General features: G+C 33.8%; 49 protein-coding genes, 1 pseudogene and 2 riboswitches. Of the genes and pseudogenes, 34 read left to right on the top strand and 16 right to left on the bottom strand.

Annotated features, from left to right (window positions below; all coding sequences use genetic code 11):
- The coding region (locus tag BCI01S_RS04310; RefSeq protein WP_061796849.1) for an SH3 domain-containing protein at positions 1 to 1,356 on the top strand (1,356 nt) is incomplete at its 5' end.
- Between the two features lie 931 nt (positions 1,357 to 2,287).
- On the opposite strand, the gene BCI01S_RS04305 is transcribed toward BCI01S_RS04310, so the two are convergent.
- Positions 2,288 to 3,412, bottom strand: coding sequence for an NAD(P)/FAD-dependent oxidoreductase (locus BCI01S_RS04305; protein ID WP_061796847.1), 1,125 nt, complete (start codon positions 3,410 to 3,412; stop codon positions 2,288 to 2,290).
- A 763-nt stretch (positions 3,413 to 4,175) separates the two neighbouring features.
- Between BCI01S_RS04305 and BCI01S_RS04300 the strand changes: the two genes are divergently transcribed.
- The 3 genes from BCI01S_RS04300 (at position 4,176) to BCI01S_RS04290 (ending at position 7,621) form a co-directional block, all read left to right on the top strand.
- Positions 4,176 to 5,462 carry a C40 family peptidase gene (locus BCI01S_RS04300; RefSeq protein ID WP_061796845.1) on the top strand — a complete coding sequence of 429 codons (1,287 nt, stop codon included), beginning with the start codon at positions 4,176 to 4,178 and terminating at the stop codon, positions 5,460 to 5,462.
- A 657-nt stretch (positions 5,463 to 6,119) separates the two neighbouring features.
- Positions 6,120 to 6,836, top strand: a complete 717-nt coding sequence (locus tag BCI01S_RS04295) for a metal ABC transporter ATP-binding protein (protein ID WP_047942923.1) — start codon at positions 6,120 to 6,122, stop codon at positions 6,834 to 6,836.
- Positions 6,773 to 7,621, top strand: a complete 849-nt coding sequence (locus tag BCI01S_RS04290; protein ID WP_047942924.1) for an iron chelate uptake ABC transporter family permease subunit — start codon at positions 6,773 to 6,775, stop codon at positions 7,619 to 7,621. The genes BCI01S_RS04295 and BCI01S_RS04290 overlap by 64 nt, the downstream gene beginning before the upstream one ends.
- A gap of 47 nt (positions 7,622 to 7,668) precedes the next feature.
- Here BCI01S_RS04290 and BCI01S_RS04285 read toward each other — a convergent pair whose 3' ends face one another.
- Together BCI01S_RS04285 and BCI01S_RS25875 are read right to left on the bottom strand one after the other, a co-directional pair.
- The gene (locus BCI01S_RS04285; RefSeq protein ID WP_061796843.1) at positions 7,669 to 8,631 is read right to left on the bottom strand and encodes a D-2-hydroxyacid dehydrogenase; all 963 of its coding nucleotides are present in this window, start codon (positions 8,629 to 8,631) and stop codon (positions 7,669 to 7,671) included.
- A 141-nt stretch (positions 8,632 to 8,772) separates the two neighbouring features.
- Positions 8,773 to 9,353 (bottom strand): annotated as a pseudogene (locus BCI01S_RS25875) (PhnE/PtxC family ABC transporter permease); the annotation flags it as partial.
- 190 nt (positions 9,354 to 9,543) lie between these two features.
- Here BCI01S_RS25875 and BCI01S_RS04275 point away from each other — a divergent pair.
- The 5 genes from BCI01S_RS04275 to BCI01S_RS04255 all read left to right on the top strand — a co-directional run bounded on the left by BCI01S_RS04275 (position 9,544) and on the right by BCI01S_RS04255 (position 14,334).
- On the top strand, positions 9,544 to 11,100 hold the full coding sequence (locus BCI01S_RS04275; RefSeq protein WP_061796839.1) for a bifunctional metallophosphatase/5'-nucleotidase: 1,557 nt from the start codon (positions 9,544 to 9,546) through the stop codon (positions 11,098 to 11,100).
- Positions 11,101 to 11,289: 189 nt separating this feature from the next.
- Complete coding sequence (locus BCI01S_RS04270) at positions 11,290 to 12,015, top strand: gamma-glutamyl-gamma-aminobutyrate hydrolase family protein (RefSeq protein ID WP_061796838.1); 726 nt, start codon at positions 11,290 to 11,292, stop codon at positions 12,013 to 12,015.
- A 153-nt stretch (positions 12,016 to 12,168) separates the two neighbouring features.
- Positions 12,169 to 12,435 (top strand): phosphocarrier protein HPr, encoded by a 267-nt coding sequence (locus BCI01S_RS04265; RefSeq protein WP_016200885.1) that lies wholly within the window; start codon positions 12,169 to 12,171, stop codon positions 12,433 to 12,435.
- 320 nt (positions 12,436 to 12,755) lie between these two features.
- Positions 12,756 to 13,544 (top strand): ABC transporter ATP-binding protein, encoded by a 789-nt coding sequence (locus BCI01S_RS04260; RefSeq protein ID WP_061796836.1) that lies wholly within the window; start codon positions 12,756 to 12,758, stop codon positions 13,542 to 13,544.
- Positions 13,545 to 13,560: 16 nt separating this feature from the next.
- Positions 13,561 to 14,334, top strand: a complete 774-nt coding sequence (locus BCI01S_RS04255; RefSeq protein WP_061796831.1) for a Cof-type HAD-IIB family hydrolase — start codon at positions 13,561 to 13,563, stop codon at positions 14,332 to 14,334.
- Between the two features lie 273 nt (positions 14,335 to 14,607).
- On the opposite strand, the gene BCI01S_RS04250 is transcribed toward BCI01S_RS04255, so the two are convergent.
- A complete protein-coding gene (locus BCI01S_RS04250) occupies positions 14,608 to 14,928 on the bottom strand; it encodes a hypothetical protein (RefSeq protein WP_082809996.1) in 321 nt (106 codons plus the stop codon).
- A 372-nt stretch (positions 14,929 to 15,300) separates the two neighbouring features.
- Here BCI01S_RS04250 and BCI01S_RS04245 point away from each other — a divergent pair, with 372 nt between their 5' ends.
- Together BCI01S_RS04245 and floT are read left to right on the top strand one after the other, a co-directional pair.
- Positions 15,301 to 15,816: an NfeD family membrane protein gene (locus BCI01S_RS04245; protein WP_053215714.1), complete on the top strand. Its 516-nt coding sequence runs from the start codon at positions 15,301 to 15,303 to the stop codon at positions 15,814 to 15,816.
- 27 nt (positions 15,817 to 15,843) lie between these two features.
- Positions 15,844 to 17,358, top strand: coding sequence for a flotillin lipid rafts scaffold protein FloT (gene floT / locus BCI01S_RS04240; RefSeq protein ID WP_061796826.1), 1,515 nt, complete (start codon positions 15,844 to 15,846; stop codon positions 17,356 to 17,358).
- A 46-nt stretch (positions 17,359 to 17,404) separates the two neighbouring features.
- Here the strand turns inward: floT and BCI01S_RS04235 are convergent, their stop codons facing one another.
- The 3 genes from BCI01S_RS04235 to proV are packed head-to-tail and all read right to left on the bottom strand — an operon-like array spanning position 17,405 to position 20,380.
- The gene (locus BCI01S_RS04235) at positions 17,405 to 18,295 is read right to left on the bottom strand and encodes a glycine betaine ABC transporter substrate-binding protein (RefSeq protein ID WP_047942933.1); all 891 of its coding nucleotides are present in this window, start codon (positions 18,293 to 18,295) and stop codon (positions 17,405 to 17,407) included.
- Position 18,296: 1 nt separating this feature from the next.
- Entirely contained in the window at positions 18,297 to 19,142 is an 846-nt protein-coding gene (locus tag BCI01S_RS04230) for an ABC transporter permease (RefSeq protein ID WP_047942934.1), read from the bottom strand.
- Positions 19,142 to 20,380, bottom strand: coding sequence for a glycine betaine/L-proline ABC transporter ATP-binding protein ProV (gene proV, locus BCI01S_RS04225; RefSeq protein WP_047942935.1), 1,239 nt, complete (start codon positions 20,378 to 20,380; stop codon positions 19,142 to 19,144). The genes BCI01S_RS04230 and proV overlap by 1 nt, the downstream gene beginning before the upstream one ends.
- Positions 20,381 to 20,710: 330 nt before the next feature.
- On the opposite strand from proV, the gene BCI01S_RS04220 reads away from it, so the two are divergent.
- From BCI01S_RS04220 to BCI01S_RS04180, 11 genes are all read left to right on the top strand, one after another.
- Positions 20,711 to 21,247: a GbsR/MarR family transcriptional regulator gene (locus tag BCI01S_RS04220; RefSeq protein WP_047942936.1), complete on the top strand. Its 537-nt coding sequence runs from the start codon at positions 20,711 to 20,713 to the stop codon at positions 21,245 to 21,247.
- A gap of 229 nt (positions 21,248 to 21,476) precedes the next feature.
- Positions 21,477 to 21,584 carry a YjcZ family sporulation protein gene (locus BCI01S_RS24605; protein WP_082138357.1) on the top strand — a complete coding sequence of 36 codons (108 nt, stop codon included), beginning with the start codon at positions 21,477 to 21,479 and terminating at the stop codon, positions 21,582 to 21,584.
- 36 nt (positions 21,585 to 21,620) lie between these two features.
- Positions 21,621 to 21,755: a YjcZ family sporulation protein gene (locus BCI01S_RS24600; protein ID WP_082809995.1), complete on the top strand. Its 135-nt coding sequence runs from the start codon at positions 21,621 to 21,623 to the stop codon at positions 21,753 to 21,755.
- Between the two features lie 229 nt (positions 21,756 to 21,984).
- Positions 21,985 to 22,698 (top strand): NAD-dependent deacylase, encoded by a 714-nt coding sequence (locus BCI01S_RS04215; RefSeq protein WP_061796824.1) that lies wholly within the window; start codon positions 21,985 to 21,987, stop codon positions 22,696 to 22,698.
- A gap of 169 nt (positions 22,699 to 22,867) precedes the next feature.
- The gene (locus BCI01S_RS04210; protein ID WP_047942940.1) at positions 22,868 to 24,448 is read left to right on the top strand and encodes a peptide chain release factor 3; all 1,581 of its coding nucleotides are present in this window, start codon (positions 22,868 to 22,870) and stop codon (positions 24,446 to 24,448) included.
- Between the two features lie 599 nt (positions 24,449 to 25,047).
- Positions 25,048 to 26,121, top strand: coding sequence for an amino acid ABC transporter substrate-binding protein (locus BCI01S_RS04205; protein WP_047942941.1), 1,074 nt, complete (start codon positions 25,048 to 25,050; stop codon positions 26,119 to 26,121).
- A gap of 145 nt (positions 26,122 to 26,266) precedes the next feature.
- Entirely contained in the window at positions 26,267 to 27,391 is a 1,125-nt protein-coding gene (locus BCI01S_RS04200; protein ID WP_309325270.1) for an amino acid ABC transporter permease, read from the top strand.
- 8 nt (positions 27,392 to 27,399) lie between these two features.
- On the top strand, positions 27,400 to 28,596 hold the full coding sequence (locus BCI01S_RS04195) for an amino acid ABC transporter permease (RefSeq protein WP_061796822.1): 1,197 nt from the start codon (positions 27,400 to 27,402) through the stop codon (positions 28,594 to 28,596).
- Positions 28,597 to 28,612: 16 nt separating this feature from the next.
- Positions 28,613 to 29,392 (top strand): amino acid ABC transporter ATP-binding protein, encoded by a 780-nt coding sequence (locus tag BCI01S_RS04190; RefSeq protein WP_047942944.1) that lies wholly within the window; start codon positions 28,613 to 28,615, stop codon positions 29,390 to 29,392.
- Between the two features lie 169 nt (positions 29,393 to 29,561).
- Entirely contained in the window at positions 29,562 to 30,035 is a 474-nt protein-coding gene (locus tag BCI01S_RS04185; protein ID WP_047942945.1) for a hypothetical protein, read from the top strand.
- Positions 30,036 to 30,175: 140 nt separating this feature from the next.
- A riboswitch (yybP-ykoY riboswitch) is annotated at positions 30,176 to 30,272 on the top strand.
- A 122-nt stretch (positions 30,273 to 30,394) separates the two neighbouring features.
- A complete protein-coding gene (locus BCI01S_RS04180; protein WP_047942946.1) occupies positions 30,395 to 31,168 on the top strand; it encodes a TerC family protein in 774 nt (257 codons plus the stop codon).
- Between the two features lie 72 nt (positions 31,169 to 31,240).
- Here BCI01S_RS04180 and BCI01S_RS04175 read toward each other — a convergent pair whose 3' ends face one another.
- Positions 31,241 to 31,435, bottom strand: coding sequence for an alpha/beta-type small acid-soluble spore protein (locus tag BCI01S_RS04175; protein ID WP_047942948.1), 195 nt, complete (start codon positions 31,433 to 31,435; stop codon positions 31,241 to 31,243).
- 374 nt (positions 31,436 to 31,809) lie between these two features.
- On the opposite strand from BCI01S_RS04175, the gene BCI01S_RS04170 reads away from it, so the two are divergent.
- The 3 genes from BCI01S_RS04170 to ykzE all read left to right on the top strand — a co-directional run bounded on the left by BCI01S_RS04170 (position 31,810) and on the right by ykzE (position 33,605).
- Positions 31,810 to 33,165, top strand: a complete 1,356-nt coding sequence (locus BCI01S_RS04170; protein WP_047942949.1) for a TrkH family potassium uptake protein — start codon at positions 31,810 to 31,812, stop codon at positions 33,163 to 33,165.
- A 134-nt stretch (positions 33,166 to 33,299) separates the two neighbouring features.
- Positions 33,300 to 33,458, top strand: a complete 159-nt coding sequence (gene ykzP, locus BCI01S_RS25600) for a protein YkzP (RefSeq protein WP_164463606.1) — start codon at positions 33,300 to 33,302, stop codon at positions 33,456 to 33,458.
- A complete protein-coding gene (ykzE, locus tag BCI01S_RS25595) occupies positions 33,459 to 33,605 on the top strand; it encodes a protein YkzE (protein ID WP_162837585.1) in 147 nt (48 codons plus the stop codon).
- A 44-nt stretch (positions 33,606 to 33,649) separates the two neighbouring features.
- Here the strand turns inward: ykzE and BCI01S_RS04165 are convergent, their stop codons facing one another.
- Entirely contained in the window at positions 33,650 to 34,675 is a 1,026-nt protein-coding gene (locus BCI01S_RS04165) for an acyltransferase family protein (protein ID WP_061796820.1), read from the bottom strand.
- Positions 34,676 to 35,049: 374 nt separating this feature from the next.
- Between BCI01S_RS04165 and BCI01S_RS04160 the strand changes: the two genes are divergently transcribed.
- Positions 35,050 to 36,927, top strand: coding sequence for a PAS domain-containing sensor histidine kinase (locus BCI01S_RS04160; RefSeq protein ID WP_061796818.1), 1,878 nt, complete (start codon positions 35,050 to 35,052; stop codon positions 36,925 to 36,927).
- Between the two features lie 226 nt (positions 36,928 to 37,153).
- On the top strand, positions 37,154 to 37,726 hold the full coding sequence (locus BCI01S_RS04155; RefSeq protein WP_061796816.1) for a DUF2087 domain-containing protein: 573 nt from the start codon (positions 37,154 to 37,156) through the stop codon (positions 37,724 to 37,726).
- A gap of 60 nt (positions 37,727 to 37,786) precedes the next feature.
- Here BCI01S_RS04155 and BCI01S_RS04150 read toward each other — a convergent pair whose 3' ends face one another.
- On the bottom strand, positions 37,787 to 38,569 hold the full coding sequence (locus BCI01S_RS04150) for a carbon-nitrogen family hydrolase (RefSeq protein WP_061796813.1): 783 nt from the start codon (positions 38,567 to 38,569) through the stop codon (positions 37,787 to 37,789).
- Between the two features lie 218 nt (positions 38,570 to 38,787).
- On the opposite strand from BCI01S_RS04150, the gene BCI01S_RS04145 reads away from it, so the two are divergent.
- On the top strand, positions 38,788 to 39,963 hold the full coding sequence (locus BCI01S_RS04145; protein WP_061796811.1) for a pyridoxal phosphate-dependent aminotransferase: 1,176 nt from the start codon (positions 38,788 to 38,790) through the stop codon (positions 39,961 to 39,963).
- A gap of 390 nt (positions 39,964 to 40,353) precedes the next feature.
- The gene (locus BCI01S_RS04140) at positions 40,354 to 40,623 is read left to right on the top strand and encodes an aspartyl-phosphate phosphatase Spo0E family protein (RefSeq protein WP_053215712.1); all 270 of its coding nucleotides are present in this window, start codon (positions 40,354 to 40,356) and stop codon (positions 40,621 to 40,623) included.
- Positions 40,624 to 40,851: 228 nt separating this feature from the next.
- Here BCI01S_RS04140 and BCI01S_RS04135 read toward each other — a convergent pair whose 3' ends face one another.
- Complete coding sequence (locus BCI01S_RS04135; protein WP_047942956.1) at positions 40,852 to 42,342, bottom strand: ATP-binding protein; 1,491 nt, start codon at positions 42,340 to 42,342, stop codon at positions 40,852 to 40,854.
- A gap of 173 nt (positions 42,343 to 42,515) precedes the next feature.
- Between BCI01S_RS04135 and BCI01S_RS04130 the strand changes: the two genes are divergently transcribed.
- Positions 42,516 to 42,956: a MarR family winged helix-turn-helix transcriptional regulator gene (locus BCI01S_RS04130; RefSeq protein WP_047942957.1), complete on the top strand. Its 441-nt coding sequence runs from the start codon at positions 42,516 to 42,518 to the stop codon at positions 42,954 to 42,956.
- A gap of 155 nt (positions 42,957 to 43,111) precedes the next feature.
- A complete protein-coding gene (locus tag BCI01S_RS04125; protein WP_061796808.1) occupies positions 43,112 to 44,806 on the top strand; it encodes a M3 family oligoendopeptidase in 1,695 nt (564 codons plus the stop codon).
- Positions 44,807 to 44,854: 48 nt separating this feature from the next.
- Here the strand turns inward: BCI01S_RS04125 and BCI01S_RS04120 are convergent, their stop codons facing one another.
- Positions 44,855 to 47,011, bottom strand: a complete 2,157-nt coding sequence (locus BCI01S_RS04120) for an ATP-dependent Clp protease ATP-binding subunit (protein WP_047942959.1) — start codon at positions 47,009 to 47,011, stop codon at positions 44,855 to 44,857.
- Between the two features lie 260 nt (positions 47,012 to 47,271).
- On the opposite strand from BCI01S_RS04120, the gene BCI01S_RS04115 reads away from it, so the two are divergent.
- A complete protein-coding gene (locus tag BCI01S_RS04115; RefSeq protein WP_047942960.1) occupies positions 47,272 to 48,303 on the top strand; it encodes a YkvI family membrane protein in 1,032 nt (343 codons plus the stop codon).
- Between the two features lie 70 nt (positions 48,304 to 48,373).
- Here BCI01S_RS04115 and BCI01S_RS04110 read toward each other — a convergent pair whose 3' ends face one another.
- Positions 48,374 to 49,735 carry a PFL family protein gene (locus tag BCI01S_RS04110; RefSeq protein ID WP_047942961.1) on the bottom strand — a complete coding sequence of 454 codons (1,362 nt, stop codon included), beginning with the start codon at positions 49,733 to 49,735 and terminating at the stop codon, positions 48,374 to 48,376.
- A 17-nt stretch (positions 49,736 to 49,752) separates the two neighbouring features.
- Entirely contained in the window at positions 49,753 to 50,031 is a 279-nt protein-coding gene (locus tag BCI01S_RS04105) for an ACT domain-containing protein (RefSeq protein ID WP_047942962.1), read from the bottom strand.
- 139 nt (positions 50,032 to 50,170) lie between these two features.
- A riboswitch (glycine riboswitch) is annotated at positions 50,171 to 50,252 on the bottom strand.
- A 209-nt stretch (positions 50,253 to 50,461) separates the two neighbouring features.
- Here BCI01S_RS04105 and BCI01S_RS25870 point away from each other — a divergent pair.
- Positions 50,462 to 50,566, top strand: coding sequence for a DUF6254 family protein (locus tag BCI01S_RS25870; RefSeq protein WP_220040981.1), 105 nt, complete (start codon positions 50,462 to 50,464; stop codon positions 50,564 to 50,566).
- Between the two features lie 97 nt (positions 50,567 to 50,663).
- On the opposite strand, the gene BCI01S_RS24595 is transcribed toward BCI01S_RS25870, so the two are convergent.
- The gene (locus tag BCI01S_RS24595) at positions 50,664 to 50,837 is read right to left on the bottom strand and encodes a YkvS family protein (RefSeq protein WP_082138361.1); all 174 of its coding nucleotides are present in this window, start codon (positions 50,835 to 50,837) and stop codon (positions 50,664 to 50,666) included.
- Between the two features lie 475 nt (positions 50,838 to 51,312).
- Here BCI01S_RS24595 and ykzS point away from each other — a divergent pair, with 475 nt between their 5' ends.
- Entirely contained in the window at positions 51,313 to 51,507 is a 195-nt protein-coding gene (gene ykzS, locus BCI01S_RS04100; protein ID WP_047942963.1) for a protein YkzS, read from the top strand.
- A gap of 98 nt (positions 51,508 to 51,605) precedes the next feature.
- On the opposite strand, the gene BCI01S_RS04095 is transcribed toward ykzS, so the two are convergent.
- Positions 51,606 to 51,974, bottom strand: a complete 369-nt coding sequence (locus tag BCI01S_RS04095) for a PilZ domain-containing protein (protein ID WP_061796806.1) — start codon at positions 51,972 to 51,974, stop codon at positions 51,606 to 51,608.
- Positions 51,975 to 52,529: the final 555 nt, after the last annotated feature.

Raw genomic sequence — 52,529 nt, 5'->3', positions numbered from 1 at the left:
TCCACGGCATCAACAAGCGGATCGATTAAAGGGAAGCTTTCAGCAGGCACAGTAGTAACGGTATTATCAGAGAAAAACGGCTGGTCTCAAATCAAGACAAGTAAAGTAGCAGGCTATGTAAGCAGCGAATACTTAACAAGTATATCTACTCCCGATAAAGAAACAGATAAGAACGAAGCGAAACAGCCGGAAGAAACGCCAACTGTAACCGAAAAAATCGTAAATGTTCAAGCAGGTTCTAGTTTGAATTTGCGATCAACACCATCAACAAGTGGCAAGATTCTCAGTAAGCTTCAAGCAGGTACTGTAGTAATCGTACAAGCAGAAGGAAATGGTTGGTCTAAAGTAAAAGTCAATAATCTAGAAGGCTATGTAAGTTCAGAGTATCTATCTAGCAAAGGCAATGGCTCAGCTAATGCAACGATTAATAAAAGTTATGTGAATTATAATCTCACACTAGAAGAAATGACAAATATTCAATTAAGTGTGAATCCACAAACAGATAAAAAATATGACACATATATTAGAGAAGATGCGATTGCTTTTAAAACAGCAGATTCAACAAAGGGTACTGTAATCGGAAATGGCTGGAGATTACGCGGAGGTGCTGGAACCGATTATTCTGTTGTCAGTACCTTGACTAGTGGCCAAGTATTAACGGTTACTTCTAAAATCAAAGGAACAGATGGTTATTACTGGTATAAAGTAAATTATTCACAATCATGGGTTACTGCTAGTAAGGAAGACACTGCTTACTATCTTAACCCAAACAATTTTATTAATAGTGATACACAATCACTGCAATTTCTAAAATTATCTGCAAAAGCAAATGTAGATGATAAAGAAGTAGATAGTAAGATTTTAGCTGGAAAAGGAATCTTAGCAGGAAAAGCTTCTTCTTTTGTAACTGCTGCTAATGCATATGGAATTAATGAGATTTATTTGATATCACATGCACTTTTAGAGACTGGAAATGGAACATCCACTTTAGCGAATGGTGTTCAGGTTAATGGTAAAACTGTGTATAACATGTATGGTATTGGTGCCTATGATGGATCAGCCGTTTCAAGCGGTGCACAATATGCTTATAATGCAGGATGGTTTACGCCAGAGGCAGCCATTATAGGTGGAGCTAAATTTATTGCCCAAGGTTATGTTAATGCAGGACAAGATACTTTATATAAAATGAGATGGAATCCTGATGCAGCTGAGAAAACTGGAAATGCAACGCATCAATATGCTTCCGATATAGGCTGGGCTACTAAACAAGTGGGCCAAATTTATAACTTATATAGTCTGTTAAGTTCCTATACTTTAAACTATGAGATTCCAATATATAAAGTAAATGCAAAATAAAACTGAACGATTTCAGTTAAAAACGGAAATAGATAGCGTGAATTTTCCATTTATATCAATTAGCAGGTAAATCATTGGTCTGGTAATAATAGTGTTTGGAAAGATTGTTTGCAATCTTTCTAAACATTATCCAGATGTTAATATACCCCAATTCAAACTTAATTACTTTCAGAGATTAAAAGAAAGATTCTCATTGTATGGTACCTAACCAGGATTTGATTATAAGAACTGTCTTTTGCAAAAAAATCTGAGATATCTAAAATAATTTGATTTGAAAAACTTTAGGTTTCGCAAATCGAATCTGTATCCAGTAACATACTTTATTGCCTCTTTCTTATTGCAAGAGAAATACTAACATTTGCATCAATTGTTACTTTCACAACTCCTCCATTCCCCTAAGTAATCGTAATAATTCATTCCATTTAAAAAATAACTGTAACAAGAAGTATATTAAACAACAGCTAATTCGGAAAAATATTTATTTGTTCTTCTAACAAATAATAGGAAAACACAAACTCCTTTTTTCCTTCTGCAATCTATCATTTTTTCTCGATAATAGACGGGAATGAACGTTACATAGAATGAAAGTGAACGTAATACAGAACAATTTTAATACGAATATGATTGAAGAACCATATGTAGAAACTACTATCTATTCTCATGAGTTTCCAATATGAAGGTGTGTTTTACTCTTGTTCATGAATAATTTGGGATTCGAAATGAGGAAATAGATGGATCAGAAGTATTTAATAAGCAGTGTGTGGAAGCAAGTTAGGGAATTTATGATTAGTAAGGTAAATAAAAAATGAGAGAATATACCTAATGAAAGAAACACTTAACGTTAAACAGATAGAAAAACGTTAAGTGTTTTCATGGTTAAGGATTTGACAATAAAATCAATAAATAGAAGCTGCTTTAAGCGTTTCTGAATCTATCGCTCTTGAATAGAACTATCGATAGAATAGGGAGAGAAGTCGATATCTGATTTAGAATGAAGAAGAAATTTTGCCAGCTGCTGCCCAATAAATGGTCCCATTGTTAGGCCAGATGCCCCTAAACCATTAGCGAGCGTTATTCCTTCATAATGCTTTACTCTTCCGAATACTGGAAGAAAATCGTTTGTGAATGGGCGGAAACCTACTTTTACTTCACGCCATATCCCTTCTAACAAGCCTGGTGCAAATAGGAGAGCCTTATCAATTATTTCTTTTATTCCTTCAATTGTAACATGGGGAGATAATTCTGTTGTATTTTCGTGTGTTGCCCCAATTACAATCGTATTATCTTCTAAAGTTAATAAGTACTGATCATGCGGGGGCATTACTACAGGCCAGTTGGAAGATTGAATGTCTTTTAATTGGATATGAAGTATTTGCCCTTTTTGTGCTTTTACATCAAAAGCTAAGTGGAGTGGCTCAAGTAATTCATTTGCCCAAACTCCAGCTGCGATAACCACTTCATCTGCATAAATAGATGTATTGTCACTAAGTTTAACCCCTTTAATTGTATTTCCCTCTCTTAACAGGGTACAAGATGAATGGATAAAGCTTGCCCCTAATTGTTTGCTTGCCTCCATGAGGGCATTTCTTAAAGCCCATCCATTTACTCTTGCAGCACCGCTTATATGTAATGCCATATATCCAGGAGCTAATAAGGGGAATAGAGACTGTGCTTCTGAAGATGAAAGAATGTCAATATCCCCAATTTCTGGTGCATCTATTTTTCGTTTTAACGTTCTTTCCTTCATGGCTTCCAATTTAGCTATGTCTGAATGAAGGCTGAGCGCACCAACTTTTTTATAGCCTGTATTTAATGAATGATAGTTATGTAAATCATTAACAAGAGAAGGATAATATTTTGCTCCTTCCCTAGCTAATAGATACCATTTTTTATTTCTACGTTGGGAATTCCATGGGCAAATGATTCCGGCAGCTGCTTTTGTTGCTTGTCCGCGATCTTCCCTATCGATAACAATAACTTCAGCCCCGCGCTTTGCTAATTCAAACGTAGTAGCAGCGCCAAGTATTCCGCCGCCTACGACCACTATTCTTTTCATATAATAATCAATTCCTTTTTAGTTAGTTTCAAGCTGGTTTCAAATGATTTTCTATTTAAGCACAAATTGGAGCAGATAGAAACTTTTTCTATCTACTATTTCATCAAAAGTTAAATTGGATAGATTAATTCCTGATTTAAGACAAAATAATGTCCGTTTAAAAAGCGCAATAATTTTGAAGAAACGCAGCTAAAATAAACAGTTATTACTAATATAACATAGTGCATATATAGATTGAATTCACCATTTTGAAGGCGTTTATCCCATATTGTTAGAATTTTATTTAAATAAAAAAGATAATTAGTCTGTAGTCGCTAATGTGGTGCTTATTGTTTGGAAACGGAGAGAAGAGCGAGAAATGTTAGAAAATGTCGATATAATGTGATGAAATACTACTATTAAGAACGACTTAGTTACAGTATGTTAATTATTAAATCTGCATTTTGATAGGCATTTAATGGAAGAGAATAGGAAATAAGTTTGGAAAAAATGTGAACAAAGGCAGAAAAAAAGGCATTTGAAACACAATTGTAATATTCCTATTACTTAAATGACAAATTATGATGTTATACTTCTATTTGTGGCGAAAGATGTTTTATATAAAGAACTTTCGTCGAAAGCAGGATTATCGTTTGATTTATAGAAGAGAGAATACTATATTAAAAGAGTCTCTCTACCAATTACAACCATAAACATATAGACAATACATAGACAATTAGATTATAAGAATTCTACATTAGATAAGTGCAGGGGGAAAATGGAAATGTTAAAAAAGAAACTAGTGGTACTAAATACAACGATATTACTTGGATTAGGGACTAGCTTAGCCGTACCAGGAATAAATGCTCATGCGAATCAATCACCTAGCATTGTTCAACAAAAGGAATCTTTACAAGGCCAAATTTCAGACGCCCAAATTAAGATCGTAGAAGCACAAGAAGAATTAAAGAAATTAGAAGCACAAATTAAAAGAGTAGATAAGGCAATTGAGGAAAATAAAGCACTTATTGAAGAAACAAAGACAAAGATGGAAACAACAGAAAAAGAAATTGCCTCCCTTGAGAAAAAGATAAAAGAATTAGAAGATAGAATTGAAAAAAGAAATGATGTATTAAAAGAAAGAGCACGTACCTTCCAAGAAAATGGAGGAAGCGTTGATTATATTGAAGTTTTATTCGGTGCTGCTAGCTTTAAGGAGTTTGTTGACCGTGTAGGTGCTGTAGCTACAATCATGGAAGCAGATCAAGATTTAATTGCAAGCAATGAAGCGGATAAAAAAGATTTAGAAACGAAGCAAAACGAAGTAAAAGAAAAGTATGATGAACTGAAAAATACAAAATTAGATCTTGAAGAAATGCAAAAGCAAAATCAAGATAAACAGAAGAAAAATGAGCAAGCAAAAAAAGATTTGAAAGCAAAAGAAGCAGACAATAAAGAACGTAAAGCTGAATTGGAAGAAAAGTATGGCTCATTACAATCTGTAGAACCACAAATTAAAAAGATGATTCAACAAAAAGAACAAGATAACTTAAATCAATTAGTTGCTACAACAGTTGGAACTAGTGATAATGGAAGTTCTAATAATTCTTCTTCCGCAAGTTCTGATAAATCTACATCAGGTTCTAACAAATCAACAAATGGTCCAAAGAAAACGGTAAAAGCTAGTGGAAGTAAATCAAAAGCTATTACAGCAGGATATAAATATATTGGTAATTCTACTTATAAATTTGGTGGAGGAAGAACAGCATCAGATGTAGCAAATGGATTATTTGATTGCTCTGGTTTTGTTAGCTGGGCTTATTCACAGGCTGGATACAGTATTCCTGCAAGCACAGATGCTTTGAAAAACGCTGGGACTCGCGTATCTACAAGTGATATGCAGCCAGGAGATCTAGTATTCTTTAACACATATAAAACGGATGGTCATGTCGGAATTTACATTGGTGGAGGCAAGTTCATCGGTTCTCAAAGCTCTACTGGTGTTGCAATTGCATCTATGGACAGTGGATATTGGAAATCTGTATTTAATGGTAGAGTTGTTCGATTCTAATAGATTGATTTTTTATAAAGCATTACTTGATGAAATTTCATCAAGTAATGCTTTTTATTCTGATTTATTTATATTTAATATATACCCCAGTATTTAAAAGTTATGCATCATTTCCTATTTTTATTACAATATCAGTACGATAATCATAATAAGTTGACCACTATTGGCATCGCTATATTAATGGAGAAGCAGGTATATAAGAAGTAATTCTTGACCAATACAAAATTTTATTATAAAATTTTTAATCGGAATCGTTTTGATTTATGTTGACACTTAACAAGGAAAAGTCTATTATTAAGTGTCATGTATTATAGAAGGAAAGAAATGATAAATATTTATCTGGTGATTAAGTCATAACTTTATATTCGAACAAATAATGTTAATTTTTAAATCGTAATGAGTACGAAATTGACTACTTTTGTACGTACCCATTTCGAGAATGAAATAAATGAAGAATAGATTGCCGCAAATCGTAAAAATTATTAAAGTTAGATAAATGAAGCAATAACAAACAAAGACTTCGATAAAAAGTCGTTTCCTTATTTTTATTCAATACAAAGCACTAACATAACTTACTTATAACACAGTTTAAAGAGGAGCGGTTATAGAGGCGTTAGGGATAAGGAAGATAAATAAATGGAGAGGAGTAATTACTATATGAAACTAGCGACAGTATCAAAAATTACATTTGGATATGAACATGTTCCTGCACTTGAAGATGTATCATTTGAATTAGAATATGGAGAGTTTGTTGGGATTACAGGTCCTAATGGCGCAAGTAAATCTACCTTATTAAAGTTATTATTGGGGCTACTTAAGCCATGGTCAGGGGAAGTGAATATAAGTAAGTTAAATGCGAGTGGAAAAAAATTAACTGTAGGTTACGTTCCCCAACAAATTTCTTCTTTTAACGTTGGCTTCCCAAGCACCGTCATAGAACTTGTTCGATCAGGCAGATATCAACGTAAAAAATGGTATGAAAGATTAAAGGAAGTAGATCATGAAGCAGTGAAGAAATCATTAGAAATGGTTGGAATGTGGGATTACCGTAATAAGAAAATCGGTGAGTTATCTGGAGGGCAAAAGCAAAAGATTGTAATTGCACGTATTCTAGCATCTGAACCTGACTTGCTAGTTTTAGATGAACCGACCACAGGAATGGATGCAGATAGCAGGAAAGGCTTTTATGAATTTATGAAGCATCAAGTAAATGAACATAATAGAACAGTTGTCATGGTAACACATGATCAAGATGAGGTAGAGGATTATTTAGATAAAATTATTCATATTGAGAAAGGAGAAAAAGGCGGATGGAGATGTTTGAGCTTGAATTCATGCAAAGAGCATTTTGGGCAGGTGGGCTCATTGCAATAATTGCACCAATCATTGGAATTTATTTAGTCCTGCGAAGACAAGCATTGATGGCAGATACATTGTCACATATATCATTAGCGGGAGTGGCAATTGGTTTTTTCTTTCAAACGAATGTAACAATTTCTAGTCTTCTCGTTGTAATTGCTGGAGCAATTGGAATTGAATATATGCGACGAGCATACCATACTTATTCAGAAGTATCGATTGCTATTCTTATGGCTGCTGGATTATCGTTCGCTTTATTTCTCATGAGTTTATCTAGTGGCGGAATGACGACAAGCATGGATCAGTATTTATTCGGAAGTATTATTACGATTAGTAAACAACAAGTGATTGTATTAGCAATTGTGACTGGAATTATTCTTCTATTTTTTGTTTTCTTTACGAGAAAGATGTATATTATGACTTTTGATCAAGATACGGCAACAACTAGCGGTATTAATACCAATATGTTATCCATCGCATTTAGTATTTTAACTGGTATTGCTATTTCAGTAATTATCCCAACAATTGGAGTGCTATTGGTTTCTGCCTTGTTAGTATTGCCATCTGCCTTTTCCATCAAATTAGTAAAAGGTTTTAAATGGGTATTTATCGTGGCTATTTTAGTAGCGGCTGTTAGTATCTTTACTGGATTGTTTTCATCTTATCATTTAGGAACGCCTCCTGGTGCAACCATTACTCTATTATTAGTAGTTATTTTACTAGTAGGGTTTTTAAGCCAAAGGATTTATATGATGGTTCGCCGTGCGTCAAGTCAGAAGAATTATAAAAAAGTAGGATGATAAAAAGAGGAGTGCTTTTTAAGTATACTCCTCTTTTTATCTATCCATTAATAACCTTTTTGGTAATCCACTACATTAATTGCTAAACCTTCTTCTTTTAAATAATGATTTGCATTAAAGAGGAAAATGTCTTCTATTACTCTGCTGTTGTAATGTTCTGTAGAGCCCGAAGTATGGGGAGTTATAATAACATTTTCCAAATCCCATAATGGACTTGTCTGCTGCAATGGTTCATTTTCAAAAACATCTAAGCCTGCACCCAAAATTTCTCCGTTTTTTAAAGCAGTGACCAAATCATCCTTTTTGACTATTTCTCCACGTCCAATGTTGATAAAAAAGGCAGAGTTTTTCATGTGTTGAAATTGCTCTTTTTGGAATAGTTGGTATGTATCGTCTGTTAACGGCAGTGTGACTACTACATAATCACAGAGAGGAAGGATTTCGTTTAGCTCTTCAGAAGTATATAACTCATCTACATAATCGGTTCGCTTACGTGAATTTCTTACTCCAATAACATGCATATCAAATGCCTTGGCAATTTTAGCTGTTTCTAGCCCAATTGCTCCTAAACCGATAATACCGATCGTTTTTTTGTGTGCTTCCAATTTAATGTCAGTTCCATCCCATTTTCTTTTAAGCTGATTTCGTACATATGTATGAATATTCCTTGTTAGACCAAGTAAGAGCGCAAAAATTGTTTCTGAAATAGGGTAGCCATGTACGCCATTTGCACTTGTAATGACGATATTCTTTTTTCTTAACTGTTCTAAAGGAAGGGAATTTACTCCTGCACTCCAAGTCTGAATCCATTTGAGCTGGTCGTTTTCCATAATAGTTTTTAAATCAAAACTACTTCTCCAGCCAAGAATGATTTCAGAATCAATCAAATGCTCTTGCCAATCATCTTGCTTTAATGCATGGATGATTTCCCATTCAGAAAATGTGGACCGTATCTTTTTCAAAAGGGAGGAATGGAGAGGGTGGGTAAGTAATAATTTTCTTTTTTTCATTTTGGGAACACTCCTTTGTTTTTGAAATTTATTATTCTATTGTAACAAATAAATTGATAATTGGTACTATTTTGTTATTTGCACAATAAACACACATCAAGGAAAGATGATGGGTGTTTATTTGAAATTCACTTTATATTTTTATGTAATTCTTCTTCTTAGAAATCCACTTATTATATCAATTATCGTTACCCTTACAATAATCCCTCACAGGATGATTCCAACTCGATCCAAATCTCATGTACTGATTGCAAAAATAAGTGGGGTTCCAATTCTTCCTGCACCGATGACACCTAAAATGGCAGCAGAACGAATGTTTATCTTGAACTTCCGGCTGCTAGCAGGCCTTCTGTTGGCCTCCTATCTAGAATTTCCTCTAAATATAATTTTCCTAACATCTCTATGGATTGTGGATCTAATACTAGTATTCCAGCAAATGATCCAGAACCAACTGCTATAATAAATAAAATAGCTATGATAACTTCAGGAAATGTCCGTACGAAGCTTAATGCAAATTTCCCAGTACTTGCGATTGTTTTTCCTTTGCTCCTATTGTTAGCAGTCTAGAAGGCAAAGGGAAATACAAGGAAGTGCTGATATTAAGGTACCTATTATGGCAATCGCTAATGTATCAAGCAGACACGTAAAAAATCCTCGCCATCTGGCAAATATACATATTCCCAATCTGGATAGAAAATGCCTGTGAAGATGGCAATAGAGATTAATGTAAATAATAAACAGCTTTTATCAGGTTTAAGAAAAAGAGGGTTAGAGGAGAAAGAAAAGAAATTATAGGTAGTTAAGGAAGAATGAACTTGTTATAATGAACTTGCTTAATAGAGGAATAAAAAGAAGCTTGATTATACTACTTTATTCAGAGGAATTGGAAATTTAGATACTGGAGATGAAATCTTGAATACAGAAGTAACTATATTATTAACAAGTGATATACATGGAAATGTTTTTCCATTGAATTATGGAAATAATACCCCGGCAGATGTTGGTCTTGGTAAAATTGCTTCTATAATTAGAAATGAAAGAACCAAGAACGAGCATACCATTGTTATTGACAATGGTGATTTAATACAGGGCACACCGTTAACCTATCATTATGTGAATTTTTTAGCAGATAAAAAAAATCCAATGATAACGATATTAAATGAATTAAAGTATGATGCGGCTGTAATTGGCAATCATGAATTTAATTATGGGTTAGATATTTTAAAATCGGCAGTGAAGGAATCGAGATTCCCTTGGCTATGTGCAAATATTGTCGATGTAAAAACAAAAACTCCATTTTTAGGTAGTCCTTATGTAATTAAAAAAATAAATGGTTTTAAAATTGCTATTCTAGGGATAACAACCGATTACATTCCCAATTGGGAAAATCCTCAGAATATTGAAGGACTGCAATTTAATGATGCATTTGACAGTGCAAAAGAATGGGTAGAGCTGATTAAGAAGGAAGAGCAGCCGGATGTTCTTGTTATCTCTTATCATGGAGGATTTGAAAGAGATCCTGAGACTGGTGAACCATCAGAAGTATTGACTAGAGAGAATCAAGGATATACCATTTGTAAACAGATTGACGGGGTAGATGTACTTTTAACAGGTCATCAACATAGAGAATTAACCGGTAATATCAATGGAACAGAAATTATTCAACCAAGCAATAATGGAAAGTATGTAGGAAAAATAACATTAATACTAGATGATAAAGGCGAAGTAATCGAGAAAAGTTCTGAACTATTATCTGTTGCTGAAGTGGAAGCTGAGGAGGATATTCTATTATTACTAAAGGAATATGAAGAGAGGACACAAGAATGGTTAGATACACCTATTGGCCGTATCGATGGGGAAATGTTAGTAAAAGATCCGATGCAAATCCGCTTAAAGGACAACCCGCTTATCGAATTTATTAATAAAGTGCAAATGGATGCAGCGCAAGTGAAAATCAGTAATACTGCACTTTTTAATAACGAATCACCGGGATTTAAGCCAAATGTAACAATGAGAGATATTGTATCCAATTATATTTATCCTAATACATTTAAAGTACTTTTGCTATCTGGAAAGGATATTCGTCACGCGCTCGAACATAGTGCAAAATACTTTGCTTTAAATGACGAAGGAGAGCCGATTGTCAACCCTTCGTTTGTTTACCCTAAGCCCCAGCATTACAACTACGATATGTGGGAAGGAATTGAATACACACTCAATCTAACTAAGCCAATTGGACAGAGAGTTGTTCAGTTAGATTTTGAGGGGGCGCCAATAGACGAGGAAGCTTTATATGAAGTAGTGATGAATAATTATCGAGCAGGAGGCGGCGGGGATTTCTTTATGTTCAAAAATAAGCCTGTTATCCGTGAAATTCAACTTGACGCTTCTGAATTAATAGCTAATTATATTATGGAGAGAAAGATCGTACCTGCGACTTGTAATCATAATTGGAAAGTCATTTGGTAAGAGGAAGATAGTATTTACACTTATAACAATAGCATAAAAGATAAAAACAGCTAAAACGGTAGATAGATGATGGTTATTTAGCTGTTTTTTCTGCTTCTATTTATAGAAAGTTTATTGACAAGCTCTTTTATTTCCTTTTTAATATTGTTAATATTGAAAAAACTAAATAGTGTCAGGGGATGGAGAGCGTTGAGTAAACCGGTAATAGGGATAACAGGTGCATACGTATTTAAAAATAAATTTATGGAAGGCACATATGTGCATCATGATTATCAAAAATCCGTTGCAGCCAATGGAGGATTGCCAGTTATCTTGCCGTTTGTAGAGGAGGACCTGGCAAGAGAAATGGTGGATCTTTGTGATGCTGTGATTTTGAGTGGGGGAGAAGATGTAGATCCGAGTTTATTTGGAGAAGATCCACATCAAAATATTGGAGACACCATTCTTTTGCGTGATAAAGTGGAAATACAAATAATTAAAAGAGCGATGGAAACGAATAAACCAATACTTGCGATTTGTAGAGGCATTCAAATTTTAAATGTTGCGTTAGGAGGAACATTAATACAAGATATTTCTTCGCAAATGAAAGATAGTATTAAACACACTCAATCTGTGAGCCGAAGTTTAGACACCCATTTTGTTTCTATTAAAGAAAAAAGTAAGTTAGCCAATATAATTGGAGAAACAAGAACTAGAGTAAATAGTCTTCATCATCAAGCTATTGATTGCTTAGCAGCCGGCTTAGAAATAGTTGCCACTAGTAGTGATGGAGTTATAGAAGCTGTTGAGCATAAGAGTTATCCTAACTTTTTACTAGGGATTCAATGGCATCCAGAATCAATGGCGTCAACTAATGATAAAATGAATCAGATTTTTATAGAATTCATAAAAAGTGTAAAAAAAAGCAGAGGCTAATACGGTAGAAAAGTTTGTCTAATAAATGTAAAATATTGAGAGATACACAACTAGAAAGCTCAAAACAGAAAAAGATGAAAAAAAAGTTAGTATTAAGTCCTAAAATCAGCTAAAATAGTAGGGTAAGACAATTTTTTCTTTGGAGGTATAACAATGAGCGAAAAAACATTTACAGTAATTGATGAAACTGGTATTCATGCAAGACCAGCAACATTATTAGTTAGCACTGCTAGCAAGTTCAAATCAGATATGCAAATCTCTTTCAAAGGGAAATCTGTGAACTTAAAGTCTATCATGGGCGTAATGTCATTAGGTGTACCTAAAGGTGGAGAAATTACTATTTCTGCAACTGGTGAAGATGAAGTAGAAGCAGTTGATGGTGTAGAAGCTGTCCTTAAAAAAGAAGGATTAGTTGGTTAATTTTTTACCCATGACCCTCTTTTATGAGGGTCTCTCTCCATTTATTTTTTATTATTAAATTAAAGCGGTTACATATTCAGCAGTGAATGGATATGAGATCATTAATTTTATGAACGTAAACATAAAGATTTGACCCTTAATCATAATGGAATCATACATCAAGGTATTTTGAATGATTCCATGAAAGAAAGGTCAAGTCTTTTTATTATTTGGACTTGTTTGCTAAAATGAGCAATGATAAATACGAATGTTCTTGGTTCCTCATTCTGTACAAATTATATGAATTTTTAGTAAAATGTAGAGAAGATAGGGGGATTGGCATGATTGTTAAATTAGAAGAGGTTGGCTTAAAAAGAAATGGTCAGTGGATTTTGAAAAATATTAATTGGGAGATTGAAAAAGGAGAAAATTGGATTCTGTATGGTCTAAATGGGGCCGGAAAGACAGCTTTGTTAAATATGATTTGTGCGTATTATCATCCGACTGTTGGAAAGATGGAAGTATTAGGGAAAGTATTTGGGAAGTCAGAGTTAGGAGGAGCGCTAAGGCGGAATATTGGACTAGTATCCAACCGGCTACAACAAAATTTATATGCATCAGATAGCGCATTTGAAATTGTACTTAGCGGCGCATATGCTTCGATTGGATTATATGAGTCACCAACAGCGGAAATTAGAAACAAGGCAATTGAAATAATGGAGAAGCTAGGCTGCTTGGATTATGCAGATAGACCATATAGTAGTTTATCACAAGGAGAGAGACAAAGAGTACTAATTGGAAGAGCGTTAATGGTAAATCCTGAACTAATTATTTTAGATGAACCAGCTACCGGCTTAGATTTTTTAGCAAGAGAACAATTATTAGATACCATTACTAGTTTGGTATCTGAAAATAGCAGCATCATTTACGTTACGCATCATGTGGAGGAAATATTACCAGTGTTTTCCCATACTTTTCTGTTGAAAAAGGGAGAGGAATTTATCTCAGGATATACAAAGGAAGTATTAACCAGCAAGAATATGAGCAGCTTTTTTTCGTTACCGGTAGAAGTCATTTGGAATAATCAAAGACCACTATTGGCTAGAAGCAGCTCATTAATAAAGAAATAATAAAGGAGAAAGAATTTTGACATATAAAATTGTATTTATTGATATTGATGGTACATTAGTAAATGAAGAGAAACAAATTCCTAATGACGCGAAAGCAGCGATTAAGGAATTAAAGAAGCGGAATATCCCAATTGTTTTAGCAACTGGAAGAGCACCTTATTTCTTTTCCCATATTTTAGATGAGCTTGGTTTATCGTCATATATTTCTTTTAATGGGTCATATGTTGTCCATGGCAAAAAGGAAGTATATAAAAAACCAATCCCGATGAATACCCTAGAATTGCTAGAAAATACTGCCTTAAAAAATAATCATCCTATCGTTTTTCAAGGGAGTAAGGAAGGTTGTGCTAATCATAAAGAGCATGCACATATTATTGAATCCTTCCAATCATTAAAATTAAAGGTACCTTCTTATCGACAAGATTTTTGGAAGGAAGCCGATATTTATCAATGCTTACTTTTTTGTGAGGAAAGCGAAGAAAAGGTATATGAAGAAGCGTTTTCTAATATACATTTTGTTCGTTGGCATCCTTTATCCATGGATGTTATTCCAACAGGTGGATCTAAAGCAGCTGGGATTGCACAAATTTTAAACATTTTAAATATCGATCCAAAGGAAGCAGTAGCATTTGGAGATGGATTAAACGACAAAGAAATGCTTTCGTATGTAGGAATGGGAATAGCTATGGGGAATGCTCATGAAGATATTAAGCCATATGCAAAATTTATTACAAAGCATGTAGATGATGGAGGACTAGCTTACGGATTACAAAAAATAAGCCTCCTTTAACCTATAATTCGTAAGAAGAGGTTTGGAGACAAAAAGATATTGGAGAAGTAGAATTGCATTTTCATGTGTTGCTTAGCACAGAGCACCACCTTGATTCAAAAAGTTTAAATAAATATCCTTTACTCAACTTCAGTTTCCAATATACAGCAATTTTCCTACAGTCTGGATACATATATAAAGAAGCTGCCAAAATATTTATCAGTTTTTTGGCAGCTTTTTAGTACTATCTGCAATAAGGCAGCAATTGCTGACTTTATATCAAAATAAGTTTGATTAGTCCTCCCAATTTTCATAGACAACCACTCCTCCTGATAAATCGATTGTATTACGTTCTCCTTTATACAGAAGTTTGCCATCTTCTTCTACAATTAAATTTTCATAAGTAAACACTTTTTTCCCGTTTGGCAAGGTAATGACTACTTTGTCCCCATATTCTTCTGTTCCTGTTTTCGGCTCACTAGCAAAATATCTATCTGAAAATATATAGCCTCCAAAAATTGTGGTAAGCAGTAAGATAGAGCCTAAAAAATACATCACTTTTTTACCAATATTATTTTTTTTTCCATTTTCCTCATGTTTATCTGTACGTTTCATATGCTTCTCCACAATATCACCTTTTCATTAAGTTTTATTGCTCAAATGGTAACAATGGTATATAGAAAATATTTAGTAGGTATAGATAAAATTCCCCTTAAATTAACATATGAAACAAATTCTTAAAGATGACGAAATATTAATGGAAGATTGATATTTTGGCATATTTATTAAGCTGGAGCTAAATAGGGGTATTAGGTATTTATTTCTGTATGTCAGTTCATACAATATAAGGATAAATTAGATGTTTTTCTAAAAATTCCTGAAACCTTTCTTCGTTTAAGTCGTAAGTATGGTAAGTACTAAAATGAAGGGGGTCTGATTTTAGTGAATACATAGCAAAATTAAATTTTTAGAAAGTGAATGATGTATATGGAATTATTCGGCTTTGATCTTCCGTCCATTTATTTAACTGTTTTAATTGGTTCGGGAATATGTGTCATATTAACCTTATTACTTTCAGACTTATTTGGTGGAGATGTTGGTATATTTAATCCTACTTTAATCCTTGCTTTTTTTACGATATTATCAGCAAGTGGTTATCTTATGGAGAAGTATTCTACTATCAATAGCATCATTATTCTTTCCATTTCAGCAATAATCGCACTTATTATTTCCAGCTGTTTACACCTTTTTGTTTTTATTCCTCTTGCCAATGCAGAAGAATCATTAGTTTATAGCGATGAATCACTTAAGGGAAGAATTGGTAAAGTTATTACAACAATTCCGAAGGACGGTTATGGAGAAATATTGATCGAAAGCATCAGTGGAAATATCTCAAAAACGGCAGCTAGCTTTTATAATGAAGAAATTGGCTTTGGTGAAGAAACGGTTGTAGTAGAGATTAAAGAAAATGTTGCTTATGTTGTTCGCAAGGATGGCATATAGAAAAGCAAACAAAAGGAGGAAAAATAAATGGCCATTGAGATTTATATTGTAATAGGAATTGTAGCATTTTTATTAATCGCACTTATTAGTATTTTTATGGCGAAATATAAAACTGCAGGACCGGATGAAGCATTAATTGTAACAGGTAGTTATTTAGGTTCTAAAAATGTTCATGTTGATGAATCAGGAAATAAAATTAAAATTATTAGAGGGGGAGGGGCATTTATTCTCCCAGTTTTCCAGCAATCCGAACCTCTGAGTTTATTATCTAGTAAATTAGATGTTTCTACACCGGAAGTATATACAGAACAAGGCGTTCCAGTTATGGCAGATGGCACAGCTATTATTAAAATTGGTGGTTCTATTGGTGAAATTGCCACTGCAGCTGAACAGTTTCTAGGAAAATCAAAACAAGATCGTGAAAACGAAGCAAGAGAAGTATTAGAAGGACATTTACGTTCAATTCTAGGTAGTATGACAGTCGAAGAAATTTATAAAAATCGGGATAAATTTTCGCAAGAAGTACAAAGGGTTGCTTCGCATGACTTAGCAAAAATGGGTCTAGTCATTGTATCCTTTACAATTAAAGATGTCAGAGATAAAAACGGATACTTAGAATCGCTTGGTAAACCAAGAATTGCTCAAGTAAAACGAGATGCAGATATTGCAACAGCTGAGGCAGATAAAGAAACAAGAATCAAAAAAGCCGAAGCAGATAAAGATGCTAAAAAGGCAGAGTTAGAAAGAGCAACAGAGATTGCCGAAGCAGAAAAAGAAAACCAAATGAAGATTGCTGATTATAGAAGAGAGCAAGATGTTGCGAAAGCACGTGCTGACCAAGCGTATGATTTAGAAAGTGCTCGATCTAAGCAAGAAGTTACCGAACAAGAAATGCAAATTAAGATCATTGAAAGACAGAAACAAATTGAGTTGGAAGAAAAAGAGATCTTAAGAAGAGAAAAGCAGTATGATTCAGAGGTTAAAAAGAAAGCCGATGCCGATCGTTACGCAATGGAACAGGCTGCTGAAGCGAATAAACGCCGAGAAATTGCCGAAGCAGATGCAAGCCAATATCGTATTGAATCACAAGCAAAAGCGGAAGCAGAAAAAGTGCGGGTAGATGGTTTAGCAAAAGCGGAAGCAGAAAAAGCAAAAGGGGAAACAGAAGCAGAAATTATCCGCTTAAAAGGTTTGGCCGAAGCAGAAGCAAAACGCAAAATTGCTGAAGCATATGCACAATATGGTCAAGCGGCAATCTTGGATATGGTACTTGGTATGTTACCTGAATACGCAAAACAAGTGGCCAGCCCATTAGCTAATATCGATAAGATTACGGTTGTAGATACTGGAAGTGATAGCAGTAACGGTGGCGCAAATAAAGTCACAGGCTATGCAACAAACTTAATGTCAACAATGCAAGAATCACTAAAGGCATCTGCTGGAATCGATGTAAAAGAGTTACTTGAAAATTTATCAGGCAAAGGAAATATTCGTCAGAGTATTAATGAGTTAAACGATAATTTAAGTAATAAATCAGAATAAAGAAAAAGAGACTCATCTGAAATTATTTCAGATGAGTCTTTTGGTTTTATTTTTTTTCTTTTAAATCTTCAATTGAATTAATATCTTTCATATAGCTAGGTACAACAAGACCTAGTTTTGTTCCTTCTAAGTTAGGTCCTAGATCTTCGAATTGACCTTTGTATTTGTTCGCATAGTCTTCATGCGTAATTGGTAACCAACCTGCAATATGTGCATCTAGGCTGCCATCTGCTACACCAGTCCACATCGGACCTGCTTCGACTTGACTTAACGTTACATTATAACCTAAATCTGTTAAAACCTTGCCGATAACATTGGTACTTGCAATTTCACTATCCCATGCTACATATCCAATTTTAATTTTGTCTCCGTCTACCTTGCTCACGCCTTTTGTCCATTCACTAACTTTATCAGCATTATCTTTTATCCATTTTTCAGCTGCTTTTGCTGGATCTTCACCTTCATAAATATCCATCATAACAACACCCATATCATCTGTTGTCCAATGGAAATTATCCAGAACTTGATATGCTTCAGGCATATCTTCTTTTAATCCATTACGTGCAATGGAGTGAATGTTTTCATCTGCACCAAAAGAGCCTTTTGGATCTTCTAAGTATTTTAAATCATATGCAGTGAACATCCAATGTGGAGTCCAGCCAGTTATGATAATTGGTTCTTTTTTATCATACGCTTTTTTTAGCGTAGCAGTCATTGCTGCGCTTGAGCCTTCTACTAATTTCCAATCTTTTAAGTCATAGTCGCTAATCGCCTTACTAGCTGCTTTCATGATACCTGCACCAGGATCGATGCCGATAATTTCATAATCAACTTTTTCACCAATTGTTGCATTCGGATCGTCTGCACTGTTAGAACCACAGGCAGCTAACCCTAAAGTAAGAGTGATTGCTCCTAATAAACTAGTCATTTTTTTCATATTATTTTGCCCCCTTTTTCTTTGTACCCACATTTTGGGTAATTCTATCTAAAATGATCGCAAGTACTACAATAGATATACCAGCTTCAAATCCACGCCCAATTTGAATTTGAGTTACAGCACGATATACATCAGCACCAAGTCCTGGTGCACCAACCATTGCAGCAATAACTACCATTGATAGTGCAAGCATAATACTTTGGTTAATCCCAGCTAGTATTGTTGGCATAGCAAGTGGTAATTCAACCTTTAATAATTTTTGGCTAGTTGTGCTACCGAAGCTTTCTGTCGCTTCTCTAATATCACTAGGAACCTGTTGGATTCCAAGAATAGTCAAACGAATAGTAGGTGGCATAGCAAAAATTACCGATGCTACCACTCCAGGTACGACCCCGATACTAAAGAAGAAGATAGCAGGAATAAGATAAACAAAGGCTGGCATTGTTTGCATAAAGTCTAATATTGGGATAACAATATTGCGGACAGTGTTATTTTGTGAAGCCCATATTCCTAGTGGAACACCAATTATAATGGAGATAAATACAGCAGAGAGAACAAGAGCCAGTGTATCAATCATGGGTTCCCAATAGCCTAAATTATCTACTAGTAGTAATCCGATAAGAGTGAAGATTGCAATCTTCTTATTCGCTAATTTCCATGCGAGTAATGTAAGTAAAATGATTAATAAAATAGGAGGAATAAATCCAAAGAAGCCTACTAAAATATTTACTACAAATTCTAATACTGCAGTGATGCCATCAAATAATACTTCAAAAGTAGTTGTCAGCCAAGCAACAAAGGAATCAATCCAATCTGCAACTGGTAATTTAGGAATTAGATTATTCATTATTCATTCCCCCCAACTAATACTGATTCTTCGGTTGGCGGAGTATTAATAAGTTCGTTGTTACCAGCAAGGGCTCCAATAACTGCACCTCTAACCAGAATCCCTTTTAATCTATTCTGTTCATCTATTACGGCAACTGGAATGATTGCAGTTGATACTTTATCAAAGAGATCAGCTAATAATGTGTCACCTGTAACGGTAATTACATCTTTTTGTAAAATGTTTTCGATGCCTTCATTTTTTTCGGCAGCTGCACGTGCATCATCTGCTGTGATTGCTCCGAGTAATTCTCTTTTCTTATTAACGACATAGATGCTTGAAATTCCTAGTTTCTTCATCATTTGTAATGCGACACGAGGTCCCTTTTCAATCGTTACTGCTTCTGCGCGTTTCATTATATGATTGGCAGTCAATACTTTCGATAAATCTACATCTTCGACAAATCGTTCTACATAATCATTGGATGGATTCATTAATATTTCTTCAGGTGTTCCAACTTGAACAATGGATCCATCTTTCATTAGTGCTATACGATCGCCAATACGAAGTGCTTCATCTAAGTCATGTGTAATAAAGATAATTGTTTTTTCCATATTTGATTGCAAGTCTAATAATTCGTCCTGCATATCTTTTCGAATAAGAGGATCAAGGGCACTAAATGCTTCATCCATTAGAAGAATATCTGGGTCATTTGCTAAAGCGCGAGCAAGACCGACCCTTTGCTGCATTCCACCACTTAATTGGTCTGGATATTGGGATTCATAACCTGATAATCCAACTAATTTAAGTGATTCAAGTGCACGTTCTTTTCTTGTTGCTTTATCAATCCCTTGAATTTCTAATCCATATTCCGCATTTTCCAATATTGTTCGATGAGGGAGTAGAGCGAATTTTTGGAAGACCATACTTATTTTTTCTCTGCGAACTTTACGTAAGTCTTCTTTTGACATTTTTACGATATCTTTGCCATCAATATAAATGTTCCCGATTGTAGGATCAATCAGACGATTAAACATACGTACTAATGTAGATTTACCACTACCGGATAGCCCCATGATTACAAAGATTTCACCAGGATTCACTTCAAAACTAGCCTTGTTTACACCGACTGTTGCTCCTGTTTTTTTGAGGATATCCTTTTTTGATTCACCACTATTTAGTAGTTGAATTGCTTTTTTTGCGTTTTTGCCGAAAATCTTTGTAACATTTTCGACTTTTAATTTTGCCATACTTTCCATTCTTTCACCTCTTTAATTCTAAACGCTCTGTAAAGCGAGCCTACATATATTATAGAAGATAACCAATAGACACTTCAAACTGTATAATCAGTTAAAAAGATTCATTCTGAACGTACAGAAAAAACTGTATGAACTATAGGGCTTATATGCTTAATAATGCGCCCAAATGCTTTGATATACTATCTAGGTTACTACTTTACAATTTTTTTATTCATGTTAATCTATAAACAGAAAAAGTATTTAAGTGCTTGATTATTGATTCACCTTGATTATTGAAATAATCATGATTACAATGTATAAGTAAACATATAATATGGATGTGAATGATAAATGACGGATAGGGAGCAGTTAAATATTGCTCGAGAGAGAGTGATTGATTCCGTAGCTCAAAACATGGATTTATATGGAGTGACTGAATCAATTGGTAGATTATATGGAATGCTATTGTTCCAAGAAAATCCTATGACGCTTGACGAAATGAAAGAAGAGCTAGGGATGAGTAAAACCAGTATGAGTACGTCGGTTAGAACCTTGCTTGAATTGAAAATGGTAGACAAAGTATGGCGAAAAGGTGTTCGAAAAGATTTATATAGAGCAGAAGAAGATTGGTATCAAACATTTATCGATTATTTCACAATTAAATGGCGGTTAGCGATTACTGAAAATATATATGCAATTGAAAAATCAATGAATGAAATAAAAGCTTTAATGAATAAAGAAGGAATTTCTGAAGATGTTATAAAAGATGCAACTAATGACTTAGAGAAAATGAATTATGCACTAGATTATTATGATTGGCTTGAACGTTTTGTAGATAGTTTAGAATCACATGAAATTTTTAATTTCATTCCAAAAAATAAAGAATAAAAAATTATATGAAGGTGCTATCTTCTAAGGGTTTTTTTTAAACTCGGAAGATAGCGCCTTTTGTAGTTTATAAAGAAAAATTTGATATAAGGGAAAAATCAGCAAGAAACGAGATCAATGTAATCCCAAGGATATCTGGTTAAAAAACCTAAAAAATGTGCATTTGTCTATCGCACATTTTTAATTCTTGAATAGGATATATGGAATCAAAAAAAGGAGGTTTTTATTCATGGGTGAAGTTGGAGTAGGTTACGGCGGAGGTTTCGCTCTTTTAGTAGTATTGTTTATTTTATTGGTGATTATTGGTGCTTCTTGGGGTTACGGCGGATTTTATTAATCCGTAACGAAACAGATATTAAAAGGAGGAAATAGAATGTACGGATATGGTTGTGGATATCCCGGCTATGGTTATGGCTATGGTGGTGCAGGTTACGGCGGAGGTTTCGCTTTAATCGTTGTTTTATTCATTCTTTTAATCATTGTGGGTGCAGCTTGCTTTAAATGGTAAAATAACGAAAAATGGAAGGCTGATTCGAAGAGTCAGTCTTCTTTTAATGATATTAAGTAGAGTGAATAAAGTACATATATTTATACAAAATATACTTTTTCGTGCAATGAAACGTGCAGGGTTCCACAGATTATCTTTTGGGGAGCAAATCATTCTTTCTTAATTTTGAGGAGTCATAACTATTTGCTAAAATGAATAGATAAGATATGTATTAGGGGGAAATGGATAGATGGATTCCTTAGTTCAATTAATAAAGTCTGCTAATTATTTTGTTATATTTACTGGTGCTGGGATGTCTACGGAGAGTGGATTGCCTGATTTTCGATCTGCTAATAAGGGATTATGGACTGCTGAAAAAAAACAATACCTTTCCAGTACGAGTGCCCTAAATAATCATGTGCAAGAATTTATTGAGTTTTATCGTAACCGAGTTCAAGGTATTCATGAATTTAAGCCGCATCATGGCTATTACATATTAAGTGATTGGGAAAGAAAAGGCTATGTAAAACAAATCATCACACAGAATGTGGATGGATTTCACGAAGAAGCAGGAAATCAGAAAGTTGCTGAATTGCATGGAACATTAAAAAAGGTTCATTGTGAAATATGTGGAAGGAGCTATCCTAGTGATGAATATTTACATGACAACTATTCATGCAGTTGTGGAGGAATATTAAGACCTTCCATTGTACTTTTTGGAGAAATGCTCCCAGAACAGCCATTTTTGAGAGCGGAAGAGGCGGCCATAAATTCTGATGTCTTCTTAGTTTTAGGATCCTCTTTATCCGTTTCACCAGCAAATCAATTTCCCTTACTTGCAAAGCAAACAGGGGCTAAACTTATTATTATTAATAAAGAGCAAACTCAAATGGATGGCATTGCTGATATTGTCATTCATGAATCAATCGGAAAGGTATTAGAAGAAATTAATCTTAAGCTGTAATGTTCATCAATTGGCTAGGAATAAATAAGATTGATGGATAATCATAAAAAAAGAAAAATAGTACAAAGAAAAGTAGCTGAATACGTTTAAATCCATTGCAAACTTTGATATATCGAGATAATATAAGGGAATGGACTAAATTTGAAACCGTAAAAGAGAGGAAAGTAACATGTCAAAGAATTTTAAACAGGATGTACTATCTCGTCGCACCTTTGCGATTATTTCCCATCCGGATGCTGGAAAAACGACGTTAACGGAAAAGTTATTACTATTCGGCGGAGCAATTAGAGATGCTGGAACAGTAAAAGGGAAGAAAACAGGAAAATATGCGACAAGTGACTGGATGGAGATAGAAAAGCAAAGAGGGATTTCTGTTACATCAAGTGTGATGCAATTTGACTACAAAAATGCACGAGTAAATATTTTGGATACACCGGGACACCAAGACTTTAGTGAAGATACTTATCGTACTCTAACAGCTGTGGATAGTGCTGTGATGATTATTGATTCGGCAAAAGGAATAGAGGAACAAACGTTAAAGTTATTTAAAGTGTGTAAGATGCGAGGTATCCCTATTTTTACATTTATTAATAAATTAGATCGCCAAGGGAAGCCACCTCTTGAATTACTTGCGGAATTAGAAGAAGTAATGGGAATCGAGTCTTATCCAATGAATTGGCCGATTGGAATGGGGAAAGAATTTTTAGGTATATATGATCGTTTTTATAATCGAATTGAGCAGTTCCGTGTAGAAGATAAGGAAAGATATGTTGATCTAAATGAAGATGGTGAGATTGAAGGAGATCATCCAATTAAACAGGATTCTTTATATGATCAAACATTAGAAGAAATTATGCTTTTAAATGAAGCTGGAAATGAGTTTTCTGAGGAGAAAATTAATAATGGTGATTTAACACCTGTATTTTTTGGCAGTGCATTAAGTAATTTTGGGGTACAAACATTTTTAGAAACATATTTGCAATTTGCACCGTCTCCACAAGCTAGAAAATCTACCATTGGAGAGATTGATCCTTTATCAGAAGAGTTTTCGGGGTTCATTTTTAAAATTCAAGCGAATATGAATCCAGCTCACCGTGACCGTATCGCGTTTTTACGTATTTGTTCTGGGAAATTTGAAAGAGGCATGACGGTTAATTTACCTAGAACAGGGAAGCAAGTAAAGTTAGCGCAATCTACACAATTTATGGCAGATGATCGAAGTACAGTTAATGAGGCGGTTAGTGGAGATATTATTGGGTTGTATGATCCAGGTTTTTATCAAATTGGCGATACATTAACGGTTAGCAAGAATGCTTACCAATATGAAAAACTACCTCAATTTACACCTGAGCTTTTTGTGAAGGTAACGGCAAAGAATGTAATGAAACAAAAACATTTCCATAAAGGCATTCAGCAGCTCGTACAAGAAGGTGCAATTCAGTTATATAAGACTGTCAAAACAGAAGATTATTTGCTGGGAGCAGTTGGTCAGCTACAATTTGAAGTATTTGAGCATCGAATGAGAAATGAGTACAATGTAGAAGTAATTATGGAGCATGTAGGTTCAAAAATTGCCCGTTGGTTAGTGGATGAAGAGGTAAATGAAAATCTTTCTAGTGGAAGAAGTCTGCTCGTAGAGGATCGCTACGGCAAAAAAGCATTTTTATTTGAAAATGAATTTGCATTAAGATGGTTCCAAGATAAAAATCCAGAAGTGAAATTATATAATCCGATGGATGAACAAGAATAATTCACTAAAAGAAGAGATTATTACAAAAGTATTCTACCTGTTTTAAATGGAGATTCTTTTGTAATAGTCTCTTTTTTTATGTAATGGAAAATTAGCTCTATGTTGAAATGATGTCAGATTTTCGAACATATGAAAGGGGGAGGAAGGGAGAAGGAACAAGTGTTTATTATCAAAATGTAGCTTTTTGTTATGTTGAAATAATTTTTATTTGATGGAACGTAGATATATACGATCTTTTTTCTGATATAAAAGCTGAGGGATGGTTTTTGTATCGAGTAAAAAAGAAAGTCTTTCGGTATACGAATTACTGATATATAAGGTTTTTGTAAATCTAAATAAAAACGAAAACGTTTAAATTATTTTCATAATTAAAAGTTTTCAAAAAACTATTTGTAATTCTAATAAAAATAGGTATAATAAAAACATGATGTTACAAAAGTTAACAAACAATTGTTAAATGAGTTGGCTTTTTAACTTCTAATAGGACTGATACTAACATTTGATGTAATAAGAGTATTCTTGTAAATATAATAGATTGAATATTCTTTTAATTAGAGTTTGCTAGTATCATAAAAACAAGATATAGGGGGATATATTGTATGAAGAAAAGTTTGTCGCTTACTTTTAGTATTTTATTAGTGCTTGTTCTAGCTTTAGCTGGCTGCTCAAGTAAGTCAGGATCAGATGGGGAAAGTACTAATGGTGCAAAAACAAGTTCTTCTAAAAGTTTACTTGAAACCATTAAAGATAGAGGGACATTAAAAGCAGGTGTTAATGATGCTCTTCCTGGTTTTGGCTACATAGGTTCAGATGGAAAAAATACTGGTTTTGATGTTGATTTTGCAAGAGCAATTGCAGCGGGAGTTCTTGGAGATCCTTCCAAAATTGAGTTTAGACCACTATCAGCTACAGACCGCTTTACGGCTGTTCAATCTGGTGAAGTAGATGTATTAATTCGTAATACAACTTGGACAACAAACCGTGATGCTGAAGTGGGGCTAAGTTTTGCTCCAGTTACTTTCTATGATGGGCAGGGAATAATGGTTCCAAAGGATAGTGGAATCAAAACACTGAAAGATTTAGAGGGTAAAACAATTGGAGTAGAAACGGGAACAACAACCGAATTAAACTTAGCTGATCAGATGAAAGCAGCTGGTGTTAACTATACAGCACAAACATTTGATAATGCAGATGCTGTAATTGCTGCATATGAACAGGGTTCTATTGATGCTTGGACAACAGATAAATCAGGATTAGTTTCTCGCCAGTCTACTTTGCAGGATCCAGATGCTCATATTATTTTAGAAGAAACATTATCAAAAGAACCACTAGCTCCAGCTGTTAAGGATGGAGACGAAAAATGGGCGGATGCAGTATCATGGATTGTATATGCAACCATTCAAGCGGAAGAATTCGGTATTACCTCTAAAAACGTAGATGATTTCTTAACTAGTGAAAACCCAGAGATTAAGCGTCTTTTAGGAGTGGAAGGTAATCTAGGAGAACAGCTAGGCTTAGCCAATGATTTTGCCTACCAAGTAATTAAACAAGTTGGTAACTATGGTGAAATATACGAGCGAAATTTAGGCCCTGACACAGTGTTCAAATTAGAGCGTGCACAAAATGCGTTATATACTGATGGGGGATTATTGTACTCTATTCCATTCCGTTAATAGGTAATAACAGATAAAAATATGGGGGGTCTCAAAAACCAAAGTGTCTAATCTATTTGAGATACCCCCTATTCTTTTAAGTGAGAGGTGAGAAATAGTGGAAATGAAAAAAACAACATCGACTCCTCTTTGGAGAAATAGAAAAGTGGTCCCGATAATTAGTCAAATTATCTTTGTTCTAATTGTAGGAATAGTAATTGCCTTTATGGTGAGAAATGTAATATCAGGTCTTGAACAAATAGGTTTAGTATTAGGATTAGACTACTTAAATTTAAAAGCATCTTTCCCTATAGCAGAATCTATTATTAGTTATACACCTGACGATCCTTATACACGTGCTTTATTAGTAGGATTATTAAATACACTTAAGGTTTCCGTTTTTGGGATTATCCTTGCAACTATTATTGGAGTCATTGTAGGAGTTGCGAGATTATCAAACAACTGGTTAGTCAGTAAAGTGGCAACAGTATATGTTGAAGTTTTTAGAAATACACCATTATTGGTTCAAATTTTCATTTGGAATTTTGCTGTTTTTTTACCAATGCCGAAAATTCAAGATGCTATATCGGTTGGGCCGTTTTATTTTTCAAATAGAGGTGCCTCTATTCCGTGGTTTACCTTACAGGATAATACGCTAATCTGGCTTGTCATTCTAATTTTTTTAATCGCAGGAAGCATAATTTTATTCAAAAAATTAACCAAAGTATCGATAGAATCAGGTAAGTCTACATATCCGTTCATTTCAAGTGTGGGATTAATAGTAATTGGAACGATAATTATCTATATTATTTTAGGAAATGGACCACTTGGTTTTTCTGTTCCTGTATTTAATGGTAATTCATTTGAAGGAGGAACGTCATTATCCATCGGGTTTATGTCTGTTTTAGCTGCCTTAACAATCTATACATCAACCTATATTTCTGAAATTGTTCGTGCAGGAATAATGGGGGTTCCAAAAGGGCAGACAGAAGCTGCTAAAGCGCTTGGATTTAAAAGTCATACAGCACTTCGTTTAATTATTTTTCCGCAAGCAATTAGAATCATTATCCCGCCATTAACAAGCCAATATTTAAATTTAATAAAAAACTCAAGTTTAGCAATGGCTGTAGCATATCAAGATATTGTTGGAATCGGAAATACAATTATTAACCAGACAGGACATACATTAGAAACTTTATTAATTGTTATTTCTGTGTATTTATTATTTAGCTTAACTACATCACTGTTAATGAATATTTTTAATAAAAAATTCCAGCTGGTAGAAAGGTAGGGAGGTAAATGGATAATATACAACTGAATACGGAACCAGTTTTGGAAACGAAAAAATTGAATAAACAAAAGAAATTACAATTATGGCTGAAAAATAACTTATTTAAGGATTGGAAAAATGCTATTTTAACGATTGTCACATTAATGGTTACTATTTCTTTGCTTACGAGAATAGGTAAGTTTTTATTGGCAAGTGAATGGGGAGTTGTTACTGACAATTTAAGGCTCCTCTTTGTCGGACAATTTCCAATAGAAGAAATATGGAGGTTGTGGATATCTCTTCTGTTATTATCAGTGTTTTTAGGTACTACTTGGGGAGCTTGGAGAGGGATTATCGGACATGTTGCCATTAGTCTTAGTATTCTTCTAGTTATATTTGGAGTAATTCCTTATACGGCAATGGAATCAAAAGTATATTTATTTACGAGTGCAGCAGTGATATTCCTTTTTTACTTTATCGGAAAATATGTTCCGAAGTTAAAAATCCCCCTCCTAATATTATGGATTTTATATATACCGATTACTCTTTCTATTATTAATGGGTTTGGTGTACTTGAGCCAGTAAAAACAAATATTTGGGGAGGATTTTTATTAACGCTTGTTATCGCTTCGGTTGCAATTATTTGTTCTTTCCCATTAGGTTTACTCCTAGCAGTGGGGAGACGAAGTAAACTGCCTATAATCAAATATTGCTGTATTCTTTATATAGAATTAATCCGAGGAATGCCGCTGATTATGGTGTTATTTATTGCCCAATTATTGCTGCCGATGTTCCTTGGGGGAATCGAACTAGATAATGTAGTCCGGGCAATGATAGCATTCACTTTATTCAGTGCGGCCTATTTAGCAGAAAATATACGTGGAGGCCTGCAATCAATACCGAGAGGACAATTTGAAGCAGCGCAAGCTCTAGGATTAAATAATTTTAAGGTAATGATTTTTGTCATATTGCCACAGGCTTTAAAAGCAGTTATCCCAGCTATGGTTGGTCAATTTATTTCCATCTTTAAAGATACATCTCTAGTTGCGGTTATTGGATTAGCAGATTTTCTTGGAATGGGAAAAAAAATTGCTGCAAATCCGGAATATTTAGGTAAATATATGGAGTTATATATTGTGATTGCTTTTATATACTTCATCTTCTGTTTCTTAATGTCGCATGTAAGTAAGCATATAGAAAAATCACTTGGTGTAGGGACGAGATAGAAAGGAGAATGAGAGGATGGAAAGTGTCTTTAGTGTAAATAAATTGTCGACGCCTCTAAATGAGAGAGAGGATATTATTAAAGTTACTAAATTGAATAAATGGTATGGAGACCACCATGTATTAAAAGACGTAGATCTTACGGTAAAGCAAGGGGAGGTAATTGTAATTTTAGGACCATCAGGTTCTGGTAAGTCAACCTTTATTCGTACGATAAATGCTTTAGAGGAATTTCAAAAGGGGCATATAACGGTTGATAATATTGCATTAACAGATGATTTGAAAAACATTGAAGAAATTCGGAAAGAAACGGGAATGGTGTTTCAATCATTTAATTTATTCCCTCATATGACTATCCTAAAGAATATCTCTTTAGCACCAATTTGGGTGAGAAAGTGGAAAAAAACAAAGGCAGAACAAATTGCGAAAGAATTACTTGAAAGAGTTGGTATTCCAGAACAAGCAAATAAGTATCCAGGACAATTGTCAGGTGGACAACAGCAACGTGTTGCAATTGCACGAGCATTAGCGATGCAGCCGAAGATTATGCTGTTTGATGAACCTACTTCTGCACTAGATCCTGAAATGGTAAAGGAAGTATTAGATGTTATGAAAACTCTAGCAGAGTCAGGCATGACCATGTTGGTGGTAACACATGAGATGGGTTTTGCAAGACAAGTGGCAGATCGAATCATCCTTTTTGATAAAGGCGAAATTGTAGAAACCGGAAAACCGGAAGAACTATTTGATCATCCGAAGCATGAACGGACAAAAGCGTTTTTATCTCAGATATTATAAAAAGAGCCCTAGGGCTCTTTTTTAGTGTTTATATGAAATATGGATCTCTATAAACAGTATTTTCATCCATTTTTTTATTTTGTAAAAATATAACAATTTATTTTGAATAAAATATCAAGATTTCGCTAAAAATGTAATAGTAGGTATAGAAAAATAGATGGTGATACCAATGAAGGGCCTAAGTAGAATTGAAGCAATCATGTGGAGTATAGCTTTACCTGGTTTTAGTCAGTTATTATTGAAAAAATATTGGAAAGGAACACTATTAGTTATCTTAGAATTTATTATAAATGCGAAAAGTAATTTTAATTTAGCTATTATGCTGAGTTTTTGTGGCAATATCCAAGAGGCAATTGAAATTATCGACTTTCAATGGATATTGTTTTATCCGTGTTTATATATGTTCGCAATGTGGGATGCCTATAAGGAAGTTATGGAATCAGAAAATGAATATGCTTTCTTACCATTTGTGTTTTGCGCATATTTTGTTACCGTAGGTGTTTTTTATTCGACGCAAATGAAGTTATTTGGAGTATTGTTAGGTCCTGTATTTTTGCCCATGGTATTTTTGATACCTGGAATCATTAGTGGGTATGTAGTTAAATATTGCTTAATTTATTTTAGAAAAAAGAAACATTCTTAAAGAGGAAAATGATGATTGACTAAGAAAAAAGGGGAAAGAAATACAGATAGAAAAAAAATATCAGTAAAATTAAAAAATATGCAAAAAACCATTGGCAAATAGTTCAATATTGTATATAATTAATACATATTAATATTTGTATACTACTCAAAGGGGAGTAGCTTTTAGGTTTAATACCTAAAACAAAGTCGTCAGTTCATGGCATATGCCATCGGCTTTGTTGGCATATTAGTGCTTAGCAAGACCTTTGCCTATTTGGCAAAGGTCTTTTTTTGCGCACTTTTGTACATAATAACGAAAGTCGTAGCAAAACCTGCTAATAGGAGTATACAAATAAAAACCTAAAGGGGGAAATTTTATTGGATGCAAGCATGTTACTAGAGTATGGGTGGGTTTTACTGATTCTTGTTGTTTTAGAGGGGTTACTAGCAGCTGATAATGCGGTTGTAATGGCTGTTATGGTTAAGCATTTGCCCGTAGAACAACAAAAAAAGGCACTTTTCTACGGATTATTGGGTGCTTTTGTATTCCGTTTTGCTACTTTATTTATGATTTCTTATTTAGTGGATGTTTGGCAAGTACAAGCGATAGGGGCGCTTTATCTTCTCTTTATTGCAGTGCATAATATTTACGGAAAGTATGCGAAGAAGAATGAAGACGATAAAGACAAGAAGCCGAAGAAACAATCCGGTTTCTGGATGACTGTTTTTAAAGTAGAATTAGCAGACATTGCTTTTGCGATTGATTCCATGTTAGCAGCGGTTGCCCTTGCGATTACATTACCAAAAACAAATTGGTTTACGCTAGGCGGCATTGATGGAGGACAATTCTTAGTTATGTTCCTTGGGGGATTAATTGGATTGATCATTATGCGTTTTGCTGCAAACTGGTTTGTGAAGTTACTTCATTCTCGTCCATCTCTAGAAACAGCAGCATTTTTAATTGTAGGCTGGGTTGGGGTGAAATTAGCAGTATTTACGTTGGCACATCCATCGGTAGGATTCTTAGATGAGCATTTTCCGGAATCGAAAATATGGAAAGGAATCTTCTGGTTCGTGCTAGTAGCTATTGCAGTTGGTGGATATCTCTTCTCCAATAAAGAAGCAGTTAAAGCAAAAGAAAGTAATGCATAAGCATGATGAAAAAGCCATCCATTAGGAATGGCTTTTTCTTTTTGCTCAGGACTTTAGTTCAGCAGATTTAACTTATTGCGTTTTTCCAGATAACTCTGCCTGCGCTTGTTGGACAAGTCTTTTTGTTATTTCTCCCCCAACAGAACCATTAGCACGTGAAACAGTATCAGATCCTAAATTCACACCGAATTCTTGCGCAATTTCATACTTAACACTATCTAAGTATTGTTCAATTCCTGGAACTAATAATTTATTTCGAGAAGCCATTTTTGTTTCCTCCTTATGAATATATAGTACAGTTTATTTATCAATTAATTGTTTCCAAAAAAGTAATGATAAATGATTCTGTATTAATAATATGTGGATTTATTTTTAGTTCATTAGTGGTAAAGTTTGTGTATACGGGAGAAAATAGGATTTATTGTTGTTTATAGGTTAACCTAGCCTATAGGGAAATCTCCATTGCTTCATTAATTAATAGTACTTAAAAATAATCAAGCTAATCTTAAAAGTTTCCTAAACATTTAAGATTAGCTTGAACGTCGAGGGATAGATAACTTATACTGTTTAATATCTATGATAAATAAAGCCATCATTAAATAGGATATATGGGTAGCTTCAAAGAAAGGAATTGTTTTTTAATGGGCAAGAAGTTTAAGTTAGTCCTTCAAAATTTGACTCCTGCGCAGATGATAACCAGTTATTATGGTTTAGCTGTCAGCATATCGGTTTTATTATTAAGTTTACCAGGAGTACATAAAGAAGGAGTAACAGTTTCCTTTATGGATACATTGTTTACTGCTGTAACGGCAGTAAGTGTAACAGGACTTACTGTAATTAATATCGCTGAAACGTATAGTACATTTGGAATAATAATATTAATGTTTGTTCTGCAATTTGGTGGTATTGGAGTAATGGCAATAGGTACATTCTTTTGGATGATTCTTCGTAAGAAGATTGGTTTAAGAGAGAGACAGTTAATAATGATTGACCACAATCAATCTAATCTTTCAGGTCTCGTCAATTTAATAAGAGAAATTATCAAAATCATTCTTATTATTGAAGTATTGGGTGCTATTATACTTTCAATGCAATTTCATAATTATTATCCTACCTGGGGGGATTCGATTTTACATGGAACTTTTGCCTCTGTTAGTGCGACAACCAATGGAGGATTAGATTTAACAGGAGAATCACTTACTCCCTTTAAGGATGATTATTTTGTCCAACTTGTTAATATTATTTTAATTACATTAGGAGCAATTGGATTTCCCGTGCTTATCGAAGTGAAAAATTACCTGTTTCCAAAAGAAGGGAAAAACCATCTAAAGTTTTCTTTATTCACTAAGTTAACAACCATTACTTTCGGTTTTCTTTTACTATTTGGAACGATTATGATTATTGTCTTAGAATGGGGTAATTATTATGCAGGAATGAGCTGGCATCAAATATTCTTCAATGCCTTTTTTCATTCTACCTCCACTCGAAGCGGCGGTTTAGCAACAATGGAATTAAATGAGTATTCTATGACAACTTTGCTTATCTTTTGTTTTCTTATGTTTATTGGTGCTTCCCCAAGTTCAGTTGGAGGAGGTATCAGAACAACAACCTTTGCATTGAATATCTTATTTATTTATCATTATGCAAATGGCAATAGGTATATTAAGATATTTAAACGAGAAATTCATGAAGAGGATATTATAAAATCATTGGTTGTAACGATATTTGCGATTGGTATTTGTCTTGTCGCTGTCATTGCCTTATCTATTTCTGAAAAGGCGTCCCTTATTGTGATTCTTTTCGAAGTTTGTTCTGCATTTGGAACAACTGGACTTTCTTTAGGATTAACACCAGAATTATCTACCTTTGGTAAGTGTGTAATTATGCTGCTTATGTTCATCGGAAGAATAGGGTTAACTTCTTTTATCTATATTATTGGAGGGAAAGAGAAAAAGGATAACTTCCATTATCCAAAAGAACGGATCATTGTTGGATAAGGGTAAGTAAGAAGTGAATGGAGCTGTCTATTTTGACAGCTCCATTTTTTTATGATTGTTTGACAAAAGTAGGAAAGCATATCTTTTTTTTTACATGTGGATAATAATGATGTAAATGGAAAGGAGAGATCATAATGGCTAAGAGAAAAGCTGAAGTTAACAGTGTAGAAAAATACAGCAAGACGCCAAAGAAAAATACGCAGGAAACAGAATTTTCCGCTGAATTTAGTAGGGGCGAAAACCCAATCAAAGGTGCTAATCGTAATGCAAAGCATGGAAGAGAGGGACAATAAATGGCGAAAAAAATAAAAAAACGACAACAGACAGAAGCTTCAAATGTAGAGTTTGGCCAAGAGTTTGGTGATGTTAATGCAAGTAAATTCTATGATACAGGAGCCTTAACAAAGGATAAAACAAAGAGAGCAACTAGAAAAAAATAAAAAATTTCCCATCAGTAAATTTCTTCACTGATGGGAACAAAAAATTATCTATTAGTTTGAAGAGAGCGCTGAACTCTTGAGAATAGCTTTTTTAATTTAGAACTTTTTAATTCAATAATAGGCTGTGTAAAGGAAATAATTATATTGCTTGAAAGCAGTACTGTAATTAAGAATGATACAATTATAATCATCACATATGACCTAGGTGATTCAAAAATATCTGGTAAGTCACTTTGTCTAAAGAGACGGATAAAAAAGCCATGAAGTAAATATACATATAATGTTGATTTTCCGAACTTAGTAAAGAAATATTCCTTTTTTGGTACACAAGCAAAAAAGCAAAAAATCATCAGAAAACTTAATAGATAGAAAAATAATCGAATAGCCATTCCTATAAAATAACCTTCTCCAAGGGCTTCATAAGATTTTGATCCGAATAACCATTGATAATTAACAGTAGGGAATAGGTGAAATCCTATAAAAACAATCGTGAAAATAACAATAGCTAGGATGGTTGCTTTTTTTGTTTTTACTGAAGCAAAATGATCTTTTTTCATATAAAATCCTATTAAGAATAAAGGGAAGAACACAAAGGTTCTCGTTAAGCTTAAATAGCTGGACGTCCAATCGATCATACCAATCGCTAATCCTAGTATAAAGGAAAGTAAGATTCCATGTATAGGCTTTAACTTCACAAACGCTAGTAAAAAGATGTTCCAAAAAAACAAACTAATTAAAAACCATAAGGACCAATGTGGGGTCAACGGTTCAATGGCAAAAGTTGACTTTCCATATAGAAAATAATAAAAAATGCTGTATACAAGTTGGAAGATAAGGTAGGGAATGATTAGTTTTTTTGCATATTTTTTTATATATCCCTTTTCCGCTATCCCTTTGGCAAAAAATCCCGAAATAAGAATAAATGCTGGCATATGGAAAGTGTAAATTACTTTATATAGCGTATAAATATTTTGATTGTCATTTATGAATGATTGGATAAAATGACCGAAGACAACGAAAAAAATCAAAATAAATTTTGCATTATCAAAGTAGTAATCCCGTTGTTTCATAAACTCATCCTTTCATGAACGGAAATATCGTATATTTCATTTCACTAACTATATATAACACAAATTCCATTGTTTTAATCCCCTGTCGTTAATCTGTTAACTAAATAACTTCTGTTTATTACATAATTGCAATGTACGTTAGGCGAAGGAAAAATAAAAATTCTTATTAATAATACGTAAGGTTTAATTTTTTTGACTGAAGTAAAGGGAGAGGTAGATATTAAAATGATTATGGCTACTATCAGAGTTACATTTGTTTCTACATTTGTAAATTAATTTACTTTTTTTCTTTAAATTTTTCAGAAGGAAAGGAAATTCAAGAATAATGTAGAATTATGTAATCACTACGTTTGATAAGGGGGGTATCCATAAAGATGGATAGTATATCCTATTCTGAAGAATATCGACAATTACAAAATAAACTGAGGGAATTGGAAAGAGAGAATACCCTTCTAAAGGAAAAACTAGAAAAATATAGTCTTCTCCGAGATAGGAGATTTATTGCTTTCCAAACGATAAATGTAGGGTTGGTTATATTTGATAGTAATGGAGTTATTCTAGATATTAATAAATATCTTTGTGATTACTTTAACGTGAATATGAATCAAGTAGTTGATAGGAATATAACGCATTTTGTGCAGCAGGAAGAACGTTTGGTGATAAGGGAACATATGGATGCTATAAAAACCAAATCAGGTACTTTTCAAAGCATATTCCCATTAACTATTAATGGGCGAAAACATTATTTTGAAACGCAAACTAGTCGATTGCCCGGTGAGATGGGATTTATTACAATTATTGAAAAGATAACAAAGGAATGTGAAAGAGAAAAAGAGAAAGAAGCGCAAAAGCTTTATAATGATTTTTTTACAGAGGCACTGGATGGTATTGTTCTTTGGAAAGAATCAGGGCAGATTATTGCAGCTAATGAATCAGCTTTAAAAATTTTTGAAAGTTCTGAAGAAAAATTATTAAAATCAAGGATTAGTGATTTTTTTTATAAAAAAGATAAACGGTACATGGATATGATTAAAAATCTCTATTATAAAAAATCTAATCGAGAAGAATTGATGTTTTTGATGCCAAATGGACAGAAAAAAATACTAGAATTTACAACTAAACTTCATTCGGTGGAAGGGTTAAACATGAGTATTTTCCGTAATATCACGGAACGTTATAAAATGGAAGAGGAATTACGTGAAAGTAAGGCGATGTTTGAGAATACATTTGAAGAAGTTTTTGACGGTATTATCATTTGGGATCAAAACTATCAAATAATTGATATGAACAAAGCAGCCGAACGTCTCCTTCATAAAAGTAAAGAGAATTTGATCGGTGTAGATTTAATATCCTTTCTCCCACCTGCAAAAACGATTGGAGAAGATATAAAGCCGAAATTATTAAATGTAGAAAAGGATGGACAAAATAGAGGGCTCTACACGGTAAAGTTTCCTAATAATAGAGAATATACGCAGCTTGAATATCGTAATAAATTTAATATTTATTCAGGACTAAGTATTACTACATTACGTGATATTACCGAAAATACCTTATTGGAAGAACAGCTGAGAAAGTCATCTACTTTAAATGTAGTGGGAGAATTGGCAGCGGGTATAGCTCATGAAATTCGAAATCCAATGACAGCTTTAAAGGGATTTATTCAATTGCTAGAAGATGGAGTTGCCTCACAGGAAAATGAAATGTATTTTTCTGTAATAAAAACGGAGCTTACTAGGATTGAATCCATTATTAATGAATTTTTATTACTTGCTAAACCACAAGCTGTTCAATATGTAAAACGAGATATAAGACAAATTATGAATGATACGATCGAATTGCTGTATGCACAAGCAGTGCTACAAAATGTTCAAATTATAAAAATGTTTACAGAAGATATGCCGACTATATATTGTGAACCAAATCAATTGAAACAGGTATTTATAAACATTATAAAAAATGCAATAGAGGCATTAGAAGACGGCGGGGAAATAGCTGTTTCCATTGAATATAAACAGGATTACTTTCATATAGCAATCTTTGATAATGGAAGAGGAATGGGCAAGGAAATACTTGCAAGAATTGGAGAACCATTTTATACGACCAAAGAAAAAGGAACAGGCTTAGGTTTACTAGTATCCTATCAAATTATTGAAGAGCATCAAGGGAAAGTGACAGTTGAGTCAGAGCCAGGGGTTGGTACGACGTTCCACCTTGTACTTCCAGTGTGCAGAGAAAGCAAGCTAAATGAATGATCATTAGACCTGTTAGGGTGATAAAAAGAAGGGCTTATGTTAGGCCCTTTTTATTTTGGTTGTTTTTCGAATTGTTAAAGGAGTAGAAATCGGAGAAACAGATAAGGATTTGTTTAGTGATCTTTTCTACGGAAAAGATATGCTGAAAAAATATTATACCATATCTTGACATCACCACCTACTTTGATTATTATCTAATTAGATAATAATCAAAGTAGGTGATTGAATGCAATTAGATAAAATGGTTGCATTTTATAAAACAATGGGGGATCCCACCAGAATTAAAATAATCTCCTTATTGGCAAATAAACCATGGAATGGTCAAGCGATATCAGAAAAACTGGGTCTATCTGCCCCAACCATTACGCATCATTTAAAGAAAATGCGTGACATAAATGTTGTGTATGAACGCAGAGATAAAAATACGATTTATTTTTTCTTGAATAAATCAGTCATTTTACAACAAAACGAGTCTTTAAGAAAATTAACAATTGGAATGGAGGAGAGTATTATGACTGTTACTAAAGAGGAACAAGCAAAAATCATTGAGAACTTTTTTACTAAAGAGGGCAGACTTAAAAATATTCCTTCGCAAAGAAAGAAAAAGTTAATAGTGCTCAAATACATGCTTGAGGGGCTGGTTTTTGGCAGGAAATATGAAGAAAAAGAAATAAATGCTTATATCCAGCAATATTTTGATGACTACGCGACAATAAGAAGAGAATTTATTATTAATCACTTTATGTATCGAGAAAATAGTATATATGAACTTAACCCTGAGGAAATGTGGGCGAAGTGAAGAAAAAGGACTGTTTATCATTATCTGATATAAACAGTCCTAGGTTAATATGTATAAAAATCACGTATAATATTCTGGTTTTCGATCAGCAAATATTGGGATGGTTTTACGTACCTCTGTTACTTTATCTAAATTAATCGAAGCTGTTAGAATTTCTTCTTTCTCCCCTGCTTCTGCAATAATTTCTCCCCATGGGTCAATAATCATGCTATGCCCAGCAAAGATATTATTTGCATCATTTCCGACACGATTACAAGCAATTACATAACATTGATTTTCAATGGCTCGTGCAATAAGCAGGCTTCTCCAGTGTGCCAATCTCGGTTCTGGCCATTCAGCTACTACAAAGATGGCTTCAGCTCCTTTTGTTGTATGTGCTCTTATCCACTCTGGAAAACGAATATCGTAGCAGATCATACTGGCAAAGTGTCTATCCTCTAAAGAAAAAAGACCATTAGTTGTCCCGCTCTTTAAATATAAATGTTCATCCATCAGTTGAAAAAGATGAAGTTTATCATACGTATGTACCACATCACCCGATTTATTTATCACAATAAGTGTATTGTAAACACCCTTTTCCTTCTTATTAGCAATTGATCCACCAACAATATGAACGCTATATTTGGTGGCTAATTTACTTAAAAAAGAAATAGTATTTTGAGCTTGTTTATCAGCAATCGCAGCTAATCTTGTTAAATCATAGCCGGTTGACCATAATTCTGGCAGTACAACAATATCACTGTTATCCTTGCAAGCAGCAATTTTTTTCTCTACTTGTTTAAAATTCTCTTCAGGCCTGCCAAATGCGATATCCATTTGAACCAAACTAATCTGAAATTTCAAATGATTCCACCTCTATTCATCTTCGTTAAATTCCGTTATAATGTTAATCAACAAAAAAATTCAATTATTATATTAATTTCGTTATATCATAAAAAAGCGAATTATTAAACGATTATTTCTATTTTAATCACTTAGGGAATGTTTAAAGTCGAAATTTCCTAATAGAAGTTTATCCAATAATAATTGGAAGGTTTTATCATTGAAGAAGGTGTGAGTACATGAAGAAATATGATCAATCTCAATTATTAAAGAATTTACCAGAGCAGTTTTTTGCTTCATTAGTTAGTAAAGTTAACAGCTATATTGAAAAAGGATATGATGTGATTAATTTAGGGCAAGGAAATCCAGACCAACCGACACCTTCTCACATTATCAAGAGCTTGCAGGTGGCTGCCGAACAGCCTGAGAATCATAAATATTCTCCATTTCGAGGATATAAACATTTAAAGGAAGCTATTAGTGAATTTTACAAAAAAGAATACGATGTTGACTTAGATCCTGAATCAGAGGTGGCGATATTATTTGGAGGAAAGGCCGGCCTTGTAGAGATACCTATATGTTTATTAAATCCAGGCGAAACAGTAATGGTTCCAGACCCTGGTTATCCCGACTATTTATCTGGGATTGCTTTAGCAAATGCAGAGACGGTGTTCATGCCATTGCGTGAAGAAAATAATTTTTTACCAAACTACAAGGAAGTGAGAAAGGAAGATTTAGAAAAAGCAAAGTTAATGTTCTTAAATTATCCGAACAATCCTACTGGAGCAATAGCAACAAAGGAATTTTTCGCTGAAACAATTTCTTTAAGTAAACAGCATGATATATGTATTGTGCACGATTTTGCATATGGAGCGATTGGGTTTGATGGAAAAAGGCCGCTTAGCTTTTTACAAGTAGAGGGTGCCAAAGATATTGGTGTAGAAATTTATACTTTGTCTAAGACATTTAATATGGCAGGTTGGCGAGTTGCCTTTGCAGTTGGAAATAGAAGTGTCATTTCCGCTATAAATCTTTATCAAGATCATTTATATGTTAGTTTATTTGGAGCGATTCAAGAAGCTGCCTATACGGCATTAACAGAATCTTTAGAGTGTATTAGAGACATGAATCAGCTTTACGAACAAAGACGAAATATCTTCATAAATGGTCTTAAAAAAATTGGTTGGGAAGTCAATGCTCCTGAAGGTTCATTCTTTGCATGGTTAAAAGTACCAGATGGGTTTACGTCACAAGAATTTAGTGATTATTTATTAGAAACAGTACATATTGCAATGGCTCCAGGCTCGGGCTTTGGTACATTTGGGGAGGGATATGTCCGAGTTGGTTTATTGACAGAAGAAGAGAGATTGCAAGAGGCGGTTGAAAGATTAAAAACACTCTCGATATTTAAGTAATTCCTCGATAATAGATAAGAATTCAGTCGAAAAAAGGCAAAGAATCATGGGAAATAACAATTTCGTATGATTCTTTGCCTTTTGCTCTTAATAGACTAATTTCCAGAAGTGCTGATGATCCTTCATACTAAGATGTTTGCTGATAGGTGAAAGCGACTAGAAAGAAAGCGCTTTCTGTTGTTGTAAGTTGTTTTCGACTCTTTTCAGCAGTATTTTTGTCGAAAAAAAGAAGTGTAATCAAGAGAAAATAAGTCTAAATGCCTATTTTGACTTAGAAAAATGTCTAATATTGCGAATCTATTTACTTTTATTTGTTTTATTGTAATAATTCATCAAGTAAACAATTAATGCATTGTTTGTAAGTAAGGAATTTGATTAGGAGGAAGTAAGGTGTATTGTAGGAAAACAGAATTATTATTTGAAATTCAAGATAAAAGGGAGGTAATGATTAAAACAGCGAAAGAGCGTGGAACAATTGATGAGGAGACCATTAGATTGAGTCAAGAACTCGATAAATTAATCTATGAATATCAGCTTGTCTTTCGCTATGAAAGTGAGAAAAGAAAACAAATAAAACGACAATATAAAAACACGCGAATTTTTTGGTCCAATGCTAACCGATATAAACGGAAAAATTATTCCGAGGTTGTATATAGATAACTAAATGGCGAAGGGTAATGGCAGTGATTACCTTAATGATATTTCATCCAAATCAATGCCCTTCTTTAAAGAAAGATGTGACCTCCCTTAAACTACTTATCCTATTATCCACCAATATTTTGACAAAATAAAAAACGCTTCTTTTGTTCAATAGCTACTATCCTTCTTTTAAGAAGAATAATAGAAGATGAACAGCATTAATGATGCAAGAAGCGAATAGATAAATAATTATTTCATAATAGGTAAGATTATATTTACCTTCGTGCCTTTCTTTTCCCTACTGGATATATGGATTTCACCATCGAATGATTCAACGATTCTTTTACATACAACGAGCCCCAAACCAGTCCCTGTTTCCTTCGAAGTATTAAATGGCTCAAATATTTTCTTTAACTGTTGATTGGACATGCCAATGCCATTATCGGTGATTGTAATGATTACGTTTGACTTAACGGAACGTATGGAAAGTTCTAACTGCCCGCCATTTTCCATCGCTTCAAGAGCGTTTTTGGTTAAATTAAGTAATACTTGTTTCATTTGGTCGGCGATCCCGAGAATATAAATGTCTTGGTCAGATATCTTTTCTGTATATTTTACATTAAATAAATTTGCTTCCGAAACGATAAGCGGATTAAGTTCTGCGATGATTAATTTTAAATTTATTTTTTGCTTATTTTGTGCAGTTGGCTTTCCTAAGATAAGGAATTGACTTACGATTTCATTTATTCGTACAATTTCTTTTTGGATAATAGAAAAATAAAGCTGGTCTTGCTGATCGTGATATTTCTCACTTAATAATTGAATGAGACCTTTGATTCCGGTTAGAGGATTCCTAATTTCATGTGCAGAACTAGCAGCTAAATTGCCGACAAGTTCTAATTTTTGAATTTCGTTTTGCTTTGCTTCTTCTTCTCTTATTTTACGATGATAGTAAAGAATTAAAAGCATATAAACGAAATGGAAAATCACCATAAAAAAAAGAAGGAGCCATATTTTCGATTTTACGATGTTCCAAATATGTGGTTTTTCTAATTCCACAATGATGGTCCAGGGCAGACGATCAATTGGCATGCTTATAACTTCTTTTTTATTGATCGATGCACCATCATTTATATAAAGAATGCGTTCTTTTTGCTCATTCATAATGGCGATATTTTCCTCTGATGATAGCATTTTCGTGATATTTATTAAGTAATCGACACGGAGATAAGCAGTTATAATGGAGTTTAATTGATTATGGTCACTTATAATGGGCATGGCAATACCGATTACTTTCTGACCGTTACTTAATACTTCTTCTCTATTAGAAATTACTAAGTCCTTTGAATGAATAGCTTCCATTATATAATCCTCTTCAGAGATATCGATCGAATCATACGTATCGTTAACACCAGCAATTGTTTTACCTGAACTATCAAGCAGGAATAAACCACCATAAATATGCTCATTCGTAAACACTTTTTTTAATAGGTTATTAATTTCTTCTGCTGAATCGGTATTAGTTTGAATAGAGAGACTTAGAATATTTAAAGAAGAGACGATTTTGTTTATATAAGAGTCCCATTGTCGTTGGTGAATAGAGGCTACCCATTCTGCATGAGCCTTATTTTTTGCTTCTTCTCTATTTACTTGGTAATAAAAGAATAGAATAGCTGTAATAATGATCGGAATAACGACAATTGCAAAATATAAAAGCCTTTTGTGTGTGTTTATTTTCATCAATAGATTCTCCATAGGGTAATTCCAATATATAGATATAATTATAACATGAAATAGAGAAAGCTCAATGAAGGGGGTAGATTTCATCGGGAAATTGACAAAATCCTTAGGGAATAATATAATTTATCTGAATTCGAGATAGTGAATTATATACTAATAAGGGAAGTTTATAAATGGCAAAAAAAGATATCGATCAATCATTAAAGTTATATATTGTATTGTCACGTGCTTATCGGGCAATAAATGAAAATGTGAATAAGGCAATCACGGCAAACGGCTTGAATCCGACAGAGTTTGCAGTGCTGGAATTGCTGTATCATAAAGGCGATCAGCCGCTGCAGCAAATTGGGGGAAAGATTTTATTAGCAAGTGGAAGTATCACGTATGTGGTAGATAAATTAGAGGAAAAAGGATATTTAGTAAGGGTTGCTTGTCCAACTGATAGACGAGTTACATTTGCTCAAATTACTAATAATGGTAAGGAATTAATAGAAAATATTTTCCCAAATCATGAGCAAAGAATTCATGAAATCATGTCTGAATTGACAACAGAAGAAAAAGATACCGCAATTGAATTAATAAAAAGACTTGGATTATCTGTTAGAGATAAATAAGACAAAGTAACTTATAATAAGCGAGTATTTCAGATGGAAGATTTATTTTGTTAGGAATTAAATCTTCCATTATGAATATTCGCTTTTTTGTATTGGTCTTCCTAGTTTTCATGTATAATTAGAGAAGCTAGTTAAAAATGGAGGGATATAAAAAAATGAAGTTTTCGGAATTTACATACAAAAGACCCGATATAAATGAATTTACGATTAAAATGGACGAATTATTAATAGAGTTTAATAAGGCAGAGCATTTAGACCAACAAATGGCAGCAATGGAAAAAATAAATGAGCTTAGAAATGACATTTCCACTATGTTTAATTTGTGCTATATTCGCCATTCTGTTGATACAAATGATGAGTTTTACCAGCAAGAACAAGATTATATCGATGAGATATCACCAAAGGTAGAAGGGCTTATTACAAAGTATTATCAAGCGCTTGTTCAATCAAAATTTAAACCACAATTAGAGGAAAAATGGGGCAAGCAATTATTTGCATTAGCAGAGGCACAATTAAAGGTATTCTCAGAGGATATCGTTGAATTACTTCAGCAAGAAAATAAACTTTCTACTGAATATACTAAGCTTGTTGCCTCAGCCAAGATTTTGTTTGAAGGGGAAGAAAGAACACTGGCACAATTACAGCCATTTACAGAATCAAAAAATCGCGAAACAAGAAAGGCAGCAAGTGAAGCTCGGTTCGCTTTTTTCCGTGAACATGAAGAGCAGTTAGATAGAATATACGATGATATGGTAAAGGTTCGTACAGAAATTGCTAATAAGCTAGGCTATAAAAACTTCGTCGAATTAGGTTATTATCGTATGTACCGCACAGATTATAATGCAGATATGGTTGCGGCCTTTAGAAAACAAGTAGAAGACTATATCGTCCCACTAGCAACTAAATTAAAAGAAAGACAAAGAGAAAGAATAGGAGTTGACTCCTTAAAGTTTTATGATGAACCATTCGAATTTGTAACTGGAAATGCAGCTCCTAAAGGCGATCCAGAATGGATCGTTGAAAATGGGCAAAAGATGTATAATGAATTATCAAAAGAAACAGGCGATTTCTTCTCTTATATGAGAGAAACAGAATTAATGGATTTGGTCGCTAAAAAGGGAAAAGCCGGTGGTGGCTATTGTACTTTTATCGAAAATTATAAAGCACCATTTATTTTCTCAAACTTTAATGGCACTTCAGGCGATATTGATGTCTTAACCCATGAAGCAGGTCATGCATTTCAAGTGTATTCTAGCGGCGGCTTTGCTATCCCAGAATACTATTGGCCAACATATGAAGCAGCAGAAATTCATTCCATGAGTATGGAGTTCTTCACATGGCCATGGATGGATTTATTCTTTAAAGAAGATGTAGAAAAATATAAGTTTTCTCATTTAAGTTCTGCTCTGCTATTCCTTCCGTATGGAGTATCAGTTGATGAATTTCAGCATTGGGTTTACGAAAACCCAACGGCTACTCCATCAGAAAGGAAGCAAGCATGGAGAAATATAGAAAGAAAATATAGTCCTCATCTTGATTATGATGGAAATGAATATTTGGAAAATGGCGGTTTCTGGCAAAAACAAGGACATATTTATAATTCCCCATTCTATTATATTGATTATACATTAGCACAAATATGTGCCTTCCAATTTTGGAAACGTTCAAGAGAGAATAAAGAAGAAGCTTGGGAAGATTATGTAAAGCTTTGCGGCTTGGGAGGCAGTATGCCATTTACAGAATTAGTCAAAGCAGCTAATTTAATTTCTCCTTTTGAAGAAGGCTGTGTGGAATCTGTAGTAGGGGAAATCGATGAATGGTTAAATTCAGTAGATGACCGTAATCTATAAAATTAAAAAACCGTGGGAATAATTCCTCCCACGGTTTTAGTTATTTATTTATGATAATGTTTTAGAGAGAACTGGTTTTATTTTAATTTGGTCATCCTCTAGAACAGCTGTTAATTCTGTTACAGATGAATCATCAAGAATAACATCTGCCAGTTGATCTTCTAAATGTTCTTGAATCACCCTTCTTAAAGGACGAGCTCCGAAGCTTGGATGGGTACCGAGTTCCACAATTTTTTCTTTTGCAGCGTCCTCCACATGTAACGTAATATTCTGTTCTTGCAAGTTTTGTGCAAGTTCTTCTATCAATAAATCAGTAATGCGAAGTAAGTGTTCTTTTTCAAGTGTTTTAAATTCAATAATCGCATCAAAGCGGTTAAGGAATTCTGGTTTAAAGAAGTTTCCTAATGTTTGTAATAAATTACTTTCTTCAATGGCATCATTATTTCCAAAGCCAACCACTTTATGCTTATGACCAACACTAGCATTACTTGTCATGATAATAACAGAATCTTTGAAGCTTACCGTACGTCCTTGACTATCTGTTAAACGTCCATCTTCTAAAATTTGCAGGAAGATAGATTGGATATCAGGATGTGCTTTTTCGATTTCATCTAGCAGGATAATGCTATATGGATTTCTTCTTACTTTTTCCGTTAATTGTCCTGCTTCTTCATGACCGACATAGCCTGGAGGAGAACCAATTATTTTACTAATACTATGTTTCTCCATATATTCACTCATGTCTAATCGAATCATGCTGTCTTTAGTGCCAAATAATTCTTCTGCAAGTGTTTTGGTAAGTTCCGTTTTTCCGACCCCGGTTGGACCGACAAATAGGAAGCTTCCAATTGGTCTTGTTTTCGATTTTAGTCCCGCTCTACTACGCTTAATAGCTTTAGCCACTTTTCGAACTGCCTCGTCCTGGCCAATCACCTTTACAGCTAATCGTTCACTTAAAAACTTCATTTTTTGTTGTTCATCTTCTTGTAGTTTTCCAACAGGAATACCTGTTTTCTTTTCGATAAGTTGTTGAATAAGAGCCACATCGACAATCGGTTTTTCTTCGATATTTGGTTCGTTTATAGCTTTTTCAAGCTGTTGCTCTTCTTTACGTAATTCAGCTGCTTTTTCGTAATTTTCTTCTTTTAATGCTTGTTCCTTTTCTTTTGCTATCATAGTAAGACGATTTTCAATTTCTTCTGTGTTTTGATAAGTAGAAGAAAGATTCATTTTAGAACCAGCTTCATCCATTAAATCAATTGCTTTATCTGGTAAAAAGCGATCTTGGATGTAACGGTGAGAGAGCTCTGCACATGCTTTAATTGCATCCTCAGTATAAGTAACTTCATGGAACTTTTCATACTTATCCTTTATACCATTTAAGATGGAAAGAGTAGCCTCAACAGATGGTTCACTTACCTGTACCGGCTGGAATCTTCGCTCTAAAGCAGCATCTTTTTCGATTTGACGGTATTCTTTTAAGGTAGTTGCCCCAATGATATGCAATTCGCCACGAGCCAGTGCTGGTTTTAGAATATTACCTGCATCCATTGAGCCTTCTGCAGAGCCTGCACCAACTAACTGATGAATTTCATCGATAAAGACGATTACATTCTTTCGAGCTTGGACTTCTTGAATTACTTGCTTCATTTTTTCTTCAAATTGTCCACGAATTCCAGTATTCGATACAAGGGAAGCAACATCCAATAAATAAATTTCTTTATTTTGTAATTTTTTTGGAACATTACCTTCTATAATTTTTAATGCTAAGCCTTCCGCTATTGCTGTTTTTCCGACACCAGGTTCACCGATTAGCACGGGATTGTTTTTATTTCTCCGATTTAGAATTTCAATAACTCGTTCGATTTCATTTTCTCTGCCGATAACGGGATCAATCAAACCAGCATTCGCCATTTGATTTAAGTTTTTCCCATGTTTGTCAAGAATACCGGCTTTTCTATGATTGTTAGTAAAAGGAGCTTCCTTTGAAGCACTAGCTCCCCCTAATGGATTTGATTGGTTAAATGATTGAAATAACTCATCAAAAGGGGAAGGTTGGAAAAACATTGGGCCGCTTTGTGCTGTCATTTTTTGCTTTTCTTTTTGATAACATGCATGACAAAGGTTCATAGTGGTTTCCATATTGTTTAAAACAAATCGTAAACTGATTGTTGCATTATTTTGTTGGCACATTTCACATTTCATTATAAATATCCTCCTTTTGAATTTGACTAATATTGACCTTTTGTAATTATGATTATACTTTGACCTTTTTTGACTTTCAAGTATTTTGCCTCAAAATAAAATTTGGAAATTTTTAGTATGATTAAACCTCCTTTGTATCTATACCAATTTTCCTATTTTAAAAGGGTTAAACGTCATGGATAAAATAAATTTTTAATAGGCTAAAATGCTCGTCATTGTTTGTCCATTTCTACATATAGTTGATGTAGGGAGGGAAATATGTGAAAAATAAATGGAGTGCTGCAATTCAGCTTGCAGCAGTTTATGTAGGCACAGTTGTTGGTGCTGGTTTTGCAACAGGGAGAGAAATAGTAGTGTTCTTTTCACAATATGGATTTGTCGGTTTTTTAGGGATACTTTTAAGCGGGATTATTTTTGCATATTTCGGAGCAAAATTAATGAGGATATCTGTCAAAATCAAGGCATCTTCCTATCAAGAATTTACCATTTACTTGTTTGGTAACATTGTTGGAAACATGATTAACTTTCTATTATTATTGATGCTTTTAGGTGTTTGTGCAGTGATGTTCTCAGGAGCAGGTGCTGTATTTGAAGAGCAGCTTGGGCTGAATAAAAGCATTGGTGTCATCTTTACTATTATTCTTTCCTTACTTGTTATGAGGGTTGGTACAAAGGGATTGTTTGCTGTAAATACTTTTGTTGTACCCATTATGATCACGTTCAGTTTTATTTTATTTCTACTTTCTTTATCTTTGCCTGGATTTGTTGATGAGATATTTCAGATGGAGAATATTTCATGGAAAACGATAAGTTCTCCATTTTCGTATACGGCTTTGAATTTAGCTTTGGCCATAGCGGTTCTAGTACCTGCTGCTTCTGAAATTGGCGATGAAGAAGTGGCTAAATGGGGAGGGATATTAGGAGGAATCGCTTTAATGCTTATACTAATATCTAGTCATTTTTCTCTTATTATGCTATCAGATATTTATCGGTATTCCATTCCGATGGCTGTTATTATGAAAAATTTAGCCCCGCAGCTTTCATGGGTATATATTTTAGTCATTTATGGAGAAATTTTTAGTTCTGTTATTGGGAATATCTATGGGTTAGAGAGGCAGCTGCGCAGTTTTATTCCTTTACCAAGCATGGTTATAATTGGAGGAATTATTTTAGTTTCTTATCTAATTAGTTACGTGCAATATGGTACGCTATTATCCTTTTTATATCCTATATTTGGATATATAAGTTTAGTCTTCTTACTATTCTTATGGATAAAGCCTATACCAAAGTGATGAATAGCAGCACAAGAAGTATCCTATTGTTTAAGAAGTAGGAATACTTCTTGTCAGTATATAATAATTACTAATTAATTAAAGCTTGTAGAGGAGATGGAATACGTCCACCACGATTAATTAGTTTATCAGAGCTATATGGATTGACACCCATAACTGGTGCACGACCTAATAATCCGCCGAATTCAACGATTTCTCCTTCTTTTTTTCCTGGAACAGGAATAACACGAACAGCTGTTGTTTTTTTATTAATCATCCCAATGGCTGCTTCATCGGCAATTATGGCAGATAAAGTAGCAGCTGTAGCATCTCCAGTAAGAGCAATCATGTCAAGACCGACAGAGCAGACGCATGTCATCGCCTCTAATTTAGACAGGGTTAGGCTATTGTCTAAAATTCCTTTAATCATACCATTGTCTTCGCTCACGGGAATAAAGGCTCCACTTAATCCGCCGACATAGCTGCTTGCCATTGCACCACCTTTTTTTACTGCATCATTCATTAACGCAAGGGCAGCAATAGTGCCATGTGTTCCAACTCGTTCTAAGCCGATTTCTTCTAATATCTCTGCAACACTATCGTTAATAGCATTTGTTGGAGCAAGGGATAGATCCATAATACCGAACGGTACGTTTAATCGTTCTGCAACGACACGACCTATTAATTCACCAGCACGAGTAATTTTAAAGGTTGTTTTTTTGATGATTTCTGATACTTCGCCTAAATCTGCTTCAGGGTATTTTTTTAGTGCACTTAAAACGACTCCAGGACCACTAACCCCTACATTGATAACGACTTCTCCTTCACCAGCTCCATGGAAAGCACCTGCCATGAAGGGATTATCCTCCACAGGATTACAGAAGACAACTAGCTTAGCACAAGCTAAACCATTTGTGTCTTTCGTATTTTCTGCTGCTTTTTTGATGATTTCTCCCATTTGTTTGACAGCATCCATATTAATTCCTGTTCTTGTGGTAGCAACAGATACAGAAGCACAAACACGGTCCGTCACAGAAAGTGCTTCTGGGAGAGCATCTAATAATGTTTGATCTCCTTTAGAAATGCCTTTATGAACAAGAGCAGAATATCCACCAATAAAATCTACATTTAAATCTTTTGCAGCTTTATCTAGGGTTTTTGCAAGCATTACGGCCTGTTCTACTGTACTATTTCCGAGTATTTCTGCAATAGGAGTGATGGAAATACGCTTATTAATAATGGGAATTCCATATTCTTTTTCTACCGCATTTGCCACTTCTGTCAATTTGCTTGCATAAGTTGTAATTTTTTTGTATACAGAATCATTTAATTTTTGAAAATCAGAATCAGCACAATCATAAAGACTGATTCCCATTGTCACAGTACGAATATCAAGATTCTCCATCTGTACCATGTTGATTGTTTCCATCATTTCATTTAATGCAATTTTCATTATTGGACCCTCTTTTCTTAAACGCGGTGCATAGATTGGAAGATTTCTTCTAATTGGATATTTATTTTTAAATGAAGCTGCTGGCTTAGTTCGTCAAACTGTTTTGTTAAGTTATCTAAGTTTTCTTTATCCGTGATATCTACGAGCATCATCATCGTAAAGAAATCTTGGAGAATGGTTTGACTTATATCTAGGATATTAATGTGATTATTAGAAAGGATTGTGGTAACCTTGCTGATAATCCCGATTTGATCTTTTCCAATTACGCTGACAACTGCGCGACGTTGTTGAACCATCATTTCACCTCATAATTCGCTATTGTTTTACATCTTAAATAAAAGAGTAGGTAAGAATGTATGAAAAAAACAGATTGGAGACACCAATCTGTTTCAAAGGATAAGAAGAACCAGGACACGATAACTTTAAGTATGTATTGGTTGATCTTCTGTCCTTTTACCTGAGATTGTGAATCCTTCGGTGCCGTTTTTAACAGAACGGTCTCTCCAGAAGCTGCTCCTGTTATAGTTTGATCCATAACATTCATAGCATGCAATTATTTAAGAAATATAATGTGATGTTAACAGTTTTTGTTCAAGTGGTCAACAGAATATTTGCAAACATAGTGTCACTTAGATAGGGAGAGAATAGTCATGAAACGTTAAGAAAGCAATGGATAAAAAACAAAATACTGTTCATGATAAAACGGAAGGGATGGAGGTGAGAAAAGTGTCAAAAGCGCAGAGAGAAAAGGAAAGAGAATGGACTGTACGTAAACAAAAACAAAAACCGCATGGAAAAGTAAAAACGAAAAAGGAATTAGCAGAAGAGTAATTTCTTCCTTATAATATAGAGATAGGTAAAGCGCATACAAAAAAGAAGTCAATAAGTGGGGAAATTCCCAATCTGACTTCTTTTTTCTGTTTCTTGTTTATTTAATGATACGATAATTTTTATGGTTAACAACGGTTCTTTGCTCAAGTTCTAAATCACGGTAATTATTCATATAAGTCAAATCGACAATAACTGAATTTTCATTTACCTTTTCAACAATGCCTTGCAAGCCTCTAAATTCAATAATATTTCCAACCTCAGCTATTTTCACGCACAATCTCTCCTTATCATTCCAAAATTTATATAAATTCTGAATATAGTTTTCACTACTTAGAACTTATTCGTAAACATATAGGTATATAAACTTACTAAATATATACTATGAAAATATGAATAAAATGTGTGTTATTTCCTTTTATAAGTGCTTGTTACTAAATAATTATTTCTATACCTCATTAATAAATAAAGGGAAATGCTGGTTTATCGAAAAATTATGTATTTTGATGCGAAAAGAAAGTGGTATGAGGAACCAGTTTCTAGAATAACCGATATTCGACTATCCTTGATGATTAAAATGCATACACTTTTCTGATATTAGATGATATTATAACATAATTAGTAGAATTATACATAATAATATCAAAAATAGTGACATAAAAAGGAATTATGCAGAATTCTTTACTTAAAGTAAAAAAGTAATTTAAAATATGGTCAAAAAATGAAGGAAAGGTTAATTGGTGAAGAGGATGAATAAAGAAATAGCGGAAGAAGTTTTAGACAAGTTAATGAAAAGAGAAATAGAAAGCTATCGAGTAAAAAAAGAGGATTTTCTTACATTCCGTGCAGAATTAGTAAAGAGGGAAGATTTTAAACATTTTAAAGGAATTGCGGAAATAGGAGGAGATGTTACGTATAAATATATGGATGAACCGAGAAGTTAAAGGGTTGAAATTAATTCGCTCTCTATAATATATAGTGAATACAAGAAAACCTCGCTTTTCATAAGCGGGGTTTATCAATAGAGGTCACCGTAAATTAATTACGGTGTCTCTTTGTTCTCTATTCGGGAAAGTTCCTTTAGTCCCCTGATAATCTGCTGCTTAGCTTCCTTGTTTCCTGTGCCTTCAAAGCCATATTCATATTGATTTCCGATTTTTTTCTTCCACGATATATGACCAGGCATTACTATTTCTCTTCTATTTAGATGGAATTGAAGCTGCAAAAGTAATCGTGTATCATCAGCTGGTAAGTCATATTCTGTTCGGAAACGTAACCCGTTGGGGCTTATATTATTTATAAAAGCATGACCTTTTCTAGAAAGAGTAGCTTCGTCAACTTTTACAGTAAATGTAGCATCTATAAAATCAGTTAATTGATATCGAAAAGATTCATTCCGGTTGTATCTCATAATTTCCCTCTCTTTTGTCCATGATCCAGTTAAATCATTAATGCTTGGAGAGTAATGGCATTAAACTGGAAAATGCTCTAGTTTCTAAGTCTAGAAAAAGTAATCACTTTTACATAGAATTAATGTAACTCGGAAGTTTTAATAATATTTAAGCTTGTTTAAGGAGATAATGCAATATATTTTCATTTTAAAATGTTTCTATGTAAATCCTTGTCTGAATTGCAAGAAGTACAGTTTCTTTTTTTAGATAATGTTAAATGCAGCTAATTGAATAAAAGTTAACTTTTTGGGGATTTTATAAACAGGAATTAATCATCCAAATTTGGACTAATTCCCCTAAAATTCCCCATAAAGTTAACTATTTTTTGTCGTTTAGTAAATTTTGATTGTCTATATAACAAAGAAATGCTATTCTTTCATTTGAGATGTCTTTTTCAAAAAACTTAAATTACCTGCCTATTTTGAACACTATTCTACTTGTTCTCATCTTTTTAGAAGATGCTATAAATGGTTGTAAAGAAAGTTTGTGTACATAGACAATTAATTTTTTTCGAC

It is taken from the genome of Niallia circulans NBRC 13626, assembly GCF_001591585.1.
Lineage (GTDB): Bacteria > Bacillota > Bacilli > Bacillales > Cytobacillaceae > Niallia > Niallia circulans.
This window is presented reverse-complemented; position numbering and strand designations above follow the sequence as displayed.

Bases quoted from the DNA above. Each gene is read 5' to 3' on its own strand.
- BCI01S_RS04305 (WP_061796847.1), bottom strand. From the start codon at position 3,412: ATGAAAAGAATAGTGGTCGTAGGCGGCGGAATACTTGGCGCTGCTACT.
- BCI01S_RS04300 (WP_061796845.1), top strand. From the start codon at position 4,176: ATGTTAAAAAAGAAACTAGTGGTACTAAATACAACGATATTACTTGGA.
- BCI01S_RS04295 (WP_047942923.1), top strand. From the start codon at position 6,120: ATGAAACTAGCGACAGTATCAAAAATTACATTTGGATATGAACATGTT.
- BCI01S_RS04290 (WP_047942924.1), top strand. From the start codon at position 6,773: ATGGAGATGTTTGAGCTTGAATTCATGCAAAGAGCATTTTGGGCAGGT.
- BCI01S_RS04285 (WP_061796843.1), bottom strand. From the start codon at position 8,631: ATGAAAAAAAGAAAATTATTACTTACCCACCCTCTCCATTCCTCCCTT.
- BCI01S_RS04265 (WP_016200885.1), top strand. From the start codon at position 12,169: ATGAGCGAAAAAACATTTACAGTAATTGATGAAACTGGTATTCATGCA.
- BCI01S_RS04260 (WP_061796836.1), top strand. From the start codon at position 12,756: ATGATTGTTAAATTAGAAGAGGTTGGCTTAAAAAGAAATGGTCAGTGG.
- BCI01S_RS04250 (WP_082809996.1), bottom strand. From the start codon at position 14,928: ATGAAACGTACAGATAAACATGAGGAAAATGGAAAAAAAAATAATATT.
- BCI01S_RS04245 (WP_053215714.1), top strand. From the start codon at position 15,301: ATGGAATTATTCGGCTTTGATCTTCCGTCCATTTATTTAACTGTTTTA.
- floT (WP_061796826.1), top strand. From the start codon at position 15,844: ATGGCCATTGAGATTTATATTGTAATAGGAATTGTAGCATTTTTATTA.
- BCI01S_RS04235 (WP_047942933.1), bottom strand. From the start codon at position 18,295: ATGAAAAAAATGACTAGTTTATTAGGAGCAATCACTCTTACTTTAGGG.
- BCI01S_RS04230 (WP_047942934.1), bottom strand. From the start codon at position 19,142: ATGAATAATCTAATTCCTAAATTACCAGTTGCAGATTGGATTGATTCC.
- proV (WP_047942935.1), bottom strand. From the start codon at position 20,380: ATGGAAAGTATGGCAAAATTAAAAGTCGAAAATGTTACAAAGATTTTC.
- BCI01S_RS04220 (WP_047942936.1), top strand. From the start codon at position 20,711: ATGACGGATAGGGAGCAGTTAAATATTGCTCGAGAGAGAGTGATTGAT.
- BCI01S_RS24605 (WP_082138357.1), top strand. From the start codon at position 21,477: ATGGGTGAAGTTGGAGTAGGTTACGGCGGAGGTTTCGCTCTTTTAGTA.
- BCI01S_RS24600 (WP_082809995.1), top strand. From the start codon at position 21,621: ATGTACGGATATGGTTGTGGATATCCCGGCTATGGTTATGGCTATGGT.
- BCI01S_RS04215 (WP_061796824.1), top strand. From the start codon at position 21,985: ATGGATTCCTTAGTTCAATTAATAAAGTCTGCTAATTATTTTGTTATA.
- BCI01S_RS04210 (WP_047942940.1), top strand. From the start codon at position 22,868: ATGTCAAAGAATTTTAAACAGGATGTACTATCTCGTCGCACCTTTGCG.
- BCI01S_RS04205 (WP_047942941.1), top strand. From the start codon at position 25,048: ATGAAGAAAAGTTTGTCGCTTACTTTTAGTATTTTATTAGTGCTTGTT.
- BCI01S_RS04195 (WP_061796822.1), top strand. From the start codon at position 27,400: ATGGATAATATACAACTGAATACGGAACCAGTTTTGGAAACGAAAAAA.
- BCI01S_RS04190 (WP_047942944.1), top strand. From the start codon at position 28,613: ATGGAAAGTGTCTTTAGTGTAAATAAATTGTCGACGCCTCTAAATGAG.
- BCI01S_RS04185 (WP_047942945.1), top strand. From the start codon at position 29,562: ATGAAGGGCCTAAGTAGAATTGAAGCAATCATGTGGAGTATAGCTTTA.
- BCI01S_RS04175 (WP_047942948.1), bottom strand. From the start codon at position 31,435: ATGGCTTCTCGAAATAAATTATTAGTTCCAGGAATTGAACAATACTTA.
- BCI01S_RS04170 (WP_047942949.1), top strand. From the start codon at position 31,810: ATGGGCAAGAAGTTTAAGTTAGTCCTTCAAAATTTGACTCCTGCGCAG.
- ykzP (WP_164463606.1), top strand. From the start codon at position 33,300: ATGGCTAAGAGAAAAGCTGAAGTTAACAGTGTAGAAAAATACAGCAAG.
- ykzE (WP_162837585.1), top strand. From the start codon at position 33,459: ATGGCGAAAAAAATAAAAAAACGACAACAGACAGAAGCTTCAAATGTA.
- BCI01S_RS04165 (WP_061796820.1), bottom strand. From the start codon at position 34,675: ATGAAACAACGGGATTACTACTTTGATAATGCAAAATTTATTTTGATT.
- BCI01S_RS04160 (WP_061796818.1), top strand. From the start codon at position 35,050: ATGGATAGTATATCCTATTCTGAAGAATATCGACAATTACAAAATAAA.
- BCI01S_RS04155 (WP_061796816.1), top strand. From the start codon at position 37,154: ATGCAATTAGATAAAATGGTTGCATTTTATAAAACAATGGGGGATCCC.
- BCI01S_RS04145 (WP_061796811.1), top strand. From the start codon at position 38,788: ATGAAGAAATATGATCAATCTCAATTATTAAAGAATTTACCAGAGCAG.
- BCI01S_RS04135 (WP_047942956.1), bottom strand. From the start codon at position 42,342: ATGAAAATAAACACACACAAAAGGCTTTTATATTTTGCAATTGTCGTT.
- BCI01S_RS04130 (WP_047942957.1), top strand. From the start codon at position 42,516: ATGGCAAAAAAAGATATCGATCAATCATTAAAGTTATATATTGTATTG.
- BCI01S_RS04125 (WP_061796808.1), top strand. From the start codon at position 43,112: ATGAAGTTTTCGGAATTTACATACAAAAGACCCGATATAAATGAATTT.
- BCI01S_RS04120 (WP_047942959.1), bottom strand. From the start codon at position 47,011: ATGAAATGTGAAATGTGCCAACAAAATAATGCAACAATCAGTTTACGA.
- BCI01S_RS04110 (WP_047942961.1), bottom strand. From the start codon at position 49,735: ATGAAAATTGCATTAAATGAAATGATGGAAACAATCAACATGGTACAG.
- BCI01S_RS04105 (WP_047942962.1), bottom strand. From the start codon at position 50,031: ATGGTTCAACAACGTCGCGCAGTTGTCAGCGTAATTGGAAAAGATCAA.
- ykzS (WP_047942963.1), top strand. From the start codon at position 51,313: ATGAATAAAGAAATAGCGGAAGAAGTTTTAGACAAGTTAATGAAAAGA.
- BCI01S_RS04095 (WP_061796806.1), bottom strand. From the start codon at position 51,974: ATGAGATACAACCGGAATGAATCTTTTCGATATCAATTAACTGATTTT.